This is a genomic window from Streptomyces sp. Tek67B01 (genome assembly GCF_055231995.1).
Window position 1 is genome coordinate 2,788,529 of the sequence record NZ_JBUYUY010000001.1, and the last position, 55,531, is coordinate 2,844,059.

The window sequence follows — 55,531 nt, forward strand, 5'->3', positions numbered from 1 at the left end:
AGTCCGAGCACGGTCGGCAGCAGGTACGGGGCCACGGTGGGGATCACGCCGAGCCGCAGCACCCCGGTGAACGGCGCGCGCACCGCCTCGGCCTCCTCCAGCAGGCCGCCCATCGCGTCGAGCACGACCCGCGCCCGGGCGGCGATCCGCTCACCGGCCGGGGAGAGCAGCACCTTGCGGGTGGTGCGCTCCAGCAACTGCACGCCGAGGGCCTCCTCCAGGGCGGAGACGGCCCCGGACAGCGCCGGCTGGCTCATCCCGATCGCCGCGGCGGCGTCCCGGAAGTGCAGGTGCTCGGCGACGGCCGCGAAGGCGCGCAGTTGTGCGAGCGTCGCCTGTCGGGCCGCACCGTTCTTGGGGCCGAGCTTCGCTCCCCTATTACCCATAGCCACTGATAGGCACCTCCGATCACCATCCACAAGAGTAGCTATTTCCGTAATCAATGCAGCTGTGCCAGCATGTGAGATCAGTCCAACCCCCTTGGAAAGCCCCCAAAAAGGGTACTTTCCTGTCTGCAAGGAGAGCACGTGCTCACTGTCGGTGACAAGTTCCCCACCTACGATCTGACCGCCTGCGTCTCGCTCGAAGCCGGCAGCGAGTTCGCGCAGATCGACCACAAGACCTACGAGGGCAAGTGGCGCGTGGTTTTCTTCTGGCCGAAGGACTTCACCTTCGTCTGCCCGACCGAGATCGCCGCCTTCGGCAAGCTGAACGAGGAGTTCCAGGACCGCGACGCCCAGGTCCTCGGCGTCTCCGGCGACTCCGAGTTCGTCCACCACGCCTGGCGCAAGGACCACGCCGACCTGCGTGACCTGCCCTTCCCGATGCTGGCCGACTCCAAGCACGAGCTCATGCGGGCCTGTGGCGTACAGGGCGAGGACGGCTTCGCGCAGCGCGCCGTCTTCATCGTCGACCAGAACAACGAGATCCAGTTCACGATGGTGACCGCCGGTTCCGTGGGCCGTAACCCCAAGGAGGTCCTGCGGGTCCTCGACGCCCTGCAGACCGACGAGCTGTGCCCCTGCAACTGGAACAAGGGCGAGGGCACCCTGGACGCCGGCGCGCTGCTGGCCGGTGAGTGAGCGATGTCCCTCGACTCCCTCAAGGCCGCCGTCCCGGACTTCGCCAAGGACCTCAAGCTGAACCTCGGTTCGGTCATCGGCAACAGCGACCTCCCGCAGCAGCAGCTGTGGGGCACTGTCCTGGCCTGCGCGATCGCCGCACGCTCCCCGCGCGTCCTGCGTGAGCTGGAGCCCGAGGCGAAGGCGGCCCTGTCGCCGGAGGCGTACACCGCCGCCAAGTCCGCCGCCGCGGTCATGGCGATGAACAACGTGTTCTACCGGACCCGGCACCTGCTGTCCGACCCGGAGTACAACAACCTGCGCGCCGGTCTGCGGATGAACGTCATCGGCAACCCGGGTGTGGAGAAGGTCGACTTCGAGCTGTGGTCGCTCGCGGTCTCCGCGATCAACGGCTGTGGCCAGTGCCTGGACTCGCACGAGCAGGTGCTGCGCAAGGCCGGCGTCGCCCGTGAGACGGTCCAGGAGGCCTTTAAGATCGCCTCGGTGATCCAGGCCGTGGCCGTCACCCTCGACGCCGAGGCCGCCCTCGCCGCCGAGTAGCGCACCCTCGTACCCGTACGAGCCCCAGGGCCCCCGCAGCCGTCACCGGCCGCGGGGGCCCTACTCGTCGCCGCCCTCTTCCCGCTCGGCGCGCGGCAGGGCCGTGGCGCCGTGCGGGCCCGGACCCGCCGCGGCGGCGGCGCTCTGCCGGTCGCGCGAGTACGCCCGCAGGTACACCACCACGGTGTTGGTGACGGCCACCAGCGGCACGGCGACCACCGCACCGCCGATGCCGGCGATCATTCCGCCGGCCGCCACGGCCAGGACCACGGCGAGCGGGTGCACCCGTACGGCGCGGCCCAGGATGAACGGCTGGAGCACGTGCCCCTCCAGCTGCTGCACCGCGAGCACCACCGCGAGGACCATCAGCGCCACGAACGGCCCCTGCGTCACCAGGGCCACCACCACGGCCAGGGCACCGGAGACGACCGCGCCGACGAGCGGGATGAAGGCGAACAGGAAGATGAAGACGGCGAGCGGCACCGCCATCGTGACGTCGAGGAAGTACAGCCCGAGGCCGATGAAGACGGCGTCGATGAGGGCGACGAGCACGGTGCCCCGGACGTAGGCGGTCAGGGTGCGCCAGGCGCGCGGACCGGCGCCGGCGACCCCGGGGCGGGCCGCGCGCGGGACCAGGCCGAGCACCCAGGTCCAGATGCGCTTGCCGTCGTAGAGCAGGAAGAGCGTCGAGAACATCGAGAGCAGGATGCCCGTCAGCACCTCGACGAGGACCGTCACGCCTTGTAGGCCGGCGGAGGTGATCTGCTCGGTGTTGGTGCCGATGGTGTCGGTGAGGCTCTTGGCGATGTCGTTGATCTGCTTCTCGGTGACGTGGAACGGACTGTCCAGCAACCAGAGTTTGAGTTCGTCGATACCCTCGCGCACCCGGGCGGAGAGGGTGTCGAGGTTCTCCATGACCTGCCAGACCACGAACCAGCCGACCAGACCGATCACGACGAAGCCGAGGATCGCGGTCACGGCCGTGGCGAGGCCGCGCGGCAGCCCGAGCCTCCTCAGCCGTACGACGAAGGGCTGGAGCAGGGCGGTGACGAGCAGGGCGGCGGAGAAGGCGAGGACCACGAGGCGGACCTCGCTGATCACCTTCATCAGCACCCAGAGCATCCCGGCCAGGAGCAGCAGCCGCCAACTGGCCTCCGCGGCGACCCGCATGCCCCACGGGATGACCGTCACCGGATCGGGCCGCTCCCGCCAGCCGGATTCACCGCCGGGGGCCACCACGGTCGCGGGCAGCGGCCCGTCGACGGGGACCGGGACGGGGACGGGCACGTCGACGGCGGTCTCCGCCTCGACCTCGGCCCGCCGTTCGTCGAGACGCGCGCCGATCTGGCTGAGCCCTCTGCCGATCCGGCCGAGCCAACCTGCCCTCTTTGTCATGTCTTTCCCTTTCCCCCCGACCGCGGACGCACTCGCCCGACCGTACACGCGGGGAGCCCCGCACCGTAGGACGGTGCGGGGCTCCCCGAAGTTGATCGCCGGACCCGGTTTCCCCGGACCGCGTGGAAACCTAGGCCCTAGTACCAGCCGTTGGCCTGGTGGAAGCTCCAGGCGCTGCACGGGCTGCCGTAGCGGTCGTTCATGTAGCCCAGGCCCCACTGGATCTGCGTGGCGGGGTTGGTGCGCCAGTCGGCTCCGGCCGAGGCCATCTTGGAGCCGGGCAGCGCCTGGACCAGACCGTAGGCGCCCGAAGAGGAGTTCACGGCCTGGTAGTTCCAGGTCGATTCCTCGTTGATGATGTTGGAGAAGCACTGGAACTGACCGGCCGGCACGATCTGCCGGGCGATGTCCTTGACCTGGGAGACCGTGTAGGAGCCCTGGACGGCGAAGTCCCCGGCGCTGCGCGTCGCGGAGCGGCTGGCGACGTTCTCCTCTTCGCGCTTCTTCTTGGCTTCCTCGTCGGCCTTCTTCTTGGCCTCCGCCGCCTCGGCGTCCGTCTTCTTCGCCTTGGCGTCCTGCGCCGCCTGGATGCGCGCCGCCTCCTCGGCCGAGCGCGTGGCATCGGTGTCGGCGGCGTGGGCGATGGCGTCGGCCTGCTGCGTCAGGGACGCGCTCTGGACCTGAGCCTGGTCGCCGACCGGGATGTCAGTGAGGAGAGTCGCTCCGGCGGCGGTCGTTTCGAGATTGTTCGAGGTGGTGTCGCCCGCCGCGACGCCTACGACTGCGCCGACGGTGGTGACCGCGGTGGCCGAAGCCACTGCGAACCCCCGGACCGAGATCCGGCTCACACGGTGTCCTTCCAGCAGCGTCCGCAGTGACCGCGCGGTCGCAATAGTGCCCCTCGACACTGGCCTCCATGAATCCGCGGTCACTGGAGGCGCGGGCCCGGGGCAACTCCCTCGCGGGGGCTGCCGACTAGCTCGGGCGGCATACGGCGACCGGTTCTGGAGTTGTTGCCGTGCGTATACCTCGCGAGAGGTACAAGAGTGCCGTATGCGGGGCCTGACGGAAAGCAGACTCTGCCGGACCGCGACGCCGCAGGGCAATTCCACGTTGCGTGGGAAAGGTCACACCTGCCGGAACGCCCCTGATTTCACCGAAGACCTGTGCAGCACGACGCCGCCCGGCTAGGCTGCTGCGCCTTCGCCGGGCGGCGTCAACTCATCCTCCGCCTATGGGGTTTCTGCCCCATTTGGCCTCCGGGTCACCACGTCCCCGGAGTCACGGCCTCCCCCGGGGTCACAGCGTCTCCAGCATCTCGGTGACGAGCGCGGCGATCGGGGAGCGCTCGGAACGGGTCAGCGTGACGTGGGCGAACAGCGGATGCCCCTTGAGCTTCTCAACGACGGCGACCACCCCGTCGTACCGGCCGACCCTCAAGTTGTCCCGCTGGGCCACGTCGTGGGTCAGGACGACCCTCGAATTGGCGCCGATGCGCGACAGCACGGTCAGCAGCACGTTGCGCTCCAACGACTGGGCCTCGTCCACGATCACGAAGGCGTCGTGCAGCGAACGGCCGCGGATGTGCGTGAGCGGCAGGACTTCCAGCATCCCGCGGTTCAGCACCTCCTCGATGACCTCTCGCCCGGCCACGGAGGAGAGGGTGTCGAAGACCGCCTGTGCCCAGGGGCTCATCTTCTCGGCCTCGGTGCCCGGGAGGTAGCCCAGCTCCTGCCCGCCCACCGCGTACAGCGGCCGGAAGACCATCACCTTCTGGTGCTGCCTGCGCTCCAGGACCGCCTCCAGGCCCGCGCACAGGGCCAGCGCCGACTTGCCGGTGCCCGCCCGGCCGCCCATCGAGAGGATTCCGATCTCGGGGTCGAGCAGCAGGTCCAGCGCGATGCGCTGCTCGGCGCTGCGGCCGTGCAGTCCGAACGCCTCGCGGTCGCCGCGCACGAGACGGACGTTGCCGTCCGCCGTGACCCGGCCGAGCGCCTTGCCGCGCTCCGACTGGAGGACGAGCCCGGTGTGCACCGGCAGTTCGGCGGCCTCCGGCACGTAGAGCCGCTCCTCCGAGAAGAGCAGGTCGACCTGTTCCCCGGAGAGCGCGAGCTCGCTCATGCCGGTCCAGCCGCTGTCGGTGATCGCCAGCTCGGCCCGGTACTCCTCGGCGAGCAACCCCACGGAGGAGGCCTTGATGCGCAGCGGCAGGTCCTTCGAGACCACCGTGACGTCGTAGCCCTCGGCCTGGAGGTTGCGGGCGACGGCCAGGATGCGGGAGTCGTTGTCCCCCAGCCGGAAGCCCGCGGGCAGGACGCCGGGGTCGGAGTGGTTGAGTTCGACGCGCAGGGTGCCGCCCAGATCGCCCAGCGGGATGGGGGCGTCGAGGCGACCGTAGCGAACCCGGAAGTCGTCGAGCAGGCGCAGGGCCTGACGGGCGAAGTAGCCGAGTTCGGGATGGTGCCTCTTGGCCTCCAGCTCGGTGATCACCACGATCGGGAGCACGACCTCGTGCTCGTCGAAGCGGGATACCGCGTTGGGGTCTGCCAGCAGGACGCTGGTGTCGAGGACGTAGGTCCGCCTGTCGGGCAGGCGGCGCTTTGTGCTGGTCACCACGGAAGGACGTACCCCCTCGGAAGAGGTCGGGCCATGAAGACCGGACCGGTCATCGGCACCCATGCGCGGGCCGATTTCCGGCCCTCCACTTCGTCCGTGCGAACCGCACGCGCGTCCTGGTGCAAAGGGCCTCCCGGGCGGACGACCCCATGCCGTCCGCTGAGACTCGACACCCGTGGGTCGGGCGTCGACCTGCTAGGGGTATGCCCTGGAACCGGCTCGCCCATGCCATGGCATATGACGGACGCTCGGTGAACCGCTGGTGAAGGGTCCGCGTCGACTGGGGGCGCCCCGGGCGGGGTCGAGGGGGTGTCAGATCCCGCCGGCCGGGACCTGCCGGCAAGTCCCGCCGGTCAGGTGCCGTACCGCCGGTGGCGCGCCGCGTAGTCGCGCAGGGCCCGCAGGAAGTCGACCTTGCGGAAGGCCGGCCAGAAAACCTCGCAGAAGTAGTACTCCGAATGCGCGCTCTGCCACAGCATGAAACCGGACAGCCGCTGTTCGCCGCTGGTGCGGATGACGAGGTCCGGGTCGGGCTGGCCGCGCGTGTAGAGGTGCTCCGCGATGTGGTCGATGTCGAGGACCTCGGCGAGCTCCTCGAAGGACGTGCCCTTCTCGGCGTGCTCCAGTAGCAGCGAGCGGACCGCGTCGGCGATCTCCTGCCGGCCGCCGTAGCCGACCGCGACGTTGACGAGTATTCCCTCGACGTCGTGCGTGGCCTGCTCGGCCTCCTTGAGCACCGTCTGGGTGCCGGCGGGGAGGATGTCCAGGTTGCCGACGTGGTGGACCCGCCAGCGGCCGTCCGCGGCGAGGCCCCGCACGGTGTTCTCGATGATGTTGAGCAACGGACGGAGCTCGACCTCGGGTCGGTCCAGGTTGTCCGTGGAGAGCATCCACAGGGTGACGACCTCGACGTCCGTCTCGGTGCACCAGCCCAGCATCTCCGAGATCTTGTCGGCCCCGGCCTGGTGGCCCTGTTCCGTCGTACCTCCGGACGCCTTCGCCCAGCGCCTGTTCCCGTCCAGGATCACGCCGATGTGCTTGGGCGACGCGTCGTGGTCGAGGCGGCCTTCCACCCGGCGTGCGTAGAGCCTGTACACCAGGTCGCGCAGCTTCACGATCTTCCAGCCCCTCCGTGCGATCCCCCGTGCGGATTGCGGTCCCTACCCCCGAGCCCGCCACATTACTGCGCGGCGGGATCGGGTACCCAACTCGGCCGGTCACAGGTCCGTGATAGGGAGGACAACGTGACTGATAACAATCCCTATCGGGCAGAGCCCTCGCGCTACGACTCCATGGAGTACCGCCGCACAGGCCGCAGCGGCCTCAAACTCCCCGCCGTCTCCCTGGGTCTGTGGCACAACTTCGGCGACGACAAGTCGCTGGCCTCGCAGCGCGCCATCCTGCGCCGGGCCTTCGACCTCGGCGTCACCCACTTCGACCTCGCCAACAACTACGGCCCGCCGCCCGGTTCCGCCGAGCTGAACTTCGGCAAGATCTTCGCGCGGGACTTCGCGTCCCACCGCGAGGAGCTGGTGCTCTCCACCAAGGCCGGCTACCTCATGCACGACGGCCCGTACGGCGAATGGGGCAGCCGCAAGTACCTGCTCGGCTCGCTCGACGCCTCGCTGGGGCGGATGGGCGTCGACTACGTCGACATCTTCTACTCGCACCGGTTCGACCCGGAGACCCCGCTGGAGGAGACCATGGGCGCCCTCGCGTCCGCGGTCCACCAGGGCAAGGCGCTGTACGTGGGCGTGTCCTCGTACACGGCCGAGCAGACCGCCGAGGCGGCGCGCATCCTCGTCGAGATGGGCGTGCGCCCCCTCATCCACCAGCCCTCGTACTCCATGATCAACCGCTGGACGGAGGAGGACGGGCTGCTGGACGTCCTGGAGGACGCCGGGATGGGCTGCATCTCCTTCGTGCCGCTCGCGCAGGGACTCCTGACGGGCAAGTACCTCAAGGGCATCCCGGAGGGCTCGCGGGCCACCCAGGGCAAGTCCCTGAGCCCGGACCTGCTGTCGGACGAGGTGGTGCGGCGGCTGAACGGCCTGAACGACATCGCCGCCCGGCGCGGGCAGTCACTGGCGCAGCTCGCGCTGAACTGGGTGCTGCGGGACGGCCGCATGACCTCGGCGCTCATCGGCGCGTCGAGCGTGGCCCAGCTGGAGGAGAACGTCGCCGCGCTGGCCGGTCCGCCGCTGACGGCGGAGGAGCTGCGGGAGATCGATACCCACGCCGTCTCCACCCCCGGCACCAACATCTGGGCCCAGCGGGGTTGACGCGTTCCGCGCCCGCGGCACTGACCTGCGCTTTCGCGGCGGTGCCCGCGGGGGCGGTGGGAAAAGAAAAACGGGCCGGTCCGTGGGGGGGATACGGACCGGCCCGAGGGGGGGGTTCCACCATAACCCTTCGTAAAGCGTCCTGCGTGCATCGACGCACGGTGATTACGCTCCGAATCCGCCCAGCAACATTCCCGTGAGGGCGCCGGCCGTCATGAAGGGGCCGAACGCGAAGGCCGCCCCCGGCCCCCCGCGCCCGCGCAGCACAAGGGCGAGACCGTATGCGGCCCCGTAGAGAAAGCCCAGGAACGTTCCGGCGAACCATACCCCCCACCCGTACCACCCAAGAGCGATCCCGAGCGAGAGCGCCAGCTTGACGTCGCCGAAGCCCATCCCGGCGGGGTTGATCAGGAACAGCACGAGGTACGCGCCTCCCAGCGCGACCCCGCCGAGCAGCGCGAGCCGCCATGACCCGGCGGCGCCTGGCAGGACGGCGGCGCCGCCGAGCAGCGCGGCGGTCAGCGCGGCGAGCGGCAGGGTCAGCGGGTCCGGCAGCCGGTGCACCGCGAGGTCGACGAGACCGAGCAGCACCAGGGCGGGCGCGAGCACCACGAAGGCCACCGCCTCGGGCCTCGGGCCGCAGGCCGTGGCGAGGGCGGCGCAGACCACACCGGCCAGGGCGGCGGTGCGCGCGGAGGAGGGCCCGTACGGATGCGGCCGCGCGGACGACGGCCCGCCGGTTCCGGTCGGCCGGGCCGGTACGGGTCCGGTCGGAGAGGCGGGCTCGGGTCCGGTCGGCCGGGCCGGTACGGGGCCGCCCGCGCCGGCCGGGCAGCGCGCGAGGCCGACCCAGCCGGGCAGGGGGTGGCCCTCGGGGCAGCGGTCGCGCCAGGGCCGCTCGGGCTCCACGGACAGCCGGTAGGCGGCGCGCGGCAGCAGCAGCCCGCTGGTCACGCCGTAGACGGCGGCGAGGATGATCAAGGTCAGGCCCATCCGCAGACCGTAGGCCCCGGGGGCCGGCGCGGGCATGGGCCCGGGGGCCCATCGGCCCTACCCTGACGGTCATGGCGATCAGGCGGCACTGGACGGACGGTCGGGCCACCCTCGGGATCGGCGGTCCCGCGGGGGCGGGGGCCGGACCCCCGACCGCACCAGGTGCCGCCGGGCCCGGAGGGCCCCGGGGCGACGCGGCCCGGCCGGACACCCGGCCCGAGGCCCCGTCGGAAGCACCGCCGGGACTCCCGTTGGAAGTCCCGCTGGAGATCGCCGCCTCGTACCGGGCCCGCACCCGAGGCCTGCTCGGCCGGGACGGGGTCGCCGGCGCCATGCTCCTGACTCCGGCGGCCGGGGTGCACACGTTCCGGATGCGCTTCCCGATCGACGTGGCTTACCTCGACCGCAACCTCACCGTCATCGCCGTGACCACGATGCGCCCCGGCCGCCTGGGCCTGCCCCGCCCGCGCGCCCGGCACGTCCTGGAGGCCGCGGCGGGCGCCATGGCCCGATGGGGCCTGCGCGCCGGCACCCGGGTGGAAGTGCGGCCCGACAGTCGAGACGACGGCTAGGCGACGCGAGCCCCCGGGGGTAGGTTGGGGCGGTTGAGCTGGGGTGGTGGCAGGGGAGCGGCATGACGGAGAACATTGCGGTCAAGGCGCTGGAGCAGATCATGCCCGCGACTCACGGCGCCGACGAGGACATCGACTGGCGTGCCGCGGAGGCGGCCTGGGGGACCCGGTTCCCGGCCGACTTCATCGCGTTCATGGGCCGTTTCGGCTCCGGCTCCATCAACGGCGAGGCCGACGTGCTGCTGCCGCTCCCCAAGCCCGGACTCCAGTGGGCCCCCGCCGAGATGGCCGAGGAGACCGAGAACGCCCGGCAGGTGTGGGAGGCGGAGGGCGGACGGAGCGCCTTCGACGTCGATCCCGAGTCGATCATCGCCTGGGGGGTCACCGGCGGCTCCGACATCCTGTGCTGGCTCACCACCGACCCAGACCCGGACCGCTGGCCCGTCCTCGTCGTCGGGCGCCACACCGCGGACCCGTTCGCGGTCTACCCGTACGGCATGGCCGAATTCCTCTACCGGCTCTGCTCGGACGACTTCGACGTGAGCCCCGTGGGCATCACGTTCTGGGACGGCGGCCACCTCAGCTTCGTGCACTGGCGCAAGGCGCAGCGCCGCTGGCAGGAGGGCCGCAACCCCGAGACGGGCGAGCCCGACCCGTACGCGGGCGAGTTCGCCGACTAGCCCACCACCGCGGCACCGTCTTCCTCTCCCACGACCCGTTTCCCCTCGGAACGGGCGTTTCGTCATGTCTACGCGCGTCCGAATTGCGGATCACATATCGGAAAACACCATTGGGAATAAGGCCAGTTGGAGCATTGAACACAACTGCGGCCCCAATGGGACCAACCGCCCTGCCGGCAGGAGAGAATTCCGGCCAACGGGCCACGAAGGGACACCTCGGCCCGGAGTAACTCATAAGTAACACCGGGAATCACAAGAAAATCAGGGGAATCCACCCGTGCGACGAAGAATGTTCGGCACGACCGCCGGTGCGGCCGTGATCGGTCTACTGATACCTCTCGCAGGATGCGGGAGTTCCGGCGGAGGCGCAGTTGACAGCGGTACGCTGCGCCTCGTCGCGGCGGAATACGGCGACAGTGCGGCCACGAGTTCCAAGGCGTACTGGGACAAGGTCACGCACGACTTCACCGCCGCCAACCCCGACCTCAAAGTCGAGGTGCAACTGCTGCCCTGGGCCGACATCGACCGCGAGGTCTCGCGCATGGTGAAGGCCGGCAACGCGCCGGACATGGCGCTCATGGGTTCGTACTCGGACTTCGCGGCGCAGGGCAAGCTCTATTCCGCCGACGACCTCCTCACGGTCACCGCCGAGGCGAACTTCCTCCAGCCCCTCACCGAGGCCGGTTCCGTCGGCAGCACCCTCTACGGCCTGCCCTTCGTGGCGAGCAGCCGACTCCTCTTCTACAACGACGCCCTGTTCAAGCAGGCCGGGCTGACCAACGCGCCCAAGACCTGGGCCGACCTCAAGAGCGACGCCAAGGCCCTCAAGGACAAGGGGGTGAAGATCCCCTACGCCCTGCCCCTGGGCCCGGAGGAGGCACACGCCGAGGCGTTGATCTGGGAGCTGAGCAACGGCGGCGGCTACGCCGACAGCAGCGGCAACTACAGCCTCGCGTCGGACCAGAACATCGCGACCTTCAAGTGGATCAAGGACCAGTTGGTCACCCCCGGCTTGACCGGTCCCGTCGCCCCGTCGCAGTTCAACCGCGCCGACGCCTTCGCCGCGTTCCTGCGCGGTGAGGTCGGCATGGTCAACGGCTACCCGTCGCTCGCCTATGAGGCGCGCAGCAAGGGCATCGAGGTCCGGGCCGTCCCGATGCCGGTCTCGGACACGCTCGGCGCCGGCGAGGTCCCGCCCACGGTCGGCGTGGCGGACTGGCTGATGGCGTTCAATCAGAACGGCAAGCGCGCCGAGATCGGCAAGTTCCTCGACTTCGTCTACCAGGACAAGTACCTGTCGGACTTCGCGAGCCGCTACCACCTGCTGCCCGCGACCGTCAGCGCCTCCCGCACCCCCTCCGGCGGCGGCATCGACAAGAACGACGAGCAGTTCCTCACCGCGCTGCGCGGGGCCCAGCTCTACCCGGTGAGCGACCCGTCCTGGGTGACGGTCAGCGACACCATCAAGCGCAACATCGGCCGTGCGGTGGAGCCGACCGGTGACGCGAAGAGCGTCCTGGAGGACATCGCCGCGAAGGCGAGCGCGGCCCGCAAGAAGCACTGAGCGTTCCGGGCGACCAACGCCGACGCCACCGCCGCGCCACCGGCACAAGAGATCTCAGCGCTCGCCCTCAGCGCTCAGCCCTCACCGCCCGGCCGGCACCCGGACAGCCCGGCAGCCCGGCGGGACCACCGCCGCGCGAACACCCCCCGCAGCAGGGGACTTTCGTCTTACGCCGCACCCACCCCGTGCGGCATCATGATCTCCACGGCCCTTGATCCGAGGCCGCGGCCCAGCCGTCCGGCGACCACCCACAAGGTGCGCGGGCGGCCGGCCTTCCCGGGCGATCCCTCAGTGGACGCGCCCGTTGTCATCCGAGAACGCCGTACGGTACTGCTCGCAGCTGGAGTCCCAGGGCAGGGTTCCCCGCAGCGTCCCGTAACCGGACCGGGTGAGCGACCACTCCACCGTGTACACACCGGTGTCGCAGGCGATCCGCTTCCCGCCCGGGACCTTGACCCGGCCCGTGGCGGGCCGACCCGTCAGCTCCTGGTCCACCTCCCCCGCCTCCGCCTTCCCGGCGGTGCGCAGCACGGCGTGCAGGACGATCGGGTGCTTGCCGTCCTTCGTCGTCACCGCCTTCTTGACGAGCTTGGAATCGGCGACGGACCAAGCGAACTCGTACGAGGGCATCCAGGCCATCGTCTTGGGATCGGGGACCTCCCGCTCCCACTGCTGGCCGCCCTTGGACTCCGTCCGGGTGACCGTCTTGTACTGGACGTTCGGATAGAGGCGGAACTGGGCCTCCACCTTGTGCATGTCGTCCTTCGTCCACATCGACTTCATCGCCTTCTCGTCGCCCCCCGGGTCCTGCAGGAAGGTGCCCTGGGCCGCGGTGGCGGCGGACTGACAGAGGGTCGGGGCGAGGGCCGCCAGGGCGGCGGCGAGGGCCACGGCGGCGGTGCGGGTGCGGTTCATGCCCGGTCCAACGGGAGCTCGCGGCGCGCCGGAACGACGCCGGGGGCGCGTTCACCCGTAAGGGAGCCGGCGCCGACGCGGAGGTGACATATCCCCGCGGCCCAGGAATACCACCTGATCAACGCCGGTTGCGCCGTGCATTCGACGTGTAGGCGAACCACAGGGGGATTCCATGGGCGTGAAGGTGGCCGGCGCGGTGGCGGCGGGCTGGGAGACGGTACGGGCCGAGTTCGAGGCCGTGGTGGCGGCGCAGCCGCACTCGCCGGAGGCGCAACTGGCCGTACGTCACCACGGGCGCACGGTGGTGGACCTGTGGGCGGGCGAGGACACCGACGGCGAAACCCTGTCCGGCGTCTTCTCGATCACCAAGGGCGCGGCGCACTTGGTGGTGGCGCTGCTCGTCCAGGACGGTGTGCTGGAGCTGGAGCGGCCGGTCGTCTCGTACTGGCCGGAGTTCACGGGTCACGGCAAGGAGCGGCTGACCGTGCGGGAGCTGCTCGCGCACCGGTCGGGCCTGATCAACACGCCGGAGGGGTTCACGATCGAGGAGCTGGCCGACGACGCGTTCGTCGCGGCGCGGCTGGCGTCCGCGGAGCCGTACTGGGAGCCGGGGACGGCGTACGGGTATCACGCCTCCGTCATCGGCGCTTTGACCGGTGAGGTCGTACGGCGGGCCACGGGCCGGTCGATCCAGGAGATCTACGAGGAGCGGGTGCGCGCGCCGTACGGGCTGGACCTGTACATGGGGCTGCCGTCGCGGGCGCATAACCGCTGGAAGCCGATCCTGGAGGCCCTGCCGACGCCCGCGCAGCTGGAGATCCAGGCGGCTGCCGGGCCGATGCCCGAGCTGTTGCCCGTGGCGTTCAACTGGCACACCGATCCGCCGATGGACCTCGTCGCGTTCGCCAACCACCCGCTGGTGAAGGCGCAGGGTCCGGCGTCGGGGGGCGGGGTGGGCACGGCGGCCGGCATCGCGGGCATGTACGCGGCGGCGATCGGCGAGGTCGACGGCCGCCCCGCTCTGCTGAAGCCGGAGACGGCGGCTGAGTTCGCGAAGCCGCACACCCCGGGCCAGGACCGGGTGGTCTCGGAGCCGGACCACTTCGGGCTGGGCTTCGAACGGCAGCCGGCGGTGGGGCCGGAGGCGTTCGGCCACTGCGGGGCGGCGGGGGCGAACGGCTTCGCGGACCCGGTCACCGGCGTCGCGTACGGGTACACGCGCCGGCGCTTCGGCTTCCCGGGCGGGACGGCGCCGGAGAACTTCCCCCTGACGGCGGCGGTACTGAAGGCGGCCCGGGCGGCCTCCTGAACCGGGCCTCCGGCCGGGCGGCGCGGATCACGACGTCCGTCGACGGACGGGAATTCCTCCCCTCGCGGGGTGCCAACAGCCGATCGGGCACGGAAAAGGCCCGGTCCCGGGGATCTGTCGATCCCCGGGACCGGGCCACGCGCACGGGAGCCGCTGGGCTCAGTGGGCTATGGACGCCTGCGCGACCTGGGCGGGCGCGCCCTCCTCGGCGGCGCCGCCGGCCGGGGCCGGGCCCGCGCCCCGGAGCGGGACCTCCTTGACGAACCAGGCCGCCAGGAAGCCCAGTACGGCGATGGCCGCTCCGAGCAGGAAGGCCGAGTGCGTACCGGCGGCGACCGCGTGCTGGTAGGCGTCGCGGATCGCCTCGGGCAGCTTCGCCAGGCTCGCCGCGTCGAGCTGCGCCGAGCCCGCCTTCGCGGCGGCGGCCGGCCCGAGCCGGTCGGTCATGGTGTCGGTGACCCGCGAGGTGAACAGCGAACCCATCAGGGCCACGCCGAAGGAGCCGCCGAGCGTACGGAAGAGGGTGGCGGAGGACGAGGCGACGCCCATGTCCTTCATGTCCACGCTGTTCTGCGCGACCAGCATGGTGATCTGCATCAGGAAGCCGAGGCCGGCGCCGAGCACCGCCATGTACAGACCGGAGACGAGTCGGGTGGTGTCGGTGTCCATCGTCGCGAGCAGGAAGAGCCCGACGACCATGAGCGCGCCGCCGACGATCGGGAACACCTTGTACTTGCCGGTGCTGGTGGTGATCCGACCCGCGATGAGCGAGACGACCATCATCGAGAGCAGCATCGGCAGGAGCAGCAGCCCCGAGTTGGTGGCGGAGGCGCCCTGCACGGCCTGCTGGAACAGCGGCAGGTAGAGCACGCCGCCGAACATCGCGAAACCGACGAGGAAGCCGATCACCGACATGAGGGTGAAGTTGCGGCTGCGGAAGATGTGCAGCGGCATGACCGGCTCGGCGGCCTTGGTCTCGGCGTAGAGGAACGCGGCGATGGCGAGGACACCGACGACGATCAGGCCGACGATCTCACCGGAACCCCACGCGTACTCGTTCCCGCCCCAGGTGGTGACCAGGACGGTGGAGGTGATGGCGAGGGTCAGCAGGGCCGCGCCCAGGTAGTCGATCTTGCCTTGCGCCTTCTTCTTGGGAAGGTGCAGGACCGCGCTCACCATCGCCAGCGCGACGGCGCCGAGCGGGAGGTTGATGTAGAAGGACCAGCGCCAGCCCATGTGGTCGGTGATGGTGCCGCCGACCAGCGGGCCGCCGATCATGGCGAGGGCCATCACACCGGCCATCATGCCCTGGTACTTGCCGCGCTCGCGGGGCGGGATCAGGTCACCGATGATCGCCATGACGCCGACCATCAGACCACCGGCGCCCAGGCCCTGGATCGCGCGGAAGCCGATCAGCTGACCCATGTCCTGGGCCATGCCGCTCAGGGCGGATCCGATCAGGAAGATCACGATGGAGGTGAGGAACGAGCCCTTGCGGCCGTACATGTCGCCGACCTTGCCCCAGATGGGGGTGGAGGCCGCGGTGGCCAGCGTGTACGCGGTGACCACCCAGGACAGGTGCTCCAAGCCGCCGAGTTCGCCGACGATCGTCGGCATCGCCGTACCGACGATCATGTTGTCGAGCATGGCGAGCAGCATCGCGATCATGAGTGCCATGAGCACGACGCGGACACTGCGGGGCTTCACCTCCCCGGAGTTCTCCTTCTTTTTCGTCATCTCCACCATGTCGTCCACTCCCCTGGCACTTTCCGCACCTGGCCACTTACTTGCCGCCCGGCTAGTTCACTACACTGGTGAAGGTAGACGCGTCACTAGCCGGGCGTCAAGTAAGTTTTTTGGGGAGAGTCATGTCCAGCAGCAGTCCGCACCAGCGGCGCGGGAACACGCGTCAGCGCATCCAGGACGTCGCGCTGGAGCTCTTCGCCGAGCAGGGGTACGAGAAGACGTCGCTGCGCGAGATCGCGGAGCGGCTGGACGTCACGAAGGCGGCGCTCTACTACCACTTCAAGACCAAGGAAGACATCATCATCAGCGTCTTCGACGACCTGACCCGGCCCATCGACGACCTGATCGGCTGGGCCGAGGAGCAGCCCCGCACGCTGGACACCAAGCGCGAGGTGCTGCGCCGCTACAGCGAGGCGATGGCGTCGGGGGTCCCGCTCTACCGGTTCATGCAGGAGAACCAGGCGACGGTACGAGAGCTCAGCATCGGCGAGACGATGAAGAAGCGGCTCTTCGCCCTGGTGGAACTGCTCAGGGCCGCTGACGCCCCGCTGGCCGACCAAGTGCGGTGCATAAGCGCGCTGTTCACCCTGCACGCCGGAATGATGTTCCTCCAGCACGTCGAAGGCGACCCGGAGGAGACCCGCAAGGCGGCCCTGGAAGTCGCCACGGACCTCATCGTCCAGGCCCACCACCAGCAGCAGCCGTAGCCGCCCGCAGGAACCCGGTGAGGGTGTCGACGTAGGCGTCGGGGTGCGTGAGGTGGGGGACGTGGCCGGCGCCCTCCAGGGTGACCACCCGAGCCCGGGGCAGCGCCTTGGCGAGCGTGGCGACGATTCCCGGGAACCAGGGCATGCCCTCGCTGCCTGTGGTCAGCAGGGCGGGGCCGCTGTAAGTGGCGGCGAGGCGCGGGAGGTCGACCATCGCCCAAGCCGGGTCCGACTGCTCGTCGAGGAAGGTCGGGGCGTTGGCGATGAACGTCTCGCGGATCGACTCCGGCACCCTGTCCCACTCGCCCGGCCCGGAGACCACCTCTTCCACGAAGCGCCGGGCCGCGGTCGCCATGTCGCCGCCACGGATGTCCGCGAAGACGGCGTCCAGGCGCAGGCGGGCGGCCTCCGCTTCCTGATCGCCCTCGACCAGACCCAGCAACGGGGGCTCGTGGGCGGCGAGGGTACGGAACAGGTCGGGGCGGCGGGCGGCGAGACCGAGGGCGGTGGACCCGCCGAAGGAACCCCCCGCGACGTGGGCCGGGGCGAGGTCCAGGGTCTCGATGAGCGCCGCGAGGTCGTCCTCGTCCTGCCTACGGGTCCCCTGGCCGGGCGGACGCTCGCTGCCGCTGTGACCGCGACGGTCGTAGACCACCACCCGGTACGAGCGGGCGAGGCGCGGGGCGACCAGGCGCCAGGTGTGGTGGTCGACCCAGGACCCGTGGACCAGTACGAGGGGATCGCCCTCGCCCGTGACCTCGTAGAAGAGTTCCACGCCGTTCACCCGAGCCCGTGGCATGCCGAGTCTCCTCCTCCGCCGGTAGGAACGGGACACATACCTCGGACGGCGCCCCCTCACACGCTGCGTTAGGCCGGGTGGCGGGTCGGGGGCGGGGGACGGCCGGGCGGGGCGGGGCGGGGCGGCGGGGCGGCCTACTTCTCGCTACGGGGGAAGGTGACCTCGACGCGACGGTTCTTCTTGCGGCCCTCTTCGGTGCCGTTGTCGGCGATCGGGTAGTCCTCGCTGTAACCCCGGACGTCGAAGATGACCCCGGGACTGGTCACCGTCTTCGCCAGCTCCGCCTGCACGGCGTCGGCGCGCTGTTTGGACAGTTCCTTGCCGTGTTCGTAGCTGCCCTGGTCGTCGGTGAACCCGAAGACCCGCACGCGGGTCGCCTTCTGCTGGTTGATCTCCTGCGCGATGGCCTGGATGCGGGCGGCCGCCTGGGCGTTGAAGACGGCGCTGTCCTCGGGGAAGAGCACCTCGGCCTGCAGGGCCATCATGACGGTCTGGTTGGTCTCCTGTCGCCGCTGCTCCCCACCGAGGTCCTCGACGACCTCGGCGATGTCGAGCACCTTGACGGGCGCGAGGGTCCCGCCCTGCGGGATCTTGAGCCCGGGCGCGTTGGAATCGATGGCGACGGGCGCGGCGGCGGAGGGCTCGGTCCCGGGCGGCACGGAAGGCTTGACGTCGTCGGCGTACGCGGTGGTCGCACCGAGGATGTGGGCGCCGGCGATGACGAGCCCGGCGACGGCGGTCGCGGCGGAGACGCGGTGGCGTTTGGTCATGGGGTCACCCGGAGATTTTGACGGTGGCCGTGGCGAAGGTGGGGAGGTTGAAGTCCACCTCCGTCGTCGAGGCTGGCGGAGACGGGAACTGAACGAAGAAGGGCATGGATTCGCCAGGTCCAATGCGGGTGATGCCGACGGTGCACAAGCACCTGCCGTCAGTGTCACGCAGGCCGTAGTACCTCTTTTTTCCGGGCTTGTCGGTCAGAGTCGCCCCCGCCACGGATGCAGCGCTGGCGCTCTTCTCATCGCCGCGCCACGCAGCTGTCTCTACGAACGCCTCAGTTCCGCCGTTCTTGATCTGCCCACTCACGGTAAGGAAACCCCCTTGATCACGGCTTGCCGAATTGATCGCGAGCGTGAGTTCAGCCGGCCCCTTCAAGGTCGCGATGATGGGTGCGGGGGTGTCACTCTGTGTCGGGTTGGCAGCAGGCGTCTGCGATCCCGCTTTGTGAGACTGGGCGTTCGACGGCTTGGCATCATCCTTGGCGCTGCCGCCTCCGCCGCATCCAGCCAGCACAACAGTGAGGGCCGCCACCACTACAGCCGCTCCGCCCCGCGCCTTCGCCATGTGCCGCATGCTCATATATGTGCCGCTTTCCTGTCTCTCGCTCGCGATCACTTGACCAACCGGACCGTAAAGAGGCCTTTTGCCAGCTTGCTCAAGGAACCCGGATTGTGGGGGTCGACTTTGATGGTGCCTCCGCCCTTGCAGACGAAACTGACGGGCTCTGGACCCGACGGCCCTTCTCCCCCGGGGCTGGGCGTCGGCGACGGGGTGACGGACGGGCTGGGACTAGGCAGCGGAGCACCCACAAGATGACATTGCGACTCGATCACGGCGGTCGCGGTCGCCGTCCCGTGCATGCGCTCCGTACCAGGAATCACGGACTCTCCAACGGTGCGCACCGTCTCCACCGTCACAGTGAACCGAGGCAGGTCGGGTTCACACTGAGCTGTTGCATCATTCAAGGCCGCGAAACGGAGACCGGTTGCACAAGCGTCGCCGATCCCGAATCGCGACCCGGATAGGACGGACTCCCAGGACTCGGGAGTCAAACCCGGCAGGTCGAGTCCCGTGAAGACATCGTTTCGTGCTGCACCTGCAGCCGCCAAAGCCCCAGAGTCGGCTGCCCCCTGCGCATCGCTGCGTGTAACCCCAGCCTGCCCGATCACGAAGAACGCCAGGGCGGCGAAAAGCAGACCCGCCACCACTACGACATAGAGGGGGAAGGCCTGCCCTTGGTCGCTTCGAAGTGCGGCAATCATCAACTGCCACCGGCCTTGATGCTCTCCACCGCCCTGGCAATCTTGTTCGTGATCGCGGTGCCGATGCCCGTGCCAATGATTGCCCCGATGATGACCACGACCACCAGGATGATGCCCAGGTACTCGAAGGCCGTTTGGCCGCGGTCCAGGTTCGCGTACCGCTTGCGCATCCGCGCCACCGCCGTGTCCGCCCACCCGCTCACCCGGACCTTCGTCTGCACGGTGGCCTTCAGCAGTGCGTTGTGTGACATGGGGGTTTCCTCCCGGGCCGGTGCCGCTGTCGATGGGCGGACGATACGGGGAGTTAGCGGTGGTGACCAAGGGTCCCGGGGCCCAATTACGGACCCACTGCGCAGTACGTCTACCCATGGCCGGTCACTCCTGGACGGGCCGTGCCCAGCCAGCGGGCTATCGCTTCGCTGCGGGTGGTCGTCTGGAGCTTCGCGAAGATGCGGTTGATGTGGTTCTTGACCGTCTTCTCGCTGATGAAGCAGGCCGCCGCGATCTGTTGGTTGTTCATCCCGGATGCGATCAGGTCCATGACTTCCTCCTCCCGCGAACTCAGGCCGTAGGCAACGTGGTTCACAAGTCGCTGAGAAGACTGTGCCACAATCGGTTGCGTTTGCGAAGAGGCGCGGAGTTCCGCGAGGAGGGTGTTCGCCGCCGTCGGGGTGAAGTGGGCACGGCCCGCGTGGGTGTCGTGGATGGCGCGGATCAGGTGGTCCGGGGTGAATTCGCCGTGGACGAGGTAGCCGCCCGCGCCCAGGAGCAGGGCCTCCCGGACGACCTCGGCCTCCGTGCTGTACGTCAGCATCAGGACCGGTGCCAACCGGACGAGGTGCGGCAGGGCGGAGATGCCGTCGACGCCCGGCATGCGCACGTCGAGCAGGACGACATCGGGCCGGTGGAGGCGGGTCAGGTTCAACGCCTCGCGGCCGTCGGTCGCCTGGGCGGTGACCTCCAGGTCCTCGGCGGTCGCCAGCAGGGCGGCCAGGCCGGCCCGTACGACCGGGTTGTCGTCGGCGATCAGGACGCGCAGTGGGGGCATCACAGGCTCCCGAGGCAGAGGTCGAGGCGGACCCGGGTGCCGGGGCCGGTTGGGCGGGGGCCGACGTCCAGGCGGGCGCCGATGGCCGCCGCGCGTTCCGTCATGCCGAGGAGGCCGAAGTGGCCGGCGTCCGAGAGTGCCCTCACGTCGACACCGCCCGGCGGCAGGCCGCACCCGTCGTCCTCCACCGTGAGGACCAACCGCGGCCCGCGGACGGCGGCCTCGACCCCGACCGACGACGCCGACGCGTGGCGGCGGGCGTTCTCCAGGGCTTCCGAGGCCACCGCCACGAGGTGCGCGGCGACCGCGGCGGGCAGCAGGGGCAACACCCCTGTCGTACGGAGTGCGACGCGCGGCTCGGCGTCCGCCAGCGCCCGCAGCTCCGCCGACAGGCAGACGCCCGGGGTGTCGAGGTCGCGGCGCAGGTCGGTCAGCAGGTCGCGGGACTCGGCCGCCGCCTGACGGGCCGCCTCCGCCACCGCCCGGGCCTGGCGGCGGGTGGCCTCCGGGTCGGGGGGGTCGGTGGCGGTGCGGGAGAGGGCGTCGGCGGCGAGGGCCAAGCCGTGCAGGGTCTTCGACACCGAGTCGTGCATCTCGCGGGCCAAGCGGTCCCGTTCGGCCCGTACCGCCTCGGCCACCGCCAGCCGCGCCCGGGTCTCGGTCAGGGCCTGGCTCGCCGCCCCGAAGCGGAAGAGGAGGCCGCGCAGGGAGGCGCCCGCGGCGCCCGCGAGCAGGCACAGTCCCGCCAGGGTCGTCCCGCCCGACGCCGCCGCCACCAGGGCCGCCTGGACGGCCGCGTAGAGCGCCGAGCCGCGCCATCCGTAGACCAGCCCGGCCAGCAGCGGTGTGCAGAGCGCGACCGGGCCGAGCGGGGAGGCGGGTGTGGCGGTGATCAGGAGCAGGGCGCTGAACGCCATGTCCGGCGCCAGCAGCCAGCGGTGGCGCAGCAGCAGCGGGCCGAAGCGCTCCCAGTCGCGGAACGCCACGTACGACAGCATGAAGGTGAGCAGGACCGCCCCGCCGACCAGGTACACGGGGGCGCCGGGCGCGGTCCGGCCGAGCGCGAGGGGCGCGCCGAGGGCGGTCATCACCATCCGGAAGGCGAACACCTGCCGGCACAGCGCCTGGAGGGCGTTCACCTGGAGGGTGAGGGGCGGCAGCACCTGCGAACGAACCGGTTCGCGGGAGACGGCGGCGGTGAAGCCCAGGGAGAGAGCCATGGCTCACCCGCTCCCGAACAGGGCGCCGAAGTCGATGTTCGCCCCGTAGACGAAACCGCAGACGAGCAGGATCAGGGTGCCGGGCAGCATGAACATGGTGACCGTGAAGGTGGCCTTCGGGATCGCCCGCGCGGCCCGCCGGCGGGCGTTCTGCGCGTCCGTGCGGCGCATGTCCTCCGCGATCGCGATCAGCGTCTCCACGATCGGCGAGCCCAGCTCCTCGCCCTGCTGGAGGGCGGTGACGAACTGGGCCACCTGCTCGGAGTCGTTGCGCCGGCGCAGTTCGTCGAAGGCCTGGCGGCGGCTGACGCCCATGTCCATCTGCTGGAGGGTGATGCGGATCTCGTCCGACCAGGGCCCCTCGTACTTGCCCGCGACCCGCTCCAGCGCCTGCCGGAAGCCGAGTCCGGCGCTGACGACGACGGCCAGCACGTCGAGGAAGTCGGGCAGCGTCCGCTCGATGTGGTCCCTGCGGACCCGGATCGCCGACCACAGGCCGACCTCGATCCAGAACAGGCCGAAGGCGACCATGAGCAGGGCGGCCACGACCTGCCCGTTGATCAGCATCGCGAAGGCGCCGAGCGCGCCGAGGAACCCGTAGACCGCGCGCCGGGCGGCGTACCGGTCGATGGTCAGGCCGGCCGGGTTGCCCGCCATGTCGATCTGGCGGCGTTTGCGCGCCACCCGGTCCTGGCCCATCGCGCGCAGCACCAGGGGGGCCCAGCGGATGCCCATGCGGTCGACGAGGGAGCCGACGGCCGTGGTGCGGGTCGCGCCGACTTCGAGGGCGAGGGCGAGGTCGCTCGGGAGTTTGACGTCGGCGCGGTAGAGGCGGACCCCGTACAGGGCCCCGAAGACCGACAGCCCGAGGGCCGCGGCGAGCAGCAGTGTGATCACGCGGCCCTCCTCACACGTCGATCTTCGACAGTCGGCGGATGAGGACGAACCCCAGGGTGAACAGGCCGAGCGCGACGATGACGGCCGTCTGCCCGATGAAGGCGCCCGTCATGCGGTCCAAGGCGCCCGGCATCATCATGTCCACGAGCAGCAACGAGCCGAGCCCGATCGCGGGTACCAGGTATGCCGTCACCGTCACCTGCGAGAGCTGCGTACGGATCTCCCTGCGCGTCTCCTTGCGCTGTTCCAGCGTCACGGTGAGGTTGCGCAGGCTCCCCACGAGCGTGCCGCCCGCGCGGGCGGACAGGACCAGGGTGGAGACGAGGACGACGAGTTCGCGCGAGGGCAGGCGCTGCGTCAGTTCGCCCAGGGACTCCTCGATGGAGTGGCCGACGGCGAGGCGGTCGGCGACGCGGGCGAGTTCCTCGCCCGCGGGGGCCTCCAGTTCCTCCGCCGCCATGCCGATGGCCGTACGCAGCGCCAGGCCGGCCTGGGTGGCGTTGGCCAGGATGCGGGCGAGTTCGGGGAGTTGGTTGATGAACCGCTCCGTGCGGCGCGTGCGCTGCCAGTTGAGGAAGGCGTTGGCCGCCCACAGCCCGATCAGTCCCGCCACCGGGCCGAAGAAGGGGGCCAGGAGGGACGCCGAGACGAGCCAGACCCCGATGACGGACATCAGCATGTAGACGAAGAACTCGCCCGGGGTGAGGTCCAGGCCCGTCGTCGCCAGCTTCACCTCGATGCGGCGGCCCAGTCGGGTGCGGCGCAAGCGGCGGTCGACCCCGCGGAAGCGGCGCCGTCGGCCGAGCGGCTCCGGGGCGCCGCTCGCGGAGAGGCGTTCGACGAGGGCGGCGCGCTGGGCGCGGCCCGCGGCGTAGGCGTGTACGCCGAGGACCACGAGCAGGCAGGCGAGCAGCGTCGCGCCGAGGGTGAGGAGGATCAGTGGGTTCACAGGACGTTCCGAGTGGTCCAGGGGGTTCCGGGGCCGCCGGGGGAACCCGTCGCCCAAGGGCCTCCGGGGGCCCCGGGGAAGCCGGGGGCCCCGGTGGTCCGGGCGGCGAGCTGATCGTCGGACTGGGCGACCCCGAAGGCTTGCGGGATCGGCTGGTTGTTCATGTAGAGGCGGTCCGCGAGCGTGCGCGGCAGCGGGTAGTACTCGAAGTGGCCGTGTACGCGGCCGTCCGCGCCCATGGGCCGGGCCGAGAACCGGCACACGGTGATGATCCGGAAGGGCTCGCGGCCGTGCGAGTCGAGGATGGAGATCTCGGTGATGCGGCGCGAGCCGTCCCCGAAGCGGGTGAGTTGGACGACGACGTTCACCGCGCTGTTGATCTGGTCCTGGAGCGCCTCGAAGGGGATCTCCACCTCCGACATGGACGCCAGCGTCTGCAACCGCGTCAGGGCGTCCTCGGAGCTGTTGGCGTGGACGGTGGCCAGGGAGCCGTCGTGGCCGGTGGACATCGCCTGGAGCATGTCGAGGGTCTCGCCGCCGCGCACCTCACCGACGATGATGCGGTCGGGGCGCATGCGCAGGGAGTTGCGTACGAGGTCGCGGATGGTGATCCGGCCGCTGCCCTCGACGTTCGCGGGGCGGGATTCTAGGCGGATGACGTGGGCCTGCTGGAGTTGGAGTTCGGCCGAGTCCTCGATGGTGATGATGCGCTCGCCCTCGGGGATCAGGCCGGAGAGGGCGTTGAGGAGGGTGGTCTTGCCGGTGCCGGTGGCCCCGGAGACGATCACGTTCAGCTTGGCCTGCACCAGGCCGGACAGCAGGAGCAACATCTGCTCGTCCAGCGAGCCGAGGCTGATCATCTCGGGCAGGGTGAAGGCCCGCGGGAAGCGGCGGATGGTGAGGGTGGCCCCGGTCAGGGACAGCGGCGGGATGATGACGTTGACGCGCTCGCCGCTGGGCAGCCGGGCGTCCACCATCGGATTGGCCTCGTCCACACGGCGGTTGACGGTCGAGACGATGCGCTCGATGGTCTGCATGAGCTGCTCGTGGGAGGCGAAGCGCAGCGGCAGTTGTTCGACGCGTCCGGCGCGCTCCACGAAGATCTGGTCCGGGCCGTTGACCATGATCTCGGAGATCGACGGGTCTTCGAGGAGCGGTTCGAGGACGCCGAGGCCCAGCGCTTCGTCGACGACGCGGCGGATGAGCTGGGCACGTTCGACGGTGGAGAGGACGGGCCCCTCGCGGCTGATGATGTGGCCGAGGACGCGTTCCAGCCGGGCCCGGCGCTCGGCGGGCGCGAGCGCGGACATCTCGGCGAGGTCGATCTCCTCCAGCAGCTTCGCGCGGTAGGCGGAGACCAGTCGGCCGTCCTCGCGCGGGTTGTGGCGGTCGTCGGGGGTGTTGACCCGGGAACGCAGGCTCATCGTCAGGGTCCCTTCGGGTCGTCGTTGGGCATGACGGCGGTGGCGGTGGCGGGGTCGAGTCCGAGGCCGGGGATGATGGAGGTGACCGGGATGGAGACGTTGGCGGTGACCGCGTCCCCGCCGCCGGACACCGTGATGGTGGCCGCGAGCCCGGAACGGATCGCCGCGTGGCCGGCGGCCTCCCCCGCCCCCGGTTTGCGGGCCTCCACCCGGGCCGCCGTGCGCGCCGCCGTCTCGGCCTGCTGGTGCACGTACCCGACCCAGCCGAGTTGGATGCCGCACAGCGCGACGAAGAGCAGGATGGGGATGAACCCGATGTACTCCAGGGCCATTTGACCCCGGTCCCGGGAAGCCCCTGGACTTCCTCTCATCTCACTCCCCTCCCCTCTCCTGCTCCTGTGGCGAGCCGCCTTCGCCCGTGATGGGAACGCCGATGTCGAGCCCGGGGAACAGGACGGGGACGTTGAGTTCCACGGTCGCCTTGTAGATGTCCCCCGCGTTGCCGCAGGACACCTTCACGGTCCAGGCGTCCCCGATGTGCCGGCGCGCCGCCGCTTGGCAGGGCCCGTCGCCGTGCACGGCCCCGACCCGCGCCGCCTCGTCCGCCGCGTTGCCCGCCAGGGAGAAGGCGTAGCCGATCAGGACGCACTCCCACACCGCCGCGACGAGCAGCAGGATCAGCGGCACCATGCCGACGAACTCGACGGCGACCTGTCCACGGTCCCGGGGGCGGGCGCCGCGCCGGCTCCGCGCGGGCACGCCCTCACCCCTCCCGGCCCCGGCGCAGCCGGGCCAGTGGCCCGGCCGCCGCCCGTACGGCCAATTCGGCGGAGGGGGGTGGGGAGGCGGTGGTCGGGGCGGTGAGCAGGCCGAGTTCCCCGGCGACCTTCCACAGGGCCTGCTTGACGGTCGAGCGGTTGTCGAGGTCCTGGACCCGGCCCGCGTCCACCACCGCCTGGAGCTCCTTGAAGGCGGCCGGGACCGGGGTGCGGGTCACCCGGGTCTTGGTGATCTTCTCGATCAGGGCGGGCTGGATCTCGGTGTGCTTGCTCCAGCGGTTGACGACCATCACGGTGTCCTCGGCCTTGCGGACCTGGAGCCGCTCCCACATGCGGACCAGGCGTTTGGCGGCCCGTACCGCGACCACGTCGGGGGTGGTCACCAGGACCGCCACCTCGGCCAGTTCCACGGCGGCCGCGTTGGCCCCGGTGACCTGGGTACCGCAGTCGATGACGATCAGCTCGTAGCGGGCGCGCAGGGCGGCGACGACCTGGCGCGCGGCCCGTTCGTCGACCTCCTCGCCCCGTTCGCCGTCGCCCGGGGCCAGCAGCAGCGCCAACCCGGTGCGGTCGTCGTACACGGCGTCCTGGAGGACCCGCGGGGAGATGTCCTGGATACCGGCGAGGTCGGCGATGGAGCGGCGGAACTGCACGTCGAGGTACGAGCCCACGTCCCCGGCCTGGAGGTCCAGGTCCACCAGTGCCGTACGGCGCCCCGAAACGGCCGCGGCCAGGGCGAACTGCACCGCCGTGAAGGTCGTGCCGACGCCGCCCTTGGCCCCGGCGACGGTGACCACCCGTCCGCCGGGTCCCGTCGGCGCCTCGGGGCCCCGGCCGAGGTGACGGCGTACGCCCACGGACCACTGGGCGGCGCCCTGGACGCGGGCGGCGAGTTCCTCGTAGGAGAGCGGGAGGCCGATCAGGCCGCGCGCGCCGCAGTCCATCGCGGCGGAGAACAGGGCGGGTCCGGCGTCGGACGACAGCAGGACCACGCCCACCGCCGGGAAGCGCAGGGCGACCTCGCGGACGAGTTCCAGGGCGGGCAGCGGGCCGATCCGCTCGTGGACGAGGACGACCTCGGGCAGTTCGTCGACGGACTCGGCGGCGAGCCGCGCCAGGGTGTCGAGGAGGGCGGTCGAGTCGGGCAGGGGGCCGGCCGGTTCGGCGGCCGGGAGCCGGCCGAGGAGGGTGGTGATGAGGCGGGCGGCGTCCGGGTCGCCGACCGCGGGGAGGATTCGGGTGCTCATCCGGGCCTCACTTGTCCCCGTCGAGGGTGTACGTGCGGTCGCCCGGGCCGGGGACCGACTCGGTGCCGGGGGCCACCAGGGCCAGCCGTACATGCTCCGCGAACGACTCGGCGTACGCGACGCGCTGGGTGTCCTTGGTGTTCAGGGCGAAGGTGATCGGGACCGCCTCGGCGGGGCCCTTCTTGTCGCTGTCCTTGTCGAGCGGGGTGAGCTTGCCGACGTTCAGCACGCGGGCGTTGGCGACGATGATCACGGAGCGGGACGGATCGGTGTCCTTGGCGCCCTTGAAGGTGGCGATGATGTTGACCTTGGCACCTGAGGTGATCTTGCCCGCCACGCCGGTCGCGGCGTCGATCATGATCGCGATCTCCTGCTCGCCCGGCTGGAGCTGCGGCTTGTCGACGAACATGTCCGCTTGGAGGAGGGAGCCCTTCTTGAGCGTGGTGAGGGCGATCTTTCCCTTCAGCGCGCCGAGGTCGGTCACGGCGGTCTCGGACAGCCAGCGCTTGGGGACCTTGACCTCCTCGAACTGGCCCGCCCCGAGGGGGCTGTACGGGGCGATGTCCCCCTTCACCCGGTAGGCGACGACCTCGGACCCGACCTTGGAGTTGACGTCGCCGATCAGCACGAGGACCCCGGCGAACGCCGCGAGCGCGCACAGGACCGACAGGAGCAGCAAGAGGACGCCGCGGCGCTGGCGTGAGTTCATGGCCGTACTACCTCGCCGTTCTTCGTTCGTTCGGGCCGGTCAGGGTCGGGATCTGGGCGGTGCGGCGCCGTGTCCGCCGGCGGGGGGCGGGGCCGGTGGGGGCGCGGTCAGCGGGGCCGCGCAGAAGCCGCACCGGTCGCCGATGAGTTCCATGCCGCACCAGTGGCACTCCTCGCGACGGACGGAGGCGACGAGCTGGTAGAGCACCGACGGGTCCGGGATGGCCGCGGCGAACTCGACCAGTTTGGAGGTGGCCCACCAGGCGGCCGAGTCGGCGGGCAGCGGGTTCTCCATGACTCCTCCGACCTGCCAGGCGGGGGCCAGTTCGGCCGTCACCCAGTCGGAGGCGAGCTGGCCGCGGGCGAAGGTGAGGTGGGTGACGAAGCCGGGGCCGGGCGGCAGTGCGGAGGGGCCGCCCGCGTGCGCCCCGCCGGACGCCGGGGGCGTGAGCCGGGCCAGGTGGGGCGTCGGGTGCGCGAGTACGGCGAACTGGGCGCCCGGTGACCAGGAGCGGGCGTGCGCCTTGAGCCCGACCGGCACCCGGTCGAGCTTGGCGACGCTGCCCAGCAGGGCGCCCGCGTAGATGTAGTGGGACAGCAGCCGGGCCGCCGAGGCGACGACCCCGGGGCTGAACTCGCAGACGCTGAGCAGGCGCAATTGACGTACCAGCAGGGCGGTGCCCAGTGGGGGCAGGTCGGCCTCGACGAGTGCGATCCGGTCGGTTTCCAGGATGGCCCGCACGGTGTGCAACCGCCGGACGGTGGCGGCCGGAAGCCAGGTCGGCACGACGACGACGAGGTGGCCGTGCGCGTCCAGCAGGGCGGTGGTCTCCGCGAGCGCGCCTTCGAGGTCGAGTTGCCCGGGCGGGCGCAGGACGGCGGCGCCCGGGGTCTGCCGGTCCGGGGCCGGCAGCACCAGATCGGCGGTGGTGACAGCAATGGCGGTCGGCACGCGCATCCCCCTGTTCACCCCGTACACCGCGGTCTTCGCCGGCCCGTCACGCGGCCTTCACCTCCGCGCACGAACGACGCGACCGCTCTCGACCAGCGCACTTCCCCCCTGCCTCAGCACCATATCCGCGTCATCCGCGGTGGGGCAGGGCCTTGGTGATTCCCGTGCCACGAGCACATGTCACAGGTGGCCGGAAACCGGGACAACAGGGACCGGCCACCTGGTGGAACTGCGTTCATTTCAGGCCACATTGACAAGACCCTTGACAGCGAGATTGGTCTGGACCAACTTGGCTCCCGGGGCCCCCCACACGCCCCCGTCACCCCGTTCACATCCCCTTCTCCCCCCCACCGGAGCCTTCGTGAACCGCATACGCTCCCTCGCCCTGCCCCTGGCCGCCACGCTCGCCGCCGGCGCCCTGACCGCCCTCACCGCCGGTACGGCACAAGCCGCGGACATCAACGTCGCCCGTAACGGAGGCTTCGAGTCCGGCCTGTCCGACTGGAACTGCACGGGCGGCAGCGGCGTCGCCGTCTCCTCCCCCGTCTTCTCCGGCTCCGGCGCCCTCAAGGCCACCCCGGCCGGGCAGGACTCCGCCCAGTGCTCGCAGACCGTCACGGTCAAGCCGAATTCCACGTACACGCTCAGCGCGCAGGTGCAGGGCTCCTACGTGTACCTGGGCGCGACCGGCACCGGCACCCAGGACGTGTCCACCTGGACCCCCGGCTCGGGCGGCGGCTGGCAGAAGCTCTCCACCACCTTCTCCACCGGCCCGAACACCACCAAGGTCACCGTCTGGACGCACGGCTGGTACGGCCAGCCCGCCTACGTCGTGGACGAGTTCAGCGTCTTCGGCCCCGACGGGGGCGGCGGCACCGGCCCCGGCCCGACCGTCCCCGGCCCGCCCTCGGGGGCCGCCGTTTCCGGTCAGAGCGCGAGCGCCCTCACCCTTTCGTGGAACGCGGTCGGCGGCGCGAGCGGCTATCACGTGTATCAGGACGGCGTCCGCGTCCGCACCGTCACCGCCTCCCCGGTGCAGCTCACCGGGCTCGTCGCCGCCACCTCGTACTCGCTCCAGGTGAGCGCGTACAACGCGGCGGGCGAGGGTCCGCGGTCCGCGGCGGTCACCGGCACCACCACCGGCGGCGGCAACCCGAACCCGAACCCGGCCGTGCCGAAGCACGCCCTGACGGGCTATTGGCAGAACTTCGACAACGGCGCGACCGTCCAGAAGATCTCCGACGTCTCCGCGCAGTACGACATCATCGCCGTCGCCTTCGCCGACGCGACCACCACGCCCGGCGCCATCTCCTTCACCCTGGACTCCGCCGCTCTGGGCGGGTACACGCCGGCGCAGTTCAAGGCGGACATCGCGGCCAAGAAGGCGGCCGGGAAGTCGGTCGTCCTCTCGATCGGCGGCGAGAAGGGCACCATCTCGGTCAACGACTCCGCCTCCGCGAACAACCTGGCGAACTCGGCGTACGCGCTGATGCAGGAGTACGGATTCAGCGGCATCGACATCGACCTGGAGAACGGCCTCGACCCGACCTACATGACGCAGGCGCTGCGCTCCCTGTCCGCGAAGGCGGGGTCCTCGCTGGTCCTGACCATGGCCCCGCAGACGATCGACATGCAGTCGACGGCCGGCGGCTATTTCAAGACGGCGTTGAACGTCAAGGACATCCTGACCGTCGTCAACACGCAGTTCTACAACAGCGGATCGATGAACGGCTGTGACGGCAAGGTCTACTCCCAGGGGACGGTGGACTTCCTGACCGCCCTCGCCTGCGTCCAGCTGGAGGGCGGCCTCGATCCCTCGCAGGTCGGCCTCGGCGTCCCGGCCTCGCCCAGCGGCGCCGGGAGCGGCTACGTCTCGCCGACCGTCGTGAACAACGCCCTGGACTGCCTGGCGCGCGGCACGAACTGCGGGTCCTTCAAACCGTCGAAGACCTACCCGGGGCTGCGCGGCGCGATGACCTGGTCGACCAACTGGGACGCCAAGGCGGGTAGCGCTTGGTCGAACACGGTGGGTCCGAAGGTCCACGCGCTCCCCTAAGCGGTACGTGTGGGGGTGTCCGCTTGGTCCGACCGGCCCGACCGGCCCGACCGCATTTTGGCCGGTTTCGAATTCTTGACCCGAACATGCCACGAGAGCACGCTGTGCGCGTCCGCACGGCTACCCCCACACTCCCACCCAGGAGAACGCATGCGGCTCCACAACCGTCGGAGGGCCGCCGTCACGGCGGCCCTCCTGACCCTGGCGCTCGGCGCCCCCGCCTACGGGATGAGCGCGACGGCCGCCCCACCGCCCACCCCCTCGACCGCCACCCAGGACGAGTCGATCGCCCAGTACGAGGTCAAGGGCCCGGCCACCGCCGCCGAACGCACCGCCCTGCTGCGCACCGGCGTCTCCATCGACGAGGTGGACGCCCGCTCCGTCGTCGTCAGCGCTGACCCCGCCCAGGCCCGGAACCTGCGCGCGCTCGGCTACCAGGTCACCCCGCTGCCCGGGCCGCCCGACCGGTCCCTGGGCAACGTGGCCACGGGAACGAGCGACTTCCCGTCCGCCGACTCGAACTACCACAACTACGCCGAGGCGACGAACGAGATCAACCAGCGCATCGCCCAATACCCGTCGATCATGAGCAAGCAGGTCATCGGGAAGTCGTACCAGGGCCGGGACATCATCGCGATCAAGATCAGCGACAACGTCGGGACCGACGAGGCCGAGCCCGAGGTGCTCTTCACCCACCACCAGCACGCCCGCGAGCACCTGACCGTGGAAATGGCCCTGTACCTGATCAAGGAGTTCGGCTCCAAGTACGGCTCCGACGCCCGCGTCACCGACATGGTCAACAGCCGTGAGATCTGGATCGTCCCGGACCTCAACCCCGACGGCGGCGAGTACGACATCGCCTCCGGCTCCTACCGCTCGTGGCGCAAGAACCGACAGCCCAACTCCGGCTCCTCCGCCGTCGGCACGGACCTCAACCGGAACTGGGACTACAAGTGGGGCTGCTGCGGCGGCTCCAGCGGCAGCAAGAGCTCCGAGACCTACCGCGGTTCCGCCGGCGAGTCGGCGCCCGAGGTCAAGGTCGTCGCGGACTTCGTCCGCAGCCGCGTAGTGGGCGGCAAGCAGCAGATCAAGGCCGCCATCGACTTCCACACGTACAGCGAGCTGGTCATGTGGCCGTTCGGGTGGACGTACAACGACACCGCGCCCGGCATGACCGCCGACGACCTCGCCGCCTACAAGAAGATCGGCACCGGCATGGCGGCGAGCAACGGCTACACGGCGGAGCAGTCGAGCGACCTGTACATCACGGACGGGACGATCGACGACTGGCTGTGGGGCAACCAGAAGATCTTCGCCTACACCTTCGAGATGTACCCGAGCGACACCGGCGGCGGGGGTGGTTTCTACCCGCCCGACGAGGTGATCGACCGCGAGACGGCGCGCAACAGGGACGCCGTGCTCCAGCTGCTGGAGAACGCGGACTGCATGTACCGGTCGATCGGCAAGGCAGCGCAGTACTGCGCCTAGCCGGCAGCCGACCGGACGGGCCGGGGGCGCCCCACCGCCAGGGGGGCGCCCTTCGCGCGGGCCTAACCCAGGACGGCCAGCGCATCGATCTCGACCAGCATCCCGGCGGGCAGGCCCACGTAGACGGTGGTGCGGGCGGCCGGGGCCTCCTTGATCCCCTGCTCCTCGAAGTACGCGTCGTAGGTCTCGTTCATCTCGGCGAAGCGAGCGGTGTCGGTGAGGTACACGCGGATCATCACCGCGTCCTCCCAGGTCGCGCCGCCCGCCTCCAGCACGGCGCGGACGTTCTCCAGGGTCTGGAGGGTCTGCTCGCGCAGCGACGGACCGGCGAGGGCGGGCGGCTGGTCCACCACGTACGGCAGGTAGCCGACCTGGCCCGCCACCTGGAGGATGTTCCCCTTGCGCACGCCGTGCGAGAACTTCGCGGGCGGGGCGTTGTGGGTCTCGGGCGTGACGGCGGTCTTCTCTGTCATGGGGCGCCTTCCTGTGCGGGATCGTCTCGGTGTTCGTCGCCGGAAGCGGAGCACTCCCGGCCGATGGTGTCGGCGGTACGGCGTACCAGGGGCAGCAGTTCGAGGAGGGCGTCGGCGTCGGCCTGTTCCCGCACGAGGGCCGGCTCCCGCGGGAAGGCCTCCTGGTGCACGGCCAGGTGCACGGTGTGGCCCGTGAGCCGGTTCAGCCCCGCCGGGCCCCGGGCCAGGGCGGGCAGGACGCGCGGGGCCCGCTCCACCGACCGGCTCACGCCCCGTCCCTTCGCGCACCGCCGCCGGGGAACCGTCCCCCGTTGACCCGTCGTCATCGGGGATGTTAGACAGCGACGGGCACCACCTGCAATGGACGTTGCGCACAGCGCGACGCGAGAGGATTCCGCATGGGCAGCGACGAAGTCCGACGGCTCGCCGACGAACCGGTGGACCACCGCTTCAAGGGTCTCCCGCCGGACGCCGAACGCTCCGCCCTGACCGTCGGCCGGCTCGCCGCCGAGCGCCGCGACCTGTTCACCGGCGGCTTCACCACCCCGGTCCTCACCCTCGACGCGGACGCGCTCGCCCACAACCTCGCCGCCCTGGAGACGTACGCCCTGCGGCACGGGCTGTCCTTCGCCCCGCACGGCAAGACCTGCATGGCCCCGCAGCTCTTCCAACGGCAACTGGACCACGGCGCCTGGGGCATCACGGCCGCCGTGCCGCACCAGGCCCGCGTCTACCGCGCGTTCGGCATCCGACGGATCTTCCTCGCCAACGAGCTCGTCGACGCCGCCGCCCTGCACTGGGTGGCCGGTGAACTCGCCGCCGACCCGGAGTTCCGCTTCGTCTGCTACGTCGACTCCGTGCGCGGCGTCCGGCTCATGGACCGGGCCCTGGCGGGCCGGGGCGCCACCGTCGACGTCGTCGTGGAGCTCGGCGCCGGTGAAGGGGCCCGCACGGGCGCCCGCACCGAGGAGGACTGCCGCGCCGTCGCCGACGCCGTCGCGCAGAGCGACACGCTGCGCCTGGTCGGCGTCGCCGGGTACGAGGCCGAGGTGCCCGGGGCGGACCCGGACTCCGTGCACGCGTACCTGCGCCGGCTCACCGGCCTCGCCGTCGAGTTCGACAAGGCGGGCCGGTTTTCCCCGGACGTGGCGGAGATCGTCGTCAGCGCCGGCGGTTCGGCCTGGTTCGACGCCGTCGCCGACGTCTTCGCGGAGCTGCCGGAGCTGTCGCGGCCGACGTTGCGGCTGCTGCGCTCGGGTGCGTACGTCTCCCACGATCACGGCTGGTACACGCGTCTGACGCCCTTCAACCGCCTCCCCGAGGAGGGCGCCCTGCGCCCCGCGTTCCGCCTGTGGACGCAGGTCGTCTCCCGCCCCTCCCCCACCCAGGCCTTCGTCAACGCCGGCAAGCGCGACATCGCGTACGACCTCGGGCTGCCCGAGGTCGAGCTGGTACGGGACCCGCTCGACGGCGTCGAGCGGCCCGCCGGCGGCGTCCGGGTGGTCAAACTGTCAGATCAGCACGCCTGGTTGGAGACCGACGCGGCCGACGACCTCCAAGTGGGCGATTGGGTGGCGCTCGGCATGTCCCACCCCTGCACCATCTTCGAGAAGTGGCCGCTGATCCCGGTGGTGGAGGCGGACGGCACGGTCGGCGACTACGTCCGCACCTTCTTCTAGGCGGCTGGTCCCGCGTGATGCGGAAGGGACGGCCCGGCGCCCCGTGGACCTGGTGATCCGAGGGGCCCGCGTCGTGGACGGCACCGGCGTCCCCTCGTACACCGCGGACGTCGCCGTCCACGAGGGCCGCATCGAGGCGATCGGCCGGATCGGGGCGGGCGGGCGGACCGAGCCGGGCGGGCGGATCAGGACGGGCGGCCGGCGCACCCTCGACGCGCACGGCCTGGTGCTGGCCCCCGGCTTCGTGGACATGCACGCCCACAGCGACCTGGCCCTGCTCCGCGACCCGGACCACAGTGCGAAGGCCGCCCAGGGCGTGACCCTGGAGGTCCTCGGCCAGGACGGCCTCTCCTACGCGCCCGCCGACGACCGCACCCTCGCCGGGGTCCGGGCGGCGATCGCCGGCTGGAACGGCTCCGGGGACGACATCGACTTCGACTGGCGCACCGTCGGCGGATACCTGGACCGGCTCGACTCCACCGGCATCGCGGTCAACGCCGCCTACCTCGTCCCGCAGGGCACCGTCCGCGCCTACGCGGTCGGCTGGGACGACCGCCCGGCCACCCCCGCCGAACTCGACCGGATGCGCGCGCTCGTCGCGGACGGCCTGGCCGAGGGCGCCGTGGGCATGTCCTCCGGGCTCACCTACACCCCCGGCATGTACGCCGGTGACGCCGAACTGACCGAGCTGTGCCGGGTGGTGGCCCGGTACGACGGCTACTACTGCCCGCACCACCGCTCGTACGGGCGCGGCGCTTTGACCGCCTACGCCGAGATGATCGCCCTGACCCGGGAGGCGGGCTGCGCCCTGCACCTCGCGCACGCCACCATGAACTTCGCCGAGAACCGGGGCCGGGCGGGGGACCTGCTCGCCCTCCTCGACCGGGCGCTGTCGGAGGGCGCCGACCTCACCCTCGACAGCTACCCGTACACCCCCGGCTGCACGACGCTCGTCGCCCTCCTGCCGGGCTGGGCCCACGCGGGCGGCCCCGACGCGGTGCTCGCCCGGCTGCGGGACGACTGCGAGGCCGCGCGGATCGGGTACGCGCTGGAGGTCGAGGGCTCCGACGGCTGCCACGGGGTGCCGGTGGACTGGTCGACGGTCGAGGTGTCCGGTGTCGGGGACCCCGCCTTCGGCGGCTGCGTGGGCACCCGCCTGAGCGGCTGGCAGGAGGCTCGGCGGCTGCTGCTCGGTGACCGGTTGCGGCCTTCCGTCATCCAGCACGTGGGCCACGAGGAGAACGTCCGGACGATCATGCGCCACCCCGCCCACACCGGCGGTTCCGACGGCATCCTCCAGGGCGCGAAACCCCATCCGAGGGCGTACGGCACGTTCCCGCACTACCTCGGCCGGTACGTGCGCGAGCTGGGCGTGCTGTCCCTGGAGGAGTGCGTCGCGCACCTCTCCGGCCGCCCCGCGGCGCGGCTGCGCCTGCCCGACCGGGGACTGGTGCGGCCCGGCTACCGCGCCGACCTGGTGCTGTTCGACCCGGACACGGTGTCGGCCGGGTCGACGTACGAGAACCCGCGTGCGCTGCCGACCGGAATCCCGCACGTACTGATCGACGGCCGCTTCGTGATGCGCGACGGGCGCAGGACGGACGTCCTGGCCGGGCGCGCGGTCCGCAGGACCCCGAAGCCGTAGGTCGTGTCGTCGACGGCGCCGGCGGCCCGCGGGCCCTTCACGCGCGGCGCCTACGATGACCGCCATGATCGCTTTTGCCCCGGCCGCGGCGTTGTTCGTCTTCTTCTGCCTGAGCGTGCGGGAGGACCGCCGGCGTTTTCGCAACGCGGTCCTGCTGGGGCTCACGTTCGTCAGCCTGGCGCTGGGACTGCTGGCGCGGATCACGCGACTGCCGTCGAGCGTCGCCGTGGTCCTGGTCGTCGCCGTGTTCCTCGTCCCGGCGATCGGGGTGGTGGCGCTCGCCTGCTTCCTGGTGGCCAACGGTGTGACCATGGTGCGCAAGGAGGGCGGCGGCCTCGGCAACCTGCTGTCCCTGCTGGCCGGCCTCGCGATCTTCGGGGTGCTCGGGCTCGCCCTCGTCACCGCGCTGAGCGGCTCGGTCAAGCTGGCCGGGATGACCGCGATGGTGGTCCTGATCGCGGCGTACGTCGCCTTCCTCTTCCTCTGCTTCCTCGCCTACGCCTACCTCTACGGGCGGATCAAGGTGCGCGGCGACGTCGACTACGTGGTCATGCTGGGGTCGGGCCTGGTCGGCGGCGACCGGGTGCCGCCGCTGCTGGCCTCCCGGCTGCGCAAGGGCAAGCGGATCTACGAGGCCCAGCGCGCCCGGGGCGGCGCTGCGCCGGTGCTGCTGCCGTCGGGCGGCAAGGGATCGGACGAGAAGGTCCCCGAGGCGCGGGCCATGGCGGACTGGCTGATCGCGGAGGGCGTGCCCGCCGAGCACATCCGGCTGGAGGACCGCTCCCGTACGACGGAGGAGAACCTCTCCCTCAGCGCGGCGATCATGGCCGAGGACACGCCGGGGTACCGGTGCGTGGTCGTGACCAACAACTTCCACGCCTTCCGGGCGGCGATGATGGCCCGCAAGGCCGGGGTCAACGGGCAGGTGCTGGGTGCGCCGACGGCCGCGTACTTCTGGCCGAGCGCGACGATCCGCGAGTTCGCGGCGGTGTTCATGGAGCACAAGGGCGTCAACCTGGCCGTCTGCGGGTCGCTGTTCGCGCTGGGCGTGGTGCTGACGCTGGTCGTGCACTGAGGTCGGCGCGGGGCGGGCGCGGCCGGGCGGGGCAGAGCGGGACACCGTCGTGGCCGACGTGCGTTCATGACGCGGGCGCCGGAGGATGATGGGGAACGGGGACCCCCCGAGGAGGTACGCGATGGAACGTGAATCGGACCAGCAGCCCCAGAACACGGACCGCCCGTCCAAGCTGTGGACCGGCGGCGAGCGGCCTTACGACCCCGAGGACCTCGTCATGGCGACGGGCGCCGACCCGACTCCGGAGCGGGTCGAGAAGGCCCGGAAGATGATCGAGCGCGAGGGCCCCTCGGTCATCGAGCGCTACCTGCCGTAGGTACGGGGCAGGTCCAGGGGGCCGCCTCCGGTCCGCGCCCGCCCGGCCGGACCGGGGGCGGTCATCGCCGAGCGCGCAACCACCGGGCGCCGGGCGTCGTTAGGCCGCGGGGGGCCGAAGCCGGAGGACGCCGTGATGCAGACCGTCGTGATCGACTGGGACCACCCCACCGACCCGGGACCGGGCCGCGCCCTGGACCACGTACGGGCCTACGTCGGCTCGGGGGGCCTCGACGGCCACCTCTGGCACGGGGTCCCGACCCTCCTGCTCACCACGGTCGACCGCGAGCGGGACCGCACCGTGCGCACCCCGCTGATCTACGTCCGGGACGGCGCCCGCCACCTCGTCGTGGCCTCCGGTCCGACCCCCGGCGCCCCGGCGCCGCGGTGGTACGCCCACCTCACCGCCCACCCCGAGGTACGGCTCCAGGTCGGCGCCCTCTCCTTCCGGGCGCTGGCCCGCACGGCGGACCCGGTGGAGCGGGAGACGTACTGGGAGGCGCTGACCGCGCTGTGGCCCGCTTGGGAGGAGCACCAGGCGGCCGCGGCGCCCGGCGAGGTCCCGCTCGTGATCCTCGACCGATTCGACCACCCGTAGGGGTGACCGGTCCCCCGTCCGGCGGTCGCGCGTCCCCGTGTCGTGCTACCAACGGCACGGAGGTGGGACCCCGTTGCGCGAAGAATCCAGCACGCCGGTCGCGGTGGGCGACGTCCTGGCCGGCGCCCTGGCGGCGATCGGCGCGCCCGACGGCCGTGCGGGTCGCCCCGGCGCCTGCCGGTCCTGCGGCGACGCCGCCCTTTGGCACCGTACGGCGCACAGCCGGTGGATCCTGATGCATCCCGGGAGCGTGCCGCACCACCTGGTCCCGCCGGACCACCGCTACCGCATCGGCTCCGACGGCACGGCGGTCCACTTGGGCGACGGGGTGCCCACGGACACCTGCCGGGTGACCCACTTCGACCGCTGCCCGGCCGGCTCCGCCCCCCACCATCCGTACCTGCTCCGCCTCTGGCACCACGCGGCGGCCCGCCACGGCCGCCTCTAGCCGAATTCCACCCGCGGGCAAGGCTTGCGTGCTGCAATAAATGAACAGTCATTTATTCACCGGCTCCGAGCCGGTACGGAGGTGGGGCATGGCCGGACGACCCCGGGGCGTCGACGATTCCGTGATCCTGCGGACGGCGGTCCAGGTGATGGGCCGGACCGGGCCCGCCAAGCTCACCCTCGCCGCCGTGGCACGGGAGGTCGGGCTGGTGCCCGCGACGCTCGTACAACGCTTCGGCTCCAAGCGCGGGCTGCTGCTCGCACTGGCGCGGCACGGCGCCGGGATTTTCGCCGAACTCCGCGAAAGGGTCGTCCGGGAGCACGGCTCGGCGCTCGACGCGCTGACCCGGCTGGTCGCCGAGACCTGGAGCGCGGTGGTCACGGCGGACGCGTACGCGAACCACCTGGCGTTCCTCTGCTCCGACCTGGCCGACCCGGAGTTCCGCGACCTGGCGCTCGCCTCACAGCGGGCCGAACGCGAGGCCTGCCACTCCTTGCTCGGTCGGGCCGCGGACACGGGCGAACTCCGCCCGGGCACCGATGTCGCCGCGCTCACCGAGACCGTTCAGGCGGCCGTCACCGGAGCCGGCCTGCTCTGGGCCGTCGACCACGTGGGCGACCTCGCCGGACGCCGACGCGCCGCCCTCACCGCCGCCCTCGCGCCCCACCGCGCCGACGCCACCACCACCGACGCCACCACCACCGGCGTCACCGACCGAAAGGACCCCGCATGACCCTGGACCGGACCTTCCGCACCGCCGTGACCATAGGCATCAGCCTCGACGGGTTCATCGCCCGCCCCGACGGCGACATCGAGTGGCTGACCACCCGCGGCGAGGCGGCCGGGGACACGGGCTACGAGGAGTTCATGGCCGGGATCGACACCCTCGCCATGGGCCGCAAGACCTACGAGAAGGTGCTCACCTTCGGGTTCTGGCCCTACGAGGGCAAGCGCGTGGCGGTCCTGAGCACCACCTTGACCACGGACGACCCGCGCGTGACGGTGCACCGCTCGCTGGAGGAGCTGTTGACGGCCCTGACGGAGCAGGGGGCGAGGAGCGTCTACGTGGACGGCGGCCGGATGGTCACGACGTTCCTGCGCGAGGGCCTCCTGGACGAACTCACCCTCACCACCGCGCCGGTACTCCTCGGCTCGGGCCTGCCGCTCTTCGGCGCGCTGGACAAGGACGTGGAACTCACCCTGCGGGAGGTCAAGGCCCTGGGCGGCGGGTTCACGCAGGCCCGGTACGGCGTGGGGTGACGAGCGCAACACCGGGACGGCCCGCACGGCGCGAAGAGTGTCGTTCCGCAGGGGGAGCGCGGGATGGGCCACGGTTTCCAAGGGGCGTGCGGTTCACGGCCTCCGCATCTCCCGAATCGGGACATATCGACCCGGCGGAAGGTGTCGGAATAAAGCGGCGCCGTCGCCCCCGGGACCGTAAGCTCCCGTCATGCAGGTGATCCAGTCAACGAAACTCGCCAATGTCTGCTACGAGATCCGCGGACCCGTCCTCGAAGAGGCGATGCGGCTCGAAGCGGCAGGTCATCGCATCCTCAAGTTGAACACCGGCAACCCCGCGGCCTTCGGCTTCGAGTGCCCGCCGGAGATCCTCGAGGACATGCTCCGCAACCTGGGCACCGCCCACGGCTACGGGGACGCGAAGGGTCTGCTGTCCGCGCGGCGCGCGGTCATGCAGCACTACCAGACCAAGGGGATCGAGCTGGACGTCGAGGACGTCTACCTCGGCAACGGCGTCTCCGAGCTGATCCAGATGTCCATGCAGGCGCTGCTGGACGACGGCGACGAGGTGCTGGTCCCGGCGCCGGACTACCCGCTGTGGACGGCCTCGGTCAGCCTCGCCGGCGGCACCGCCGTGCACTACCGGTGCGACGAGCAGTCCGACTGGATGCCGGACCTCGCGGACATCGAACGCAAGATCACCGACCGCACCCGCGCCATCGTGATCATCAACCCCAACAACCCGACCGGCGCCGTCTACGACGACGAGATGCTGCGCGGCCTGACGGACATCGCACGCCGCAACAACCTGGTCGTCTGCTCGGACGAGATCTACGACCGCATCCTGTACGACGGGACCACCCACACCAACACCGCCGCCATCGCGCCGGACGTGTTGACCCTGACCTTCAACGGGCTCTCCAAGAACTACCGCGTCGCCGGGTACCGGGCCGGCTGGATGGCGGTCTGCGGCCCCAAGAAGCACGCCTCCTCCTACATCGAGGGCCTGACGATCCTGGCGAACATGCGACTGTGCGCCAACATGCCGTCGCAGCACGCCGTCGCCACCGCGCTCGGGGGCCGGCAGTCGATCAACGACCTCGTCCTGCCCGGCGGACGGCTGCGCGAGCAGCGCGACACCGCGTACGACCTGCTGACACAGATCCCCGGCATCAGCTGCGTGAAGCCCAAGGGCGCGCTGTACCTGTTCCCCAAGCTGGACCCGGCCGTCTACAAGATCAAGGACGACCGGCAGATGGTCCTCGACCTGCTGCGGGCCGAGAAGATCATGGTGGTGCACGGTACGGGCTTCAACTGGCCCGAGCCCGACCACTTCCGGATCGTCACGCTGCCGAACACCAAGGACCTGGCGGACGCGGTCACCCGGATCGGCAACTTCCTGGAGGGGTACGGCCAGTTCTAGAGCCAGGGGGCGGCGATACGACTCCTGCTACCAGACCTCTCGTACCGCCGGCTCGTACCGCCGCCGCCTCAGGATCGCTCCGGGCTCGCCGGAGACTCGAGTCTCACCAGATCGAGCATAACTTTAGAACCGATCCAATGTAGGATGGTCTCCTGACCCCGCAGGAGGCCTCCTCATGTACGAGCCGATCCGCACCAAGCCGGTCGTCCACCGCATGCCCGGCGGCCGCACCGACTACCCGCACCGCAGCCGCGGCGAAGCGCTGGACATCCAGCTCGCCGGGCACCTCGCGGCGCTCCTCGCCGTCACCGACGAGCTCGGGCTCGACGAGGCGGCCGCCCGTATCGCCGACCAGGTCACGCGTCTGCGCGGGTCCCGTCCCACCCGGGCGGCCCACGAGCGAACGGCCCACGACCGGTCGTCGGAACCGGCACGGCTGCACCGACGCGCGCACGACCTCGCGGGTCGGGCGCTGCTCGTCGCCGCGTCCCGCGCCGACACCACCGTCGCGATCCTCGCCGCCGAGCGCATGGACGCCCACGCCGCCGCCCTTGAGTCCCAGGACCGGGCCGGCGCCCACTGACGGCCCCGGTCCGGGGCCGCGGAGGCTCCGGACCGGGCGCCACACACCCTCAGGGTGACGGTGTGAACTGCGCCGCCGCCACCCCGCACCACGGGACCTTCGCGGCCAGCCACACGGGGCCGACCGCCTCGCCGCGTTCCGTCGCCCCGGGCGCCACTCCCGGAATCCGCACCAGAGCCTGGGCCGCCCGGGCCCCCGGCGCCGGGTCCGCGCTCTCGCGGAACTCGACCGTGACGACGTAGGCCCCACCGCTCTCGACACCACCGGCGGCCGCGGAGCCACCGCCCGCCGCGCGGCCCGTCACCTCGACCGACGCCACCACCCGCCGGCTCGCCGGCTCGACCCGGCACGAGGTGACCCGTACGTCCTGCGCCGCCGGCCGCTGCGGCAACGCCGCGCCGGACCCGCCGCCGCTCGCCCACACGTACAGGCCCAGCGGGGCGAACACCAGGAGCCCGGCCACCACCACCAGGCCGACCAGCCAGCCCTGCCACTTCAACGCGCTCACGCCCATGGCCCGATCCTCCCCGCCGCCCGCGCGGCCCACCAGCACCCGCAGGCTCACACAGCATTTCGAAGCGGGACCGCCCGGACGGCCGACGTTCACCCGAACCAGCGTGGAAAGCGGGACACTTCGCCTTCGGTGAACGCGCGACGGCGGGCCTCCGGAAACGGAGGCCCGCCGTCGGCGGACGTACACGACCTGCCGGGAGGACCGGGACCGGCCCTGATCAGGCGGCAGGCGGGGAGGTCGGGATCAGCCCAGGCGCTCGACGAGCGCGTGGTACTGGTCCCACAGTTCCTTCGGCGTGTGGTCGCCGTAGGTGTTCAGGTGCTCGGGGACCAGGGCGGCCTCGTCGCGCCAGACCTCCTTGTCGACCGTCAGCAGGAACTCCAGGTCCTCGGCCGGGAGGTCGAGGCCCTCGGTGTCGAGGGAGTCCACGGTCGGCAGGATGCCGATGGGGGTCTCGACGCCCTCGGCCTTGCCGTCGAGGCGCTCCACGACCCACTTGAGGACACGGCTGTTCTCACCGAAGCCCGGCCACACGAACTTGCCCGCGTCGTTCTTGCGGAACCAGTTCACGTAGTAGATCTTCGGGAGCTTCGCGGGGTCCGCGGAGGCGCCGACCTTGATCCAATGCCCCATGTAGTCGCCCATGTTGTAACCGCAGAACGGCAGCATGGCGAAGGGGTCGCGACGCAGTTCGCCGACCTTGCCCTCGGCGGCGGCGGTCTTCTCGGAGGCGATGTTCGAACCGATGAAGACGCCGTGGTTCCAGTCGAAGGACTCGGTCACCAGCGGGACGGCGGAGGCGCGGCGACCGCCGAAGAGGATCGCGGAGATCGGGACGCCCTTGGGGTCCTCCCACTCGGGGGCGATCGTCGGGCACTGCGAGGCCGGGACGGCGAAGCGGGCGTTGGGGTGGGCCGCCGGGGTGTCGCTCTCCGGGGTCCAGGCGTTGCCCTTCCAGTCGATGAGGTGCGCGGGCGCCTCTTCGGTCATGCCCTCCCACCACACGTCGGAGCCGTCCGGGGTGAGCGCGACGTTGGTGAAGACGGTGTTCGCGTACATCGTCTTCATGGCGTTGGCGTTGGTGTGCTCGCCGGTGCCCGGCGCGACACCGAAGAAACCGGCCTCGGGGTTGATCGCGTAGAGACGACCGTCCTCGCCGAACCGCATCCAGGCGATGTCGTCGCCGATGGTCTCGACCGTCCAGCCGGGGATCGTGGGCTCCAGCATGGCGAGGTTGGTCTTGCCACAGGCGGACGGGAAGGCGGCCGCGACGTATTTGGCCTCACCCTGCGGCGGGGTGAGCTTGAGGATCAGCATGTGCTCGGCGAGCCAGCCCTCGTCGCGGGCCATGACGGAGGCGATGCGCAGCGCGTAGCACTTCTTGCCGAGCAGGGCGTTGCCGCCGTAGCCGGAGCCGTAGGACCAGATCTCGCGGGTCTCCGGGAAGTGCGAGATGTACTTGGTGGTGTTGCACGGCCACGGGACGTCGGCCTCGCCCTCGGCCAGCGGGGCGCCGAGGGTGTGGACGGCCTTGACGAAGAAGCCGTCGGTGCCGAGTTCGTCGAGGACGGCCTTGCCCATGCGGGTCATCGTGCGCATGGCGACCGCGACGTAGGCGGAGTCGGTGATCTCGACGCCGATCGCGGAGAGCTCGGAGCCGAGGGGGCCCATGCAGAAGGGCACGACGTACATCGTGCGGCCCTTCATGGAGCCGCGGAAGATTCCCTTCTCCCCCGCGAACAGCTCCTTCATCTCGGAAGGGGCCTTCCAGTGGTTGGTCGGGCCCGCGTCCTCCTCCTTCTCGGAGCAGATGAAGGTACGGTCCTCGACGCGCGCGACGTCGGAGGGGTCGGAGGCGGCGTAGTACGAGTTCGGGCGCTTGGCCGGGTCGAGCTTCTTGAACGTGCCCTTGGAGACGAGCTCCTCGCACAGGCGCTCGTACTCGGCCTCGGAGCCGTCGCACCAGACGACCTGGTCCGGCTCGGTGAGGGCCGCGATCTCGTCGACCCAGGAAATGAGCTCCGTGTGGCTCGTCGGGATGGAAGTGGTGGGAGCCGCGTTGTCGCGCGCCACGATTGCTCCTTGTTGAGGGGTTTGTTTGGTGTATGCCCCGTGGGGGCTGCGACCCGGACGCTTCGCGCTCCGCTCATCCGGTGCCGACCGCACTCATCTGATCATCCGGTGCGTATGCGCATATGTCCAGAGGGCTTCTCACGTGAGCATCGCCACTCGTGTCAATCTTCCGTAAAGCACACTAAGGGAAACCTACGGACCCGTAGGTAGCATGTGCGGTATGACTTCTGACGCCGCCGTCGTGGCCGAAATGGCCCCCGAGGGCCCCGCGGAGCTCAAGCCGCTCATGCGCGGTTGGCTGCACACCGGGATGTTCCCCGCCGTGGTGGTCGCCGGCCTCGTTCTGATGGCCTTCACCGACACGACCAGGGCCCGAGTGGCCTGTGGGGTCTATGTGCTGACGGCCTGCCTGCTCTTCGGAGTGAGCGCCGTCTACCACCGCGGCACCTGGGGGCCGCGGGGCGAGGCCGTGCTGAGGCGGCTCGATCACGCCAACATTTTCCTGATCATCGCGGGGACGTATACCCCGCTGACGGTGCTCCTCCTCCCCGACTCCTCCGGACGGACGCTCCTGTGGGCGGTGTGGATCGCCGCGGCGGCCGGGATCGCCTTCCGCGTCTTCTGGGTCGGCGCACCGCGCTGGCTCTACACGCCCTGCTACATAGCGATGGGTTGGGCGGCCGTCTTCTTCCTGCCCGACTTCCTGCGGACCGGCGGCATCGCCGTCCTGGTCCTCGTGATCGCCGGCGGCCTGCTCTACAGCGCGGGGGGCGTCATCTACGGGATGAAGCGCCCCAACCCCTCCCCGCGCTTCTTCGGGTTCCACGAGGTCTTCCACTCGCTGACCCTCGCGGCGTTCGTCGCCCACTACATCGGCATCTCCATCGCCGCGTACCGGCACTAGGACCGTCCCCGGCCGCCCGCGGCGAGCGTCGCGGGCGGCCGGCCGGGCCCGTCAGGACGCGACGACCGAACCCAACTGCTCCGCGAGTTCGGCCGGCTGCGTCGTGGGCCGCGAACAGACGAAGTGCCGGCAGACGTACGCGGTCGGCCGGTCCTCCACGAGGGCGCGGTCGGCCAGGAGCGGGAACTCGCCGCCGCTGCCGTCCGCCCGCCGCGGCGGACCCACCGCCACGACCGCCCCCGGGGCCGTCCCCAGCAGCGCCGTCCGGTGCAGGGCCGCCGTCGCCGGGTCGTCCGGATGACCGACGACGGCCACCTCCCGCGGCCCGTCCAGCAGCGCCTCCGCGACCGCCAGCCCGTGCCCGATGAACCGCGGCACGCGCGGACCGAGGGCGTGCACCACTCCCAGCGCCCGCTCGGCCGCCGTGCGGTGCGCCTCGGAGCCGGTGTGCGCGGCGTACGACAGGAGCGCACCTGCGGCGGCGGTCCAGCCGGAGGGCGCCGCGGTGTCCGTGGGGTCCTGCGGGCGGCGGATCAACCGCTCGGCGTCGTGCGCGGTGTCGTACAGGGAGCCGTCCTCGGCGGTGAACCGGTCCAGCACCAGGTCGAGGAGGAACCCGGCGAACTCCAGCCAGACCCCCTCACCGGTGACGGCGCCGAGCGCCAGGAAGCCCTCGGCGACGTCGCCGTAGTCCTCCAGGACACCCGCGTTGGCGCCCACCCGGCCGTCCTTGCTGGTCCTCGCCAGTCGGGCCTTGCCGTCCATGTGCACCCGGACCAGGAGGTCGGCGGCCTCGGTGGCCCGCTCGACCAGGTCGGGCCGATCGAAGTACGCCCCGCATTCGGCGAGCGCCGCGATGGCCAGCCCGTTCCAGGCGGCGACCACCTTGTCGTCCCGGCCGGGCGCGGGGCGGCGCGACCGCGCGGCGAGCAGCCGCTCCCTGATCCCGGCCGCCTTCCGCGCGTCGAGGGCGGGCCCGTCCTGCGGCAGCCTCAACACGGAGGTGCCGTGCTCGAAGTTCCCCTCGTCGGTCACCCCGAAGTACACGGCGGCCGGCGTGCCGTCGTCCTCGCCGAGCACCTCGGTCAGCTCCGCGGGGGTCCAGGCGTAGTACGCGCCCTCCACGTGCTTGCCGGTGGCCGGGTCCTCGCTGTCCGCGTCCAGCGCGGAGGCGAAGCCGCCCTCGCGGGTGCGCAGCTCGCGGACCATGAAGTCGGCGGTCTCCAGCGCGACGCGCCGCGCGAGGTCCGAGCCGGTGGCGCGCCACAGGTGCGCGTAGACCCGGCAGAGCAGCGCGTTGTCGTAGAGCATCTTCTCGAAGTGCGGCACCACCCAGTCCCGGTCCACGGAGTACCGGGCGAAGCCGCCGCCCAACTGGTCGTAGATCCCGCCGCGGGCCATGGCCTCGCAGGTGTCGGCCGCCATCTGGAGGGCGCCCTCGGAGCCGGTGCGGGCGTGGTGGCGCAGCAGGAACTCCAGCACCATGGACGGCGGGAACTTCGGGGCGCCGCCGAACCCGCCGCGCGCGGCGTCGTAGTCGCGCGTCAGGGCGAGCAGCGCCTGCGCGAGCTCCTCGGGGCCCGGGGTGCCGGCCTTGCCGTAGTCGAGCTTGCGTCCGGCGAGGTCCTGTACGACGCGCTGCGCGACGTCGGCCACCTCCTCGCGACGCTCGGCCCAGGCGGTGTGGACGCCTTCGAGGATCTGCCGGAAGGAGGGGATGCCGTGGCGCGGCTCGGGCGGGTAATAGGTCCCGAAGTAGAACGGCTCGGCGTCGGGGGTCATGAACACCGTCATGGGCCAGCCCCCTTGCCCGGTGGCGGCCTGGACGGCCTCCATGTAGACGGCGTCGACGTCGGGCCGCTCCTCGCGGTCGACCTTGATGTTGACGAAGTTCTCGTTCATCTGGGCGGCGGTCGACTCGTCCTCGAACGATTCGTGGGCCATGACGTGGCACCAGTGACAGCTCGCGTAGCCGACGCTCAGCAGCACCGGCACGCCGCGTTCCCGCGCCTCCTCGAAGGCCTCCGACGACCAGGGCCACCAGTGGACGGGGTTGTCTGCGTGCTGGAGCAGGTACGGCGAGGTCTCGTTCGCGAGGCGGTTCGACATGGGGCCCATCCTGCCGCAAGCGGCGCCGCCCGCCCGGTGACGGGGCCCTCGGACCCGCCGATTCGGGGACCGCGCACCGTAGCGGGGTTCCGAACAGGTCGTCCCACAACTCCCGGCGCCACGGGAGGAACTCTGTGCCGACCGAGCCTTTCCGGCGTTGGAACGGCAGCCGCCACAGCCTGGGGACGTGGTGCCTTTGACGGGACGTTCTGCGGCAGGGACTGCCGGACACACACGGAAACCCCCGGTGTAATTCGCGATCGACGCTCTCGTCGCCGCTCTCGCGCTCCGCGCTCCGACGCCCGTCGTGGTTTTGACCTCCGACCGCGACGACTGGTCGAGGCTCTGCGGAAGTCGCGTGATCATCAAGGAGGCATGAAAGCCCCGAACCACCCGGTTCGTGCGGCGACCGGCACCAGTGGCAGCACGCGTACGTGGACGGGGTTCCCGGCCGGTGAGGGCCGCCGTGGATATATGCGCGCGTTGGCGGTCGCAGGCGCCAACTCCCTCTGAACTAGCTCAGATCGCTCGCCCTCGCCGGTGTCCGGCAGGACACTTGGGGCTCGTTGCCGGAGCTCTCTGAGGGGACGCCGATGCGGGACAGCCATCGCGGTGAGGCCGAGCGACTGTTGGAGCGGGCCGTGGAGGAGGAGGCGCGGCGGGCCACGGTGGGGGCGCCGGTCGACAAGGCGGCGCTGCTCGCGCGGGGCCGGGAGGCACTGGACCGGATCGCCGAGGCCGCCGCCGAGGAGTACGAGGCGTACGTACGGGCGCTGGACGAGGCAGCGGCCGGGGAGGAGTCCCTGGCCGAGGCGTTCCGGCGCGCGAACACCTCCACCGCCCTGCTGGTGACCGGTGTCGCCGCGGCGGCCGCCGCCGGCGCCGACCTGGCCTTCGGCGTGACGGCGGGTACCGCCCTCAGCGCGGGCCTGGTCGCGGGCGTCGCCGGGGCCGCGGCGACGGTGGCCAAGGTGACGGCCCTGCACCTGCCGGCCGCGAACCGGCGAGCCGGTGTCTCGGGCCGGCCGGGCGGCGCCGAGCAGTTGCGGCTCCACTGGCTCTCGGTGTTGGAGGTGCGCGGGATACGGCCCTTCCTGGAACAGCAGCGGCTGGTGGCGGCGGTGCGCACCGGCTCGCGCGGCCCGGTCGGGGCGGCCGGCGGTGTCGTCGGCCTCGCCAAGCAGCCCGCGGGCGGGAGCGGTCCCGCGCTGCGCGGCACGGACCGCAGCGCGCAGGCCCGTCGACGGGGCGCTCTGGAGCAGTCCTTCGGGCAGCTCCCGCAGGCGGAACCGGTGTTCGCGGGGCGGCGGGAGGAGCTGGCACGGATCGTGCGGTGGGTCCTGGCGGCGCGGGCCGGTACCGAGACTCGGCCCGTGGTCGTGGTGCTGCACGGCGAGCCGGGTTCGGGCCGCACGGCTCTGGCGCTACGGGCGGCGGTCGCGCTGCGGGACCAGTTCCGGGCCGCGTGCGTAGTGGACCTGCGGGGCGGGGCGGCGGAGGCGGGCCAGGCCCCGCTGCCCACCCGCGAGGCGCTGTTGCACCTGCTGAACCGGCTCGGCGCCCCGCGCGAGCAGTTGCTGTTCCGTGAGGGCGCGTCGGCGGAGCAGCAGGTGCGGCGCCTGGGTGAGCTGTACCACCAGCACCTCCGGGGGCAGCCGGTGACGGTGGTCCTGGACGACGCGGTGGACCCGGCGCAGGTCCGTGCGCTGGTGCCGGAGCGTTCGGAGAGCCTGGTGCTGGTGACGGCGTCCGGCCCGCTGGAGTTGCCGCAGGACCTCGCGGCGTGGGTGCACCAGTTGCCCGTCACGCGCCTGGCCCGGCCGGAGGCCGCCGAGCTGGTCCGGGCTTCGGTCGAGGCCGCGGGCGAAGCCCCGTACGACGAGGGGACGGAAGGGGCCCTGCTGGAACTCGGCGCCGGGCTGCCGCTCGCGTTGCGGGTGCTGGCCCCGCTGGGCCGGGTGCCGGGGCCGGCCGGCGGTGGACTCGAAGCGGCGCTGGCCCTGGCCTACGTACGCCTGCCCGAGGAGCGGCGGCGGCTGCTGCGGCGGCTCACCCTGGCGGGGCGCGCCTCGCTCGGCCCGTCGGCGGCGGCCTCGCTGATCGACGCCGACCCGGTGGAGGCGGGGCGGATGCTGCGCGAGCTGGCGGACGCGGGGCTGCTCGACCACGTGCGCGGGGAGCGGTACCGGATGCACGACGCGGTGCGCGCGTACGCGGCGGCGCGGCTCGCGGCCGACGAGGACCGGGCCCTGGCGGCGGCCGCGCACGAGCGGCTGATCCGCAACTACGCGCAGCTCGCCGACTCGGTGATCCGGATGGTCGACGGGAAGATGTCGACGCGCGCCCACCACTTCGGCGGCCACGGCTTCGCCTCCCTCGACGCGGCGCTGCGCTGGTTGGACGACGAGTCGAGCTTCATCACGGCGGCGCTGCGGCACTCGGAGGACGTGGACCAGCAGGCGGTCTTGGACCTGCTGGGCGCGCTCTGCGACTTCTGCCTGTTGCGCGGGGACCTCTACCGGCTGGGGGAGATCAACGAGTTGGCGCGGGCCGTGGAGGGCGGCGGGGCCGGTCCGGGCGGCCGGCTGGCGCGCTCGGTGCAGTGGCGTACGGGTATCGCGGCGCGCCAGCTCGGTGACCTGGACAAGGCGCGCACCACCTTGACGTCGGTGGTCGACCAGTACATGCAGGCCGAGCAGGAGGCGGGCGCGGCCATGGCCCTGGTCTCCCTCGGCATCACGCTGCACCACCAGGGCAATCTCCCGGAGGCGGCGGCCCGGCTGCGCGAGGCGCTGACCCTCCAGGAGGGGGACGACCTGGCGGGCGACCGCGCGTGGGGTCTGCACGCGCTCGCGGCGGTGGAGCGCGACCGGGGGCTCCTCGCGGAGGCGCTGTCCCTGCTGGAGCGCTCGCTCGCGCTGCACCGGGAGAGCGAGAGCGTGCACGGCGAGGCGTGGGCGCACCTCCAGCTCGGGCAGGTCCACCTGCGCCTGGACGCGGTGGAGCGGGCGGAGGCGGAGCTGCGCCTGGCCTTGGAGCTGTACGGGCGCACCCGCGACGACCGCGGCGAGGCGTGGGCGCTGACCCAGCTGGGGCGGGCCCGGGTCGTCGCCGGGGACGCGCAGCCGGCGCTGGAGCGGCTGCGCGACGCGCTGGCCCGCCACCGGCTCGCGGAGGACGCGCGGGGCGAGGCGTGGACGCTGTACTACCTCGGGCAGGCGCTGGAGGAGGGCGGCGAGCGGGACGCGGCGGTGCGGGAGCTGGAGCGGTCCCGGGCGATGTTCTCTCGGATGCGGGACGTGTACGGGCTGGCGCACGCCCGTCACCACTCGGGCCGGGTGACCCGCGACCAGCGGGCGGCGCAGACGGGGAACCTGCGCAACTCCGGCTTCGCCCGACAACTGCTGGTGGACGCGCGCGCCGACTTCCGGCGGATCGGGCTGGCGCACGGGGAGGGGTGGACGTGCCTGGAGCTGGCGGTGATCGACGCGGGCAACGGCCGGCTGTCGCAGGCGGTGGTCCTGTGCGAGGAGGCGGCGCGGCTGTTCGTCTCGTACGGGGACCTGCGCGGCGAGGACTGGGCCCGTTTCCTGCGCTGCACGCTGCTGCCGTACGCGGTACCGGCCGACCCTCGGCAGGCCGAGGCGGAGCTGGCCCGGCTGTCGGCGGCCCCGCATCCGCTGCGGGACGGCCGGCTGGCGGACTGTCTGGACTCCTACGCGGTGATCCTGGGCCGCGGCGTGGACCCGGCGGAGGGCTGGCAGGCCTGGCGTCTGGGCCTGGTGCCGAACCTCCGCTCGCGGGAGATCATGGGTGTCCGCGTGCCGTGACGACGCCGTGCCGCGCCGTGACCGCGCGTCGGCGTGACCTCCCGTCGCCGTGACCGGGCGTCGCCTCGCGTCGGCGTGACCGCAGCGCGCCGTGACCGTGCCGCGCCGTGACCGCGTTCGGGTACGGTCACGGCACCTGCCGGTGCGGGGCCGCTACGGCTTGCGGGTGTCCGGGTCGGTGGCGGAGGCGACCGGCTCGGGCGCCTCCTGGAAGTCGACCCGGCCCATGTGCCGGCTCATGGACTTCATCAGGCCCCACACCCCGAGGGCGAGAGCGGCGAACACGATGAACCCCAGGAGCCCGGGGGTCACCTTGTTCTTGTCGAAGGTGTCGGCGGCCAGCGGAAGGAGCTGGGTGACTGCTGCCTGCGTAGCGCTCATAGCCACGCATTCTCCCGGATGCCCGCGAAGAGGTCGGACTCGGGGAGGGTGGTGTCCACGAACGACTTCGCCAGCTCGTACTCCTCGGTGGGCCAGACCTCCTTCTGGATCTCCATCGGGACGTGGAACCAGCCGCCGTCGGGGTCGATCTGCGTGGCGTGCGCGATGAGTGCCTTGTCACGGATCTCGAAGAAGTCGGCGCACGGGACGTGCGTGGTCAGCGTCCGCTCCTTGCGCTCGAACTCCTTCCAGCGCTCCAGCCACTCCCCGTACGGGGACTCCAGGCCGCGGGAGAGCAGCGCCTCGTGCAGGGCGATGGTGCGCGGCTTGTTGAAGCCCTGGTTGTAGTAGAGCTTCTGCGGCTGGTAGGCGGGGCCGAACTCGGCCTCCGGATACTTCTCGGTGTCGGCCGCGCCGTCGAAGGCGACCATCGTGACCTTGTGGGTCATGATGTGGTCGGGGTGCGGGTACCCGCCGTTCTCGTCGTACGTGGTGATCACCTGCGGCCGGAAGGCGCGGATCTTCCTCACCAGACGACCGGCGGCCTCGTCGACGTCGGCGAGGGCGAAGCAGCCCTCGGGCAGCGGCGGCAGCGGGTCGCCCTCGGGCAGCCCGGAGTCGACGTAGCCGAGCCACTCCTGCTCGATGCCGAGGATCTCGCGCGCCTCGTCCATCTCTTTCGCGCGTACTTCGTGGATGTGCTCCTCGATGTACTTGTCACCCTGGAGCTTGGGGTTCAGGATCGAGCCGCGCTCGCCCCCGGTGCAGGTCACGACCAGCACGGGCACCCCCTCGGAAACGTACTTGGCCATGGTGGCCGCGCCCTTGCTCGACTCGTCGTCGGGGTGGGCATGGACGGCCATCAGTCGAAGCTGCTCGGTCAAGACAGGATCCTCTGTGATTCGTCAGGGCGAAGGCTTCTATAGTGACCGAATCGGGGGACGGAAAATTCCTGGGGTGGGATACGGCGGCGATGCCGCTCCCCGGCCCGCTGGGCCCTCTCGAAAGGATCGGTCGATGAGCACGGTGCGCGAGGGACTGCCCGAAGGCCGGTACGGCCGTACGGCGGACGACCGGGCGGACCGGAAGCTCAAGATCGTCGGCTCGGTGCTCGGGGTGGCGCTGCTGGGTGTCGTCGGCTGGATCGGCTGGGACTACGTGGCCGGCCAGAGCGTCAGCGCCGAGGTGATCAAGTTCCAGATCGTCTCCGCGAACGAGGTCAAGGTCCACTTGGAGGTCCGCAAGGACGCCTCCGTCACCGGCGTGTGCACGCTCAGCTCCCAGGACAAGGACCACGGCGAGGTGGGACGGGCCGACTTCACCTTCGCGCAGCGCGACACGCGCGTGGACGAGGTCGTCTCGCTCAAGACCACGGGACGCGCGACGATGGTGGAGCTGGTGGGCTGCCAGGCGGCTGCCGCACGCTGATCCGGCCGGTGCGCGGGGGGCTCCGTGACTGGCGATGACACACTTCATACGGAAGGTGTCCTCCCCCTTTTCTTCCCGAATTGTTAGGCTCGTGGTTTCGTCCGCCGCTGGCGGCTTTGTAGTCCCCTGTACCGACGAGGAGCACCCGTGACCCAGACGAGCGAGAGCGTCACCTGGCTGACCCAGGCGGCGTACGACCAGCTGAAGGCGGAGCTGGACTACCTCTCTGGTCCTGCCCGCACGGAGATCGCGGCGAAGATCGCGGCCGCGCGCGAAGAGGGCGACCTCCGGGAGAACGGCGGCTACCACGCGGCCAAGGAGGAGCAGGGCAAGCAGGAGCTGCGCGTGCGCCAGCTGACGCAGCTGCTGGAGAACGCCAAGGTCGGCACGGCACCCGCCTCCGACGGCGTGGTGGCCCCCGGCACCCTCGTCAAGATCGCCTTCGACGGCGACGAGGACGACACCATGGAGTTCCTGCTGGCCTCGCGCGAGTACGCGTCCTCGGACTTCGAGACGTACTCCCCGCAGTCCCCGCTGGGCATGGGCGTGATGGGCAAGACGATCGGCGAGAACGCCGAGTACGAGCTGCCCAACGGCAAGAAGGCGGCCGTCAAGATCCTCGACGTCAAGCCGTTCACCGGCTGATCACCCCCCTTCATCGGGGACACGCGCGCACGCCCGGCCGGACCATCCGGCCGGGCGTCCGTGTACTCGCGCGAGCCGACGGACGCGGGGGCCGGGCGCCGTGTCGGGCCTAGCCGCCTCGGGCCTAGCCGATGACCGTGTAGCCCGCGCCGTGCAGCGATCGTGCGACCTCCGTGCAGTGTTCCGGCCCCTTGGTCTCCAGGTGCAGCTCGACCTCCACTTCCGTGAGGCCGAGCCGCGGGTCGGTCCGTACGTGGCTCACGTCCAGCACGTTCGCGTCGACCACCGACAGCACCCCCAGCAGCCCGGCCAGCGCCCCCGGTCGGTCCGTGACGCGCAGCCGCAGGGAAAGGTAGCGGCCCGCCGCCGCCATGCCGTGGCGCAGGATGCGCTGGAGCAGCAGCGGATCGATGTTGCCGCCGGACAGCACCGCGACGACCGGGCCGCCGCCGTACAGTTCGGGTTCGCTCAGCAGCGCGGCCACCGGGCTGCAGCCCGCCGGCTCGACCACCAGCTTCGCCCGTTCCAGGCACAGCAGGAGGGCGCTGGAGAGCGCGTCCTCCGACACCGTACGGACCTCGTCGATCAGCTCGCCGATGATCCGGAAGGGGACGTCGCCGGGACGTCCGACCCTGATGCCGTCCGCCATCGTGACCGGGCGCTCGATCGACACCGGGTGCCCGGCCTTGAGCGACGCCGGGTAGGCGGCGGCGCCCGCCGCCTGGACCCCGACGACCCGTACGTCCGGGCGCAGCGCCTTCACCGCGACCGCGATCCCGGCGGCGAGCCCGCCACCGCCTACACCGACCAGGATGGTCCGCACCTCCGGGCACTGTTCCAGGATCTCCAGGCCGACCGTGCCCTGACCGGCGATGATGTCGCGGTGGTCGAAGGGGTGGATGAACACCGCCCCGGTACGGTCCGCGTACTCCTGCGCGGCGGCGAGGGTCTCGTCGACGACCTGGCCGTGCAACAGCACCTCGGCGCCGTACTCCCGGGTCGCGGCCACCTTGGGCAGGGGCGCCCCGACGGGCATGAAGACCGTCGAGCGGACCCCGAGCAGCGAGGAGGCCAGGGCCACGCCCTGCGCGTGGTTGCCCGCGCTGGCCGCGACGACGCCCGCCGCCCGCTGCTCGGGGCGCAGTCCGGCGATGCGCACGTACGCCCCGCGCAGCTTGAAGGAACCCGTCCGCTGGAGGTTCTCGCACTTGAAGTGGACCGGGGAGCCGGTCAGCGCGGAAAGGTGCCGGCTGCCCTCCATGGGGGTCACCCGCGAGACGCCCGACAGCATCTTCTGGGCGCCCCGCACGTCGTCGAGGATGACCTGCGGTACGGGCTGGGGGACGCGGTAGTTCATGCGGCCAGTCTCGCAGCCGGGGCGCCTGACGGCTGCCCGCGAGGAGCGGCCCGGGGACCGGCCCCGTGAGGGCGAAATCTCGCCATGCGGGACGGGGCCGGCGCGGTGGTCGGCGGTGCCCGTATCAGTTCTCGTACAGGGCGTACGAGCCGCCGTGTGGCCGCGTACTCTGTCCCCCATCCTTGTCGGACCCACGCGAAGAGAGCTCACGGCCATGCCCTCCATCCCGGCCAGTTCCGACCTGCCCACGGCGGCCGAAACGCCCGCCGAAGCCGGTCTCCTCGACGCGCTCCAGCACCAGGTGGCGGTCTTCGCCCGCCGCGCGGAGCAGACCCGTCTCGGTGGGGTGGGCCAGGCCCGCAACTCGATGGACCGGGCCGCCTACCTGCTGCTGAACCGGCTGGACCTGGAAGGACCGATGGGCGTCAAGGCGCTCGCGGGCGGCATGGGCATCGACTCCTCCACCGTCACCCGGCAGGTCGCCCCGCTCGTCGACAGCGGCCTGGTCAAGCGCACCTCCCACCCCGAGGACGGCCGGGCCGTGGTGCTCGCGCTGTCCCCGCGCGGGCTGGCGCGGCTGGAGGAGGTGCGGTCCTCGCGGCGCGAGTTGATGGCCCGGGTGACGCGGGACTGGACCGAGGAGGAGCGCGAGGCGTTCACCTCGCTGCTGACCCGGTTCAACGTGTCGCTGTCGGAGCTGATGGCCTCCGTGGAAGCCGGTCCGGCGTCCTGAACCCGCCGGGCCGGGAGCGCGCGCATCCGGCCCGTCCCACCCCTTGACCGGGGTGGTCCCCCCGGCCGCACT

Annotated in this window: 56 protein-coding genes and 1 pseudogene (1 of these 57 only partly in view); 26 read left to right on the forward strand and 31 right to left on the reverse strand. The window is 71.4% G+C overall.

Annotated features, from left to right (window positions below; translation table 11 throughout):
• Positions 1 to 386: the 5' end (the start) of a LysR substrate-binding domain-containing protein gene (locus tag ACV7NM_RS12295; protein ID WP_463410334.1), read on the reverse strand. 586 nt of this gene lie to the left of the window's left edge; 386 of the gene's 972 nt are visible here — the first part of the coding sequence; it begins with the start codon at positions 384 to 386; its stop codon lies beyond the left edge, outside the window.
• A gap of 141 nt (positions 387 to 527) precedes the next feature.
• Here ACV7NM_RS12295 and ACV7NM_RS12300 point away from each other — a divergent pair, with 141 nt between their 5' ends.
• Together ACV7NM_RS12300 and ACV7NM_RS12305 are read left to right on the forward strand one after the other, a co-directional pair.
• Positions 528 to 1,082 carry a peroxiredoxin gene (locus ACV7NM_RS12300; protein WP_463410335.1) on the forward strand — a complete coding sequence of 185 codons (555 nt, stop codon included), beginning with the start codon at positions 528 to 530 and terminating at the stop codon, positions 1,080 to 1,082.
• Between the two features lie 3 nt (positions 1,083 to 1,085).
• Positions 1,086 to 1,622, forward strand: a complete 537-nt coding sequence (locus ACV7NM_RS12305) for an alkyl hydroperoxide reductase (protein ID WP_463410336.1) — start codon at positions 1,086 to 1,088, stop codon at positions 1,620 to 1,622.
• Between the two features lie 60 nt (positions 1,623 to 1,682).
• Here ACV7NM_RS12305 and ACV7NM_RS12310 read toward each other — a convergent pair whose 3' ends face one another.
• The 4 genes from ACV7NM_RS12310 to ACV7NM_RS12325 form a co-directional block, all read right to left on the reverse strand.
• Positions 1,683 to 3,017 carry an AI-2E family transporter gene (locus ACV7NM_RS12310; RefSeq protein ID WP_463410337.1) on the reverse strand — a complete coding sequence of 445 codons (1,335 nt, stop codon included), beginning with the start codon at positions 3,015 to 3,017 and terminating at the stop codon, positions 1,683 to 1,685.
• A 137-nt stretch (positions 3,018 to 3,154) separates the two neighbouring features.
• A complete protein-coding gene (locus ACV7NM_RS12315) occupies positions 3,155 to 3,865 on the reverse strand; it encodes an aggregation-promoting factor C-terminal-like domain-containing protein (RefSeq protein WP_463410338.1) in 711 nt (236 codons plus the stop codon).
• Between the two features lie 451 nt (positions 3,866 to 4,316).
• Positions 4,317 to 5,633 carry a PhoH family protein gene (locus ACV7NM_RS12320; RefSeq protein WP_463410339.1) on the reverse strand — a complete coding sequence of 439 codons (1,317 nt, stop codon included), beginning with the start codon at positions 5,631 to 5,633 and terminating at the stop codon, positions 4,317 to 4,319.
• Positions 5,634 to 5,986: 353 nt separating this feature from the next.
• Positions 5,987 to 6,748 (reverse strand): isoprenyl transferase, encoded by a 762-nt coding sequence (locus ACV7NM_RS12325; RefSeq protein ID WP_136216151.1) that lies wholly within the window; start codon positions 6,746 to 6,748, stop codon positions 5,987 to 5,989.
• Positions 6,749 to 6,877: 129 nt separating this feature from the next.
• Here ACV7NM_RS12325 and mgrA point away from each other — a divergent pair, with 129 nt between their 5' ends.
• Positions 6,878 to 7,915: an L-glyceraldehyde 3-phosphate reductase gene (mgrA, locus tag ACV7NM_RS12330; RefSeq protein WP_463410340.1), complete on the forward strand. Its 1,038-nt coding sequence runs from the start codon at positions 6,878 to 6,880 to the stop codon at positions 7,913 to 7,915.
• A 165-nt stretch (positions 7,916 to 8,080) separates the two neighbouring features.
• On the opposite strand, the gene ACV7NM_RS12335 is transcribed toward mgrA, so the two are convergent.
• Positions 8,081 to 8,908 (reverse strand): prepilin peptidase, encoded by an 828-nt coding sequence (locus ACV7NM_RS12335; protein WP_463410341.1) that lies wholly within the window; start codon positions 8,906 to 8,908, stop codon positions 8,081 to 8,083.
• Positions 8,909 to 8,985: 77 nt separating this feature from the next.
• On the opposite strand from ACV7NM_RS12335, the gene ACV7NM_RS12340 reads away from it, so the two are divergent.
• The 3 genes from ACV7NM_RS12340 (at position 8,986) to ACV7NM_RS12350 (ending at position 11,724) form a co-directional block, all read left to right on the forward strand.
• Positions 8,986 to 9,480, forward strand: coding sequence for a DUF192 domain-containing protein (locus tag ACV7NM_RS12340; RefSeq protein WP_463413916.1), 495 nt, complete (start codon positions 8,986 to 8,988; stop codon positions 9,478 to 9,480).
• 62 nt (positions 9,481 to 9,542) lie between these two features.
• The gene (locus tag ACV7NM_RS12345) at positions 9,543 to 10,160 is read left to right on the forward strand and encodes an SMI1/KNR4 family protein (RefSeq protein WP_463410342.1); all 618 of its coding nucleotides are present in this window, start codon (positions 9,543 to 9,545) and stop codon (positions 10,158 to 10,160) included.
• Positions 10,161 to 10,437: 277 nt separating this feature from the next.
• Positions 10,438 to 11,724 (forward strand): extracellular solute-binding protein, encoded by a 1,287-nt coding sequence (locus tag ACV7NM_RS12350; RefSeq protein ID WP_463410343.1) that lies wholly within the window; start codon positions 10,438 to 10,440, stop codon positions 11,722 to 11,724.
• A 288-nt stretch (positions 11,725 to 12,012) separates the two neighbouring features.
• Here the strand turns inward: ACV7NM_RS12350 and ACV7NM_RS12355 are convergent, their stop codons facing one another.
• Positions 12,013 to 12,639: a hypothetical protein gene (locus tag ACV7NM_RS12355; RefSeq protein WP_463410344.1), complete on the reverse strand. Its 627-nt coding sequence runs from the start codon at positions 12,637 to 12,639 to the stop codon at positions 12,013 to 12,015.
• Positions 12,640 to 12,811: 172 nt separating this feature from the next.
• On the opposite strand from ACV7NM_RS12355, the gene ACV7NM_RS12360 reads away from it, so the two are divergent.
• Entirely contained in the window at positions 12,812 to 13,948 is a 1,137-nt protein-coding gene (locus tag ACV7NM_RS12360) for a serine hydrolase domain-containing protein (protein WP_463410345.1), read from the forward strand.
• A 159-nt stretch (positions 13,949 to 14,107) separates the two neighbouring features.
• Here ACV7NM_RS12360 and ACV7NM_RS12365 read toward each other — a convergent pair whose 3' ends face one another.
• Positions 14,108 to 15,685 (reverse strand): MDR family MFS transporter, encoded by a 1,578-nt coding sequence (locus ACV7NM_RS12365; RefSeq protein WP_463413917.1) that lies wholly within the window; start codon positions 15,683 to 15,685, stop codon positions 14,108 to 14,110.
• Positions 15,686 to 15,816: 131 nt separating this feature from the next.
• Between ACV7NM_RS12365 and ACV7NM_RS12370 the strand changes: the two genes are divergently transcribed.
• The gene (locus tag ACV7NM_RS12370; protein ID WP_463410346.1) at positions 15,817 to 16,401 is read left to right on the forward strand and encodes a TetR/AcrR family transcriptional regulator; all 585 of its coding nucleotides are present in this window, start codon (positions 15,817 to 15,819) and stop codon (positions 16,399 to 16,401) included.
• On the opposite strand, the gene ACV7NM_RS12375 is transcribed toward ACV7NM_RS12370, so the two are convergent.
• The 15 genes from ACV7NM_RS12375 to ACV7NM_RS12445 form a co-directional block, all read right to left on the reverse strand.
• A complete protein-coding gene (locus ACV7NM_RS12375; protein WP_463410347.1) occupies positions 16,367 to 17,200 on the reverse strand; it encodes an alpha/beta fold hydrolase in 834 nt (277 codons plus the stop codon). The genes ACV7NM_RS12370 and ACV7NM_RS12375 overlap by 35 nt on opposite strands.
• Positions 17,201 to 17,334: 134 nt before the next feature.
• Entirely contained in the window at positions 17,335 to 17,970 is a 636-nt protein-coding gene (locus ACV7NM_RS12380) for an OmpA family protein (RefSeq protein ID WP_463410348.1), read from the reverse strand.
• Positions 17,971 to 17,974: 4 nt separating this feature from the next.
• Entirely contained in the window at positions 17,975 to 18,592 is a 618-nt protein-coding gene (locus ACV7NM_RS12385) for a hypothetical protein (RefSeq protein WP_463410349.1), read from the reverse strand.
• Complete coding sequence (locus ACV7NM_RS12390; protein WP_463410350.1) at positions 18,589 to 19,239, reverse strand: pilus assembly protein TadG-related protein; 651 nt, start codon at positions 19,237 to 19,239, stop codon at positions 18,589 to 18,591. Before ACV7NM_RS12390 ends, ACV7NM_RS12385 begins: the two co-directional genes overlap by 4 nt.
• Positions 19,239 to 19,490, reverse strand: a complete 252-nt coding sequence (locus tag ACV7NM_RS12395; RefSeq protein WP_463410351.1) for a hypothetical protein — start codon at positions 19,488 to 19,490, stop codon at positions 19,239 to 19,241. Before ACV7NM_RS12395 ends, ACV7NM_RS12390 begins: the two co-directional genes overlap by 1 nt.
• A 110-nt stretch (positions 19,491 to 19,600) precedes the next feature.
• Positions 19,601 to 20,287 carry a response regulator gene (locus ACV7NM_RS12400; protein WP_463410352.1) on the reverse strand — a complete coding sequence of 229 codons (687 nt, stop codon included), beginning with the start codon at positions 20,285 to 20,287 and terminating at the stop codon, positions 19,601 to 19,603.
• Positions 20,287 to 21,507 carry a sensor histidine kinase gene (locus tag ACV7NM_RS12405; protein WP_463410353.1) on the reverse strand — a complete coding sequence of 407 codons (1,221 nt, stop codon included), beginning with the start codon at positions 21,505 to 21,507 and terminating at the stop codon, positions 20,287 to 20,289. Before ACV7NM_RS12405 ends, ACV7NM_RS12400 begins: the two co-directional genes overlap by 1 nt.
• A 3-nt stretch (positions 21,508 to 21,510) precedes the next feature.
• Positions 21,511 to 22,401 (reverse strand): DUF5936 domain-containing protein, encoded by an 891-nt coding sequence (locus ACV7NM_RS12410; RefSeq protein ID WP_463413918.1) that lies wholly within the window; start codon positions 22,399 to 22,401, stop codon positions 21,511 to 21,513.
• Positions 22,402 to 22,414: 13 nt separating this feature from the next.
• Positions 22,415 to 23,353, reverse strand: a complete 939-nt coding sequence (locus ACV7NM_RS12415) for a type II secretion system F family protein (protein WP_463410354.1) — start codon at positions 23,351 to 23,353, stop codon at positions 22,415 to 22,417.
• Positions 23,350 to 24,777: a CpaF family protein gene (locus tag ACV7NM_RS12420; RefSeq protein ID WP_463410355.1), complete on the reverse strand. Its 1,428-nt coding sequence runs from the start codon at positions 24,775 to 24,777 to the stop codon at positions 23,350 to 23,352. The genes ACV7NM_RS12415 and ACV7NM_RS12420 overlap by 4 nt, the downstream gene beginning before the upstream one ends.
• A 2-nt stretch (positions 24,778 to 24,779) precedes the next feature.
• Positions 24,780 to 25,109 (reverse strand): TadE/TadG family type IV pilus assembly protein, encoded by a 330-nt coding sequence (locus tag ACV7NM_RS12425; protein WP_463410356.1) that lies wholly within the window; start codon positions 25,107 to 25,109, stop codon positions 24,780 to 24,782.
• A gap of 40 nt (positions 25,110 to 25,149) precedes the next feature.
• A complete protein-coding gene (locus ACV7NM_RS12430; RefSeq protein ID WP_463410357.1) occupies positions 25,150 to 25,536 on the reverse strand; it encodes a TadE/TadG family type IV pilus assembly protein in 387 nt (128 codons plus the stop codon).
• A gap of 4 nt (positions 25,537 to 25,540) precedes the next feature.
• Entirely contained in the window at positions 25,541 to 26,803 is a 1,263-nt protein-coding gene (locus tag ACV7NM_RS12435) for an AAA family ATPase (protein ID WP_463410358.1), read from the reverse strand.
• Between the two features lie 7 nt (positions 26,804 to 26,810).
• Positions 26,811 to 27,512, reverse strand: coding sequence for a Flp pilus assembly protein CpaB (cpaB, locus tag ACV7NM_RS12440; RefSeq protein ID WP_463410359.1), 702 nt, complete (start codon positions 27,510 to 27,512; stop codon positions 26,811 to 26,813).
• Between the two features lie 39 nt (positions 27,513 to 27,551).
• The gene (locus tag ACV7NM_RS12445) at positions 27,552 to 28,469 is read right to left on the reverse strand and encodes a hypothetical protein (protein WP_463410360.1); all 918 of its coding nucleotides are present in this window, start codon (positions 28,467 to 28,469) and stop codon (positions 27,552 to 27,554) included.
• Positions 28,470 to 28,824: 355 nt separating this feature from the next.
• Here ACV7NM_RS12445 and ACV7NM_RS12450 point away from each other — a divergent pair, with 355 nt between their 5' ends.
• On the forward strand, positions 28,825 to 30,519 hold the full coding sequence (locus ACV7NM_RS12450; protein ID WP_463410361.1) for a chitinase: 1,695 nt from the start codon (positions 28,825 to 28,827) through the stop codon (positions 30,517 to 30,519).
• Between the two features lie 150 nt (positions 30,520 to 30,669).
• On the forward strand, positions 30,670 to 32,007 hold the full coding sequence (locus ACV7NM_RS12455) for a M14 family metallopeptidase (protein ID WP_463410362.1): 1,338 nt from the start codon (positions 30,670 to 30,672) through the stop codon (positions 32,005 to 32,007).
• Between the two features lie 62 nt (positions 32,008 to 32,069).
• Here ACV7NM_RS12455 and ACV7NM_RS12460 read toward each other — a convergent pair whose 3' ends face one another.
• Positions 32,070 to 32,480 (reverse strand): RidA family protein, encoded by a 411-nt coding sequence (locus tag ACV7NM_RS12460; RefSeq protein WP_463410363.1) that lies wholly within the window; start codon positions 32,478 to 32,480, stop codon positions 32,070 to 32,072.
• Complete coding sequence (locus ACV7NM_RS12465; protein WP_463410364.1) at positions 32,477 to 32,749, reverse strand: hypothetical protein; 273 nt, start codon at positions 32,747 to 32,749, stop codon at positions 32,477 to 32,479. The genes ACV7NM_RS12460 and ACV7NM_RS12465 overlap by 4 nt, the downstream gene beginning before the upstream one ends.
• Before the next feature lie 129 nt (positions 32,750 to 32,878).
• On the opposite strand from ACV7NM_RS12465, the gene ACV7NM_RS12470 reads away from it, so the two are divergent.
• The 10 genes from ACV7NM_RS12470 to ACV7NM_RS12515 all read left to right on the forward strand — a co-directional run bounded on the left by ACV7NM_RS12470 (position 32,879) and on the right by ACV7NM_RS12515 (position 41,485).
• Positions 32,879 to 34,159, forward strand: coding sequence for an amino acid deaminase (locus tag ACV7NM_RS12470; protein WP_463410365.1), 1,281 nt, complete (start codon positions 32,879 to 32,881; stop codon positions 34,157 to 34,159).
• A 43-nt stretch (positions 34,160 to 34,202) separates the two neighbouring features.
• Positions 34,203 to 35,804, forward strand: a complete 1,602-nt coding sequence (locus ACV7NM_RS12475; protein ID WP_463410366.1) for an N-acyl-D-amino-acid deacylase family protein — start codon at positions 34,203 to 34,205, stop codon at positions 35,802 to 35,804.
• Between the two features lie 64 nt (positions 35,805 to 35,868).
• Complete coding sequence (locus ACV7NM_RS12480) at positions 35,869 to 36,879, forward strand: YdcF family protein (RefSeq protein ID WP_463410367.1); 1,011 nt, start codon at positions 35,869 to 35,871, stop codon at positions 36,877 to 36,879.
• A gap of 121 nt (positions 36,880 to 37,000) precedes the next feature.
• Positions 37,001 to 37,195 (forward strand): hypothetical protein, encoded by a 195-nt coding sequence (locus tag ACV7NM_RS12485; protein ID WP_463410368.1) that lies wholly within the window; start codon positions 37,001 to 37,003, stop codon positions 37,193 to 37,195.
• Between the two features lie 135 nt (positions 37,196 to 37,330).
• Positions 37,331 to 37,792, forward strand: coding sequence for a nitroreductase/quinone reductase family protein (locus ACV7NM_RS12490; protein ID WP_463410369.1), 462 nt, complete (start codon positions 37,331 to 37,333; stop codon positions 37,790 to 37,792).
• A 73-nt stretch (positions 37,793 to 37,865) separates the two neighbouring features.
• A complete protein-coding gene (locus tag ACV7NM_RS12495; protein ID WP_463410370.1) occupies positions 37,866 to 38,240 on the forward strand; it encodes a DUF6083 domain-containing protein in 375 nt (124 codons plus the stop codon).
• A gap of 88 nt (positions 38,241 to 38,328) precedes the next feature.
• A complete protein-coding gene (locus ACV7NM_RS12500; protein ID WP_463410371.1) occupies positions 38,329 to 38,973 on the forward strand; it encodes a TetR/AcrR family transcriptional regulator in 645 nt (214 codons plus the stop codon).
• Positions 38,970 to 39,500 carry a dihydrofolate reductase family protein gene (locus tag ACV7NM_RS12505; protein WP_463410372.1) on the forward strand — a complete coding sequence of 177 codons (531 nt, stop codon included), beginning with the start codon at positions 38,970 to 38,972 and terminating at the stop codon, positions 39,498 to 39,500. Before ACV7NM_RS12500 ends, ACV7NM_RS12505 begins: the two co-directional genes overlap by 4 nt.
• Positions 39,501 to 39,690: 190 nt before the next feature.
• Positions 39,691 to 40,902, forward strand: a complete 1,212-nt coding sequence (locus ACV7NM_RS12510) for a pyridoxal phosphate-dependent aminotransferase (protein ID WP_463410373.1) — start codon at positions 39,691 to 39,693, stop codon at positions 40,900 to 40,902.
• Positions 40,903 to 41,077: 175 nt separating this feature from the next.
• Positions 41,078 to 41,485: an SCO4983 family protein gene (locus tag ACV7NM_RS12515; RefSeq protein WP_463410374.1), complete on the forward strand. Its 408-nt coding sequence runs from the start codon at positions 41,078 to 41,080 to the stop codon at positions 41,483 to 41,485.
• A 49-nt stretch (positions 41,486 to 41,534) separates the two neighbouring features.
• On the opposite strand, the gene ACV7NM_RS12520 is transcribed toward ACV7NM_RS12515, so the two are convergent.
• Entirely contained in the window at positions 41,535 to 41,993 is a 459-nt protein-coding gene (locus ACV7NM_RS12520) for a hypothetical protein (RefSeq protein ID WP_463410375.1), read from the reverse strand.
• Between the two features lie 249 nt (positions 41,994 to 42,242).
• Entirely contained in the window at positions 42,243 to 44,072 is a 1,830-nt protein-coding gene (locus tag ACV7NM_RS12525; protein ID WP_463410376.1) for a phosphoenolpyruvate carboxykinase (GTP), read from the reverse strand.
• Positions 44,073 to 44,292: 220 nt separating this feature from the next.
• Here ACV7NM_RS12525 and trhA point away from each other — a divergent pair, with 220 nt between their 5' ends.
• Entirely contained in the window at positions 44,293 to 44,976 is a 684-nt protein-coding gene (gene trhA / locus ACV7NM_RS12530) for a PAQR family membrane homeostasis protein TrhA (RefSeq protein WP_463410377.1), read from the forward strand.
• Positions 44,977 to 45,027: 51 nt separating this feature from the next.
• On the opposite strand, the gene ACV7NM_RS12535 is transcribed toward trhA, so the two are convergent.
• Positions 45,028 to 47,085 carry a thioredoxin domain-containing protein gene (locus ACV7NM_RS12535; protein WP_463410378.1) on the reverse strand — a complete coding sequence of 686 codons (2,058 nt, stop codon included), beginning with the start codon at positions 47,083 to 47,085 and terminating at the stop codon, positions 45,028 to 45,030.
• A 253-nt stretch (positions 47,086 to 47,338) separates the two neighbouring features.
• Here ACV7NM_RS12535 and ACV7NM_RS12540 point away from each other — a divergent pair.
• A pseudogene (locus ACV7NM_RS12540) lies at positions 47,339 to 47,464 on the forward strand (DNA-binding protein); the annotation flags it as partial.
• A gap of 214 nt (positions 47,465 to 47,678) precedes the next feature.
• Entirely contained in the window at positions 47,679 to 50,915 is a 3,237-nt protein-coding gene (locus ACV7NM_RS12545; protein WP_463410379.1) for a tetratricopeptide repeat protein, read from the forward strand.
• A gap of 153 nt (positions 50,916 to 51,068) precedes the next feature.
• On the opposite strand, the gene ACV7NM_RS12550 is transcribed toward ACV7NM_RS12545, so the two are convergent.
• On the reverse strand, positions 51,069 to 51,296 hold the full coding sequence (locus ACV7NM_RS12550; RefSeq protein ID WP_463410380.1) for a hypothetical protein: 228 nt from the start codon (positions 51,294 to 51,296) through the stop codon (positions 51,069 to 51,071).
• The gene (gene mca / locus ACV7NM_RS12555; protein WP_463410381.1) at positions 51,293 to 52,180 is read right to left on the reverse strand and encodes a mycothiol conjugate amidase Mca; all 888 of its coding nucleotides are present in this window, start codon (positions 52,178 to 52,180) and stop codon (positions 51,293 to 51,295) included. The genes ACV7NM_RS12550 and mca overlap by 4 nt, the downstream gene beginning before the upstream one ends.
• A gap of 133 nt (positions 52,181 to 52,313) precedes the next feature.
• Here mca and ACV7NM_RS12560 point away from each other — a divergent pair, with 133 nt between their 5' ends.
• Both ACV7NM_RS12560 and greA read left to right on the forward strand, forming a co-directional pair.
• Positions 52,314 to 52,724: a DUF4307 domain-containing protein gene (locus tag ACV7NM_RS12560; RefSeq protein WP_463410382.1), complete on the forward strand. Its 411-nt coding sequence runs from the start codon at positions 52,314 to 52,316 to the stop codon at positions 52,722 to 52,724.
• A 147-nt stretch (positions 52,725 to 52,871) separates the two neighbouring features.
• Complete coding sequence (gene greA / locus ACV7NM_RS12565) at positions 52,872 to 53,369, forward strand: transcription elongation factor GreA (protein ID WP_361310152.1); 498 nt, start codon at positions 52,872 to 52,874, stop codon at positions 53,367 to 53,369.
• A 124-nt stretch (positions 53,370 to 53,493) separates the two neighbouring features.
• Here the strand turns inward: greA and ilvA are convergent, their stop codons facing one another.
• Complete coding sequence (gene ilvA / locus ACV7NM_RS12570) at positions 53,494 to 54,726, reverse strand: threonine ammonia-lyase (protein ID WP_463410383.1); 1,233 nt, start codon at positions 54,724 to 54,726, stop codon at positions 53,494 to 53,496.
• Positions 54,727 to 54,940: 214 nt separating this feature from the next.
• Between ilvA and ACV7NM_RS12575 the strand changes: the two genes are divergently transcribed.
• Positions 54,941 to 55,459, forward strand: coding sequence for a MarR family winged helix-turn-helix transcriptional regulator (locus ACV7NM_RS12575; RefSeq protein ID WP_463410384.1), 519 nt, complete (start codon positions 54,941 to 54,943; stop codon positions 55,457 to 55,459).
• Positions 55,460 to 55,531 lie beyond the last annotated feature (72 nt).

Excerpts from the sequence above, each read along its gene's own strand:
- ACV7NM_RS12395 (WP_463410351.1), bottom strand. The coding sequence starts at position 19,490 with ATGTCACACAACGCACTGCTGAAGGCCACCGTGCAGACGAAGGTCCGG.
- ACV7NM_RS12425 (WP_463410356.1), bottom strand. The coding sequence starts at position 25,109 with ATGGCCCTGGAGTACATCGGGTTCATCCCCATCCTGCTCTTCGTCGCG.
- ACV7NM_RS12545 (WP_463410379.1), top strand. The coding sequence starts at position 47,679 with ATGCGGGACAGCCATCGCGGTGAGGCCGAGCGACTGTTGGAGCGGGCC.
- ACV7NM_RS12485 (WP_463410368.1), top strand. The coding sequence starts at position 37,001 with ATGGAACGTGAATCGGACCAGCAGCCCCAGAACACGGACCGCCCGTCC.
- ACV7NM_RS12365 (WP_463413917.1), bottom strand. The coding sequence starts at position 15,685 with ATGACGAAAAAGAAGGAGAACTCCGGGGAGGTGAAGCCCCGCAGTGTC.
- ACV7NM_RS12535 (WP_463410378.1), bottom strand. The coding sequence starts at position 47,085 with ATGTCGAACCGCCTCGCGAACGAGACCTCGCCGTACCTGCTCCAGCAC.
- ACV7NM_RS12335 (WP_463410341.1), bottom strand. The coding sequence starts at position 8,908 with ATGGGCCTGACCTTGATCATCCTCGCCGCCGTCTACGGCGTGACCAGC.
- cpaB (WP_463410359.1), bottom strand. The coding sequence starts at position 27,512 with ATGAACTCACGCCAGCGCCGCGGCGTCCTCTTGCTGCTCCTGTCGGTC.
- ACV7NM_RS12560 (WP_463410382.1), top strand. The coding sequence starts at position 52,314 with ATGAGCACGGTGCGCGAGGGACTGCCCGAAGGCCGGTACGGCCGTACG.
- ACV7NM_RS12515 (WP_463410374.1), top strand. The coding sequence starts at position 41,078 with ATGTACGAGCCGATCCGCACCAAGCCGGTCGTCCACCGCATGCCCGGC.
- ACV7NM_RS12435 (WP_463410358.1), bottom strand. The coding sequence starts at position 26,803 with ATGAGCACCCGAATCCTCCCCGCGGTCGGCGACCCGGACGCCGCCCGC.
- ACV7NM_RS12550 (WP_463410380.1), bottom strand. The coding sequence starts at position 51,296 with ATGAGCGCTACGCAGGCAGCAGTCACCCAGCTCCTTCCGCTGGCCGCC.
- ACV7NM_RS12510 (WP_463410373.1), top strand. The coding sequence starts at position 39,691 with ATGCAGGTGATCCAGTCAACGAAACTCGCCAATGTCTGCTACGAGATC.
- ACV7NM_RS12310 (WP_463410337.1), bottom strand. The coding sequence starts at position 3,017 with ATGACAAAGAGGGCAGGTTGGCTCGGCCGGATCGGCAGAGGGCTCAGC.
- ACV7NM_RS12380 (WP_463410348.1), bottom strand. The coding sequence starts at position 17,970 with ATGACCAAACGCCACCGCGTCTCCGCCGCGACCGCCGTCGCCGGGCTC.
- ACV7NM_RS12575 (WP_463410384.1), top strand. The coding sequence starts at position 54,941 with ATGCCCTCCATCCCGGCCAGTTCCGACCTGCCCACGGCGGCCGAAACG.
- ACV7NM_RS12345 (WP_463410342.1), top strand. The coding sequence starts at position 9,543 with ATGACGGAGAACATTGCGGTCAAGGCGCTGGAGCAGATCATGCCCGCG.
- ilvA (WP_463410383.1), bottom strand. The coding sequence starts at position 54,726 with ATGAACTACCGCGTCCCCCAGCCCGTACCGCAGGTCATCCTCGACGAC.
- ACV7NM_RS12375 (WP_463410347.1), bottom strand. The coding sequence starts at position 17,200 with ATGCCACGGGCTCGGGTGAACGGCGTGGAACTCTTCTACGAGGTCACG.
- ACV7NM_RS12420 (WP_463410355.1), bottom strand. The coding sequence starts at position 24,777 with ATGAGCCTGCGTTCCCGGGTCAACACCCCCGACGACCGCCACAACCCG.
- ACV7NM_RS12460 (WP_463410363.1), bottom strand. The coding sequence starts at position 32,480 with ATGACAGAGAAGACCGCCGTCACGCCCGAGACCCACAACGCCCCGCCC.
- ACV7NM_RS12355 (WP_463410344.1), bottom strand. The coding sequence starts at position 12,639 with ATGAACCGCACCCGCACCGCCGCCGTGGCCCTCGCCGCCGCCCTGGCG.
- ACV7NM_RS12445 (WP_463410360.1), bottom strand. The coding sequence starts at position 28,469 with ATGCGCGTGCCGACCGCCATTGCTGTCACCACCGCCGATCTGGTGCTG.
- ACV7NM_RS12305 (WP_463410336.1), top strand. The coding sequence starts at position 1,086 with ATGTCCCTCGACTCCCTCAAGGCCGCCGTCCCGGACTTCGCCAAGGAC.
- ACV7NM_RS12400 (WP_463410352.1), bottom strand. The coding sequence starts at position 20,287 with ATGCCCCCACTGCGCGTCCTGATCGCCGACGACAACCCGGTCGTACGG.
- ACV7NM_RS12480 (WP_463410367.1), top strand. The coding sequence starts at position 35,869 with ATGATCGCTTTTGCCCCGGCCGCGGCGTTGTTCGTCTTCTTCTGCCTG.
- ACV7NM_RS12505 (WP_463410372.1), top strand. The coding sequence starts at position 38,970 with ATGACCCTGGACCGGACCTTCCGCACCGCCGTGACCATAGGCATCAGC.
- ACV7NM_RS12405 (WP_463410353.1), bottom strand. The coding sequence starts at position 21,507 with ATGGCTCTCTCCCTGGGCTTCACCGCCGCCGTCTCCCGCGAACCGGTT.
- ACV7NM_RS12490 (WP_463410369.1), top strand. The coding sequence starts at position 37,331 with ATGCAGACCGTCGTGATCGACTGGGACCACCCCACCGACCCGGGACCG.
- ACV7NM_RS12500 (WP_463410371.1), top strand. The coding sequence starts at position 38,329 with ATGGCCGGACGACCCCGGGGCGTCGACGATTCCGTGATCCTGCGGACG.
- ACV7NM_RS12470 (WP_463410365.1), top strand. The coding sequence starts at position 32,879 with ATGGGCAGCGACGAAGTCCGACGGCTCGCCGACGAACCGGTGGACCAC.
- ACV7NM_RS12360 (WP_463410345.1), top strand. The coding sequence starts at position 12,812 with ATGGGCGTGAAGGTGGCCGGCGCGGTGGCGGCGGGCTGGGAGACGGTA.
- trhA (WP_463410377.1), top strand. The coding sequence starts at position 44,293 with ATGACTTCTGACGCCGCCGTCGTGGCCGAAATGGCCCCCGAGGGCCCC.
- ACV7NM_RS12390 (WP_463410350.1), bottom strand. The coding sequence starts at position 19,239 with ATGATTGCCGCACTTCGAAGCGACCAAGGGCAGGCCTTCCCCCTCTAT.
- ACV7NM_RS12370 (WP_463410346.1), top strand. The coding sequence starts at position 15,817 with ATGTCCAGCAGCAGTCCGCACCAGCGGCGCGGGAACACGCGTCAGCGC.
- ACV7NM_RS12455 (WP_463410362.1), top strand. The coding sequence starts at position 30,670 with ATGCGGCTCCACAACCGTCGGAGGGCCGCCGTCACGGCGGCCCTCCTG.